Origin of the sequence: Burkholderia sp. MSMB1459WGS (assembly GCF_001534535.1) — a bacterium.
In the GTDB taxonomy this organism is placed as follows: domain Bacteria; phylum Pseudomonadota; class Gammaproteobacteria; order Burkholderiales; family Burkholderiaceae; genus Burkholderia.
The window spans coordinates 1-55,723 of record NZ_LPMU01000039.1 but is presented as its reverse complement, the minus strand read 5'-3'; the positions used below and the strand labels follow the sequence as shown (position 1 = coordinate 55,723).

Sequence of the window (55,723 nt, the reverse complement as noted above, 5' to 3'; positions counted from 1 at the left end):
GATCGCGCGGCGCACCGCGAGCAGGTGCGGCAGCGAGCTCGCCTCGACGGCTTCCGCGTAGTCGATGCGCAGCGGCCGGATCGCGCCGTGCTGGTTCACGAATACGCCGCTGCCCTGGCGCGGCTCGACCACGCCTTCGTTCTTCAGCCGCGAGATCGCCTCGCGGATCACGGTGCGGCTCACGCCGAATTCCTGCGCGAGCACGGCTTCGGTCGGCAGCTTGCCGGTGGCCGAGAAACTGCCCACTTCGATCTGCTTGAGCAGTTGCTGCGCGACATGGTCGCTCATCGCGCGGGCCGGAATTTTTTCGAACATGATGCTCAAGTTTGTAGGGTGATGTGGTCATCATACAAATTTGAGTGCGCATCAGCATCCGGGATAACCCTCGTTTTATAGAGAGCAACGTCGGCTAAATTGATTGGAACCGGTTCCAAAAGCGCCGAAACCGATGCGAACGTGTGCGGTTCTGCCATCGGTCAAGGAAGAGGGCGGACGCCTCTGGGCCGTCAGTCGGCGAGGTCCTCGACGGCGTCGGCCGACGCATCGGGCATCGCATCGACTTCGGCCACGTCGCCGCCGCGCTCGCGATACGTCGCCGGCGGCACGCCGAACTGCTTGCGGAATTCGCGCCCGAGGTGCGATGCATCGGCGAATCCGCAACTCGACGCGATATCGGCGACGGTGCGGTCCGAGCTCGTCAGCAGCCAGGCGGCCGTGCGCAGCCGCACCTGTTTCGCGAAGGCCTGCGGGCTCTTGCCGGTCTCGGCCTTGAAGAGCCGCTCGAGCTGCCGCGTCGACAGATCGAGCTTGCACGCCAGTTCCTCGAGCGGCAGCGCGCGCCCCACGTGCTGTTCCATCAGAAGAATCGCGCGCTTGACCTTCGGATGCGTCGCCGGTTCGAGGCCCGGCGGATGCGGCTGCGGCGCGTTGCCTTTCTGCATCTCGCCGACGAGCAGGATGCGTAGCGCCTTCTGCACGGTGGCGTGATCGAAATGGCGCAGCAGGATCGCGGCGGCGACGTCGATCGACGCGCGGCCGCCCGAACACGTGATCCGGCGCCGGTCGATCACGAACAGCCGGTCGGCGATCAGCAGGTCGGGATCGGCGGACGGAAAGCGCTCGATGAAGTCCCAGTAATGGAACCAGCTCACGCAGGTGCGGTAGCCGTCGAGCACGCCGGCGCGCATCAGCGTGAACACGCCGGTGCAGATGCCGACGACCGTCGCGCCGCCCGTCGCCGCGCGGCGGATGAAGTCGAGCGTTTCAGGGCCGGCCTGCGGCCCCGAATGCAGCAGCCCGCCAACCACCACCACATAGTCGAACGGCTCGGCCGCGTCGAACGTCTCCCACGGCGTGATCTGGATCCCGCAGCTCGCGCGCACCGGCGCGAGCGTCTCGCCGATCACGCTCCATGCGCAGCGCACGGGCTTGCTGTAGTCGCCGTCGTCGGCCGACAGCCGCAGCATGTCGACGAAGCCCGAGAAGGCCGTCAGCGTGAAGTTCGGCAGCAGCACGATGCCGAAGCGGATGCGCCGCGGCGCGGGTTCTGCGAGGGGGGAAGCGGGTACGTCGGGGGTCATCGCGGCCAATCTCGTCACGCCGGTAAGGCGGTCTCACTCGTTTCACTCTGTTTGCGGGCTACGGCTGCCGGAGGGCGGCACGGATGCAGCCAGCGTCGCCGATCGGCCGTGGCCGGACTTGTGGTTTTTCGTCGCGAACCATCGCCAAAACGCACTTTCCGGGCGGCCGGCGCGGCGCTTGGCGGCGCTATCCCACGCCGATGCCGTTTTTGTTCTATCGGCCGATTTTACGCCCTGATGTACTGAGGCCCAACGACATTTCACGCATGCAACCCAAAGGAAGCCAGATGAACGTCAGCGCGTTCGACCTGTTCAAGATCGGCATCGGCCCGTCCAGTTCGCATACGGTCGGCCCGATGATCGCCGCGTGCCGCTTCGCGTCGCACGTCGAGGACGCGAACCTGCTCGGCTTCGTGCGCCGCGTGCGGGTCGAGCTGTACGGCTCGCTCGGCGCGACCGGCAAGGGCCACGGCACCGACAAGGCCGTGCTGCTCGGCCTCGAGGGCCACCTGCCCGACACGATCGATCCCGACCTGATCGAGCCGCGGCTCGCCGCGATCCGCGCGGAGAAGTCGCTGACGCTGCTCGGCAAGCAGACGGTCCGCTTCGACGAGAAGGAACATATCGGCTTCTATCGCAAGCTGATGAGCGGCACCGGCATCGTGCACCCGAACGGGATGCGCTTCCAGGCATTCGACGAACACGGCCAGTTGCTCGTCGAGAAAGAGTATTACTCGGTCGGCGGCGGCTTCGTCGTGAATCGCGACGGCGATCGCGTGAACGGCGTGCGCGCGGCGGTCGACGTGCCGTATCCGTTCCGCACCGGCGACGACCTGATGCGCCAGTGCCGCGAACACGGGCTGTCGATCGCCGAGCTGATGCTGCGCAACGAATCCGCGCTGCGTCCGGCCGACGAAGTGCGCGCCGGGCTGATGGCGATCTGGCGCACGATGGCCGCGTGCGTCGAGCGCGGCTGCAAGGTCGAGGGCGACCTGCCGGGCCCGATGCGCGTGAAGCGCCGCGCGGCCGAACTGAACGGCCGCCTGCGCGCGCGTTCGGAAGAGTCGCTGCGCGACCCTCTGTCGATGCTCGACTGGGTCAACCTGTATGCGATGGCCGTGAACGAAGAGAACGCGGCCGGCGGCCGGGTGGTCACCGCGCCGACCAACGGTGCGGCCGGCGTGATCCCCGCGGTGCTGCACTACTACGTGAAGTTCGTGCCGGGCTCGAACGAAGCCGGCATCGTCGAATTCCTGCTGACGGCCGCGGCGATCGGGATCATCTACAAGGAAACCGCGTCGATCTCCGGCGCGGAAGTCGGTTGCCAGGGCGAAGTGGGCGTCGCGTGCTCGATGGCCGCCGCCGCGCTCGCCGCCGTGATGGGCGGCACGCCCGACCAGGTCGAGAACGCGGCCGAGATCGGCATGGAGCACAACCTCGGGATGACCTGCGATCCCGTGGGCGGGCTCGTGCAGATCCCGTGCATCGAGCGCAACGCGATGGGCGCGATCAAGGCGCTGAACGCGTCGCGCATGGCGCTCAAGGGCAACGGCCAGCACTACGTATCGCTCGATTCCGTGATCAAGACGATGCGCGAAACCGGCGCCGACATGAAGACGAAATACAAGGAAACGTCGCGCGGCGGCCTCGCCGTGAACGTCATCGAATGCTAACGAAGGATCCAAACATGAGCCGCTACTCGATATTCAGCCTGTTCCGCAACGGCCTCTCGTATCACGAGAACTGGGAGAAGCAGTGGAAGAGCCCGGAGCCGAAGAAGGAATACGACGTCGTGATCGTCGGCGGCGGCGGCCACGGCCTCGCGACCGCGTACTACCTCGCGAAGGAGCACGGGATCACGAACGTCGCGATCCTGGAGAAGGGCTGGATCGGCGGCGGCAACACCGCGCGCAACACGACGATCGTGCGCTCGAACTACCTGTGGGACGAATCGGCCGCGCTGTACGAGAAGGCGATGAAGCTGTGGGAAGGGCTGTCGCAGGATCTGAACTACAACGTGATGTTCAGCCAGCGCGGCGTGATGAACCTCGCGCACACGCTGCAGGACGTGCGCGACACCGAGCGCCGCGTGAACGCGAACCGGCTGAACGGCGTCGACGCCGAATTCCTGACGCCCGCGCAGATCAAGGAAATCGAGCCGACGATCAACCTGAACAGCCGCTACCCGGTGCTCGGCGCATCGATCCAGCGCCGTGCGGGCGTCGCGCGTCACGACGCGGTGGCCTGGGGCTTCGCACGCGGCGCGGACCGCGCCGGCGTCGACATCATCCAGAACTGCCAGGTGACGGGCATTCGCCGCGAAGGCGGCGCGGTGGTCGGCGTCGACACGGTGAAGGGGTTCATCAAGGCGAAGAAGGTCGCGGTGGTGGCCGCCGGCAACACGACGACGCTCGCCGACATGGCCGGCATCCGCCTGCCGATCGAAAGCCACCCGCTGCAGGCGCTGGTGTCCGAGCCGATCAAGCCGGTGGTGAACTCGGTGATCATGTCGAACGCGGTGCACGCGTACATCAGCCAGTCCGACAAGGGCGACCTCGTGATCGGCGCCGGTATCGACCAGTACACGGGCTTCGGCCAGCGCGGCAGCTTCCACATCATCGAAAGCACGCTGCAGGCGATCGTCGAGATGTTCCCGGTGTTCTCGCGCGTGCGGATGAACCGCCAGTGGGGCGGCATCGTCGACGTGTCGCCGGACGCGTGCCCGATCATCACCAAGACCGACGTGAAGGGCCTGTATTTCAACTGCGGCTGGGGCACCGGCGGCTTCAAGGCGACGCCAGGCTCGGGCTGGGTGTTCGCGCACACGATCGCCCGCGACGAACCGCATCCGCTGAACGCACCGTTCGCGCTCGACCGCTTCTACACGGGCCATCTGATCGACGAGCACGGCGCCGCCGCCGTCGCGCACTAACCCCCGCATTGAAGGAGAAACAAACATGTTGCTGATCGAATGTCCGTGGTGCGGGCCGCGCGCCGAATCCGAATTCACGTGCGGCGGCGAAGCCGACATCGTGCGCCCGGTGGCGAACGAGACCATGACCGACCGCGAATGGGGCGAATACGTGTTCATGCGCGAGAACAAGCGCGGGCTGCACAAGGAGCAATGGCTGCACACGCAGGGTTGCCGCCGCTGGTTCAAGGTCACGCGCGACACGGTGACCTACGATATCAAGGGCTACGAAAAGTTCGGTGGGGCTGCCATCAGTGGGGCTGCCGCCGGCAACGCAAACGAAGAGGGCACGAGCAAATGAGCCAGAAAGACCGCCTCGGCACCGGTGGCCGGATCAATCGCGCGATTCCGCTGACGTTCACGTTCAACGGCCGCACGTACCAGGGCTTCCAGGGCGACACGCTCGCGTCCGCGCTGCTCGCGAACGGCGTGCATTTCGTTGCGCGCAGTTTCAAGTATCACCGTCCGCGCGGGATCGTGACGGCGGACGTGGCGGAACCGAATGCCGTCGTGCAGCTCGAAACCGGCCCGTACACCGTGCCGAACGCACGCGCGACCGAGATCGAGCTGTACCAGGGGCTCGTCGCGACCAGCGTGAACGCCGAGCCGACGCTCGAGAACGACAAGTACGCGATCAACCAGAAGTTCTCGCGCTTCATGCCGGCCGGGTTCTACTACAAGACGTTCATGTGGCCGCGCAAGATGTGGCCGAAGTACGAAGAGAAGATCCGCGAAGCGGCCGGCCTCGGCAAGGCGCCCGAAGTGCTCGACGCCGATCGCTACGACAAGTGCTACGCGCACTGCGACGTGCTCGTGGTCGGCGGTGGCCCGTCGGGCCTCGCCGCCGCGCATGCGGCCGCCACGGCCGGCGCGCGCGTGATCCTCGTCGACGACCAGCGCGAACTCGGCGGCAGCCTGCTGTCGTGCCGCGCGGAGATCGACGCGAAGCCCGCGCTGCAATGGGTCGAGAAGATCGAAGCGGAGCTGCGCAAGCTGCCCGACGTGACGATCCTGTCGCGGAGCACCGCGTTCGGTTATCAGGACCACAACCTCGTGACGGTCACGCAGCGCCTGACCGATCATCTGCCGGTGTCGATGCGCAAGGGCACGCGCGAGCTGCTGTGGAAGATCCGCGCGAAGCGCGTGATCCTCGCGACCGGCGCGCACGAGCGGCCGATCGTATTCGGCAACAACGACCTGCCGGGCGTGATGCTGGCGGGCGCGGTGTCCACCTACGTGCATCGCTTCGGCGTGCTGCCGGGCCGCAACGTGGTCGTGTTCACGAACAACGACCGTGCATACCAGACCGCGCTCGACCTGAAGGCATGCGGGGCGAAGGTGACGGTCGTCGATTCGCGCGCGTCGTCGAACGGCGCGCTGCCGGCCGCGGCCAAGCGGCAGGGCGTGACGGTGATGAGCGGCGCGGTCGTCACGGCCGCATCGGGCAAGTGGCGCGTATCGTCGGTCGACGTCGCGTCCTACTCGAACGGCCAGACCGGCGGCAAGCTGCAGACGCTGCCGTGCGACCTCGTCGCGATGTCGGGCGGCTTCAGCCCGGTGCTGCACCTGTTCGCGCAATCGGGCGGCAAGGCGTGCTGGAACGACGAGAAGGCGTGCTTCCTGCCGGGCAAGCCCGTGCAGGCGGAAGCGAGCATCGGTGCGGCGGCCGGCGAATTCGGGCTGGCCCGTGCGCTGCGGCTCGCGGTCGATGCGGGCGTGGAAGCGGCGAAGGCCGCCGGCTTCACCGCCGCGCAGCGCCCGGCCGTACCGCAGGTCGCCGAAGCCGTCGAAGGCGCGCTGCAGCCGTTGTGGCTCGTCGGCAGCCGCGAGGCGGCCGCGCGCGGCCCCAAGCAGTTCGTCGACTTCCAGAACGACGTGGCGGCCGCCGACATCCTGCTCGCCGCGCGCGAAGGCTTCGAGTCGGTCGAGCACGTGAAGCGCTATACGGCGATGGGCTTCGGCACCGACCAGGGCAAGCTCGGCAACATCAACGGGATGGCGATCCTCGCGGGCGCGCTCGGCAAGACGATTCCGGAAACGGGCACGACGACGTTCCGTCCGAACTACACGCCCGTGTCGTTCGGCACGTTCGCGGGCCGCGAGACGGGCGATTTCCTCGACCCGATCCGCAAGACGGCCGTGCACGAATGGCACGTCGAGCACGGCGCGATGTTCGAGGACGTCGGCAACTGGAAGCGGCCGTGGTATTTCCCGAAGAACGGCGAGGATCTCCATGCGGCCGTGAAGCGCGAATGCCTCGCGGTGCGTAACGGCGTCGGCATTCTCGACGCGTCGACGCTCGGCAAGATCGACATCCAGGGCCCGGACGCGGTGAAGCTGCTGAACTGGATGTACACGAACCCGTGGAACAAGCTCGAAATCGGCAAATGCCGCTACGGGTTGATGCTCGACGAAAACGGGATGGTGTTCGACGACGGCGTGACCGTGCGCCTCGCCGACCAGCATTTCATGATGACGACCACTACCGGCGGCGCGGCGCGCGTGCTGACGTGGCTCGAGCGCTGGCTGCAGACCGAATGGCCCGACATGAAGGTGCGGCTCGCGTCCGTCACCGATCACTGGGCGACGTTTGCGGTGGTCGGCCCGAAGAGCCGCAAGGTCGTGCAGAAGGTGTGCCAGGACATCGACTTCGGCAACGAAGCGTTCCCGTTCATGAGCTACCGCAACGGCACCGTTGCCGGCGCGAAGGCGCGCGTGATGCGGATCAGCTTCTCGGGCGAGCTGGCCTACGAAGTGAACGTGCCGGCGAATGCGGGCCGCGCGGTGTGGGAAGCGCTGATGGCGGCCGGCGCCGAGTTCGACATCACGCCGTACGGCACCGAGACGATGCACGTGCTGCGCGCGGAGAAGGGCTACATCATCGTTGGCCAGGATACCGACGGCTCGATCACGCCGTACGACCTCGGGATGGGCGGGCTCGTCGCGAAGTCGAAGGACTTCCTCGGCAAGCGTTCGCTGACGCGCTCGGATACCGCGAAGGAAGGCCGCAAGCAGTTCGTCGGCCTGCTGACCGAGGACGAACAATTCGTGCTGCCGGAAGGCGCGCAGATCATTGCGAAGGACACGCAGGTGTCGGCGGTCGATCCGACGCCGATGATCGGCCACGTGACGTCGAGCTACTACAGCCCGATCCTGAAGCGCTCGATCGCGCTCGCGGTGGTGAAGGGCGGCCTGAACAAGATGGGCGAGAGCGTCGTGATTCCGCTGGCCAACGGCAAGCGGATCACCGCGAAGATCTCGAGCCCGGTTTTCTACGATACCGAAGGGGTGCGTCAGCATGTGGAATGAAACGAGAAACCAGACGCAGGTGGCGGGTGCGGGCGGCGTGACGCTGGAATCGCCGTTCGTCGGCGCGGCCGACGTGCTGAAGGCGCACCAGGCGCGCGCGTCGAAGAAGTTCGCGCTGCGCGAGCGGCCGTTCCTCGATCTCGTCAACGTGCGCGGCGAGTTGAGCGACCCGGCATTCGTCGCCGCGTTCGAGCGTGTGGTCGGCTGCCGGCCGCCCGCGGAGCCGAACACGGTGGCGCGCGGCGCCGAGTACGACGTGCTGTGGCTCGGCCCTGACGAATGGCTCGTGCGGTCGAACGGGCCGGTTCAGGCCGGCGTGCTCGAAGCGAAGCTGGCAGAGGCCGTGCAGGGCTCGTATGCGGCGGCCGTCGACGTCGGCAGCGGCTACACGGTCGTCGAGGTCAGCGGCGAACGCGTGCGCGACGTGATCGCGCGCGGTTGCCCGCTCGATCTGCATCCGCGCGTGTTCAAGCCGGGCCAGTGCGCGCAGTCGCACTACTTCAAGTCGCCGATCACGCTGATCCCGACCGGCGACGCGTCGTTCGAGATCGTCGTGCGTCGCAGCTTCGCCGACTATTTCGTGCGCATCATGCTCGACGCCGCGGCGCCGCTCGCATCATGAAGCCGTTCGACGAACCGTTCGTGGCGATCGACGCGCCGCGCCTGCGCGGGCGCGGCTGGAGCGTGTTCGTCGACGAACTGAAGGTGCCCGCGCGAATCGGCATCCACGCGCACGAGCACGAAGCGCCGCAGCCGATCGTGATCGATGCGCGGCTCGGGTATCGCTGCGAGCCGAGCGAGCAGGGCGAGTGGATCGATTACGACGGCTATTGCGCGCGTGTCGCGTCGTTCCTGTCGCACAAGCCGCATACGCGGCTGCTGGAGACGCTCGTCGCCGATCTCGCGGTGCTGTCGTTTCGCGAATGGCCGGCGCTGGAATCGCTGACGCTGTCGGTGCACAAGCCGAAGATCCGGCCGGGGACGAAGCGCGTGGGCGTGTCGCTCGACTGGACGCGCGGCGATTACCTGCGGTGGACAGGGGCGGCGGGGCAGCTTTGATCGGAGGGGGCTGGATCGAGGCGCGAGGGAGGTGATCCGGCGACTCCATGGGACGGCGGCGCGAATGCGCCGCCGTACTCGTTTATAGTTCCTGAAATTCCGGAATTATGGCCCGCACCCTACCGCAACCCGTCGCGATACCTGACCCGCTCGCACTGGATCTCGCCGCGCTGGGGGCGCTCGTGCGCAACCGGCGCGCGCAGAACCAGATGCGGATCGACGATGCAGCCGACATGCTCGGCGTTTCCAAGGACGTGCTGTCACGCCTCGAAAACGGGCGCGCGGTGAGTCTCGATAAGCTGTTCAAGGTACTCGACGGCTTTGGCCTGAATTTGCTCGTCGTGCCGAAACGCGACGTTCAGGTGGCGCGCAACGCAGTGCGCGATCACGCGACGGCGCGCGCCGCTACCCCGGAGTCTCATGAGGGCGCGTGACTGCGCCCGAGATCAACGTTGAATTTTGCCGGTATCGGCCTGCCTGCACTTACTTCGCGTTGCGGTTCGCGCCAGGCGCCGGGCCGGACGGATCGCCGACCGGCACCATGTGCGCCTTCCCGTCGTTCGCGGTACTCGCGCTTTTCGCGTCGTCCTCGGGTTCGAGCACGAACCGGAATGCATCGACCCGCTGCATCACCTTCGCCGCATATGCACTGGATCCGCCGCTGTAGCTCTTCAGCCCGGCCTGCACGTTGCCGCCGGCGGCTTTCACGTAACCCGACAGAATGCGCGAGCCGGCATCGACGTTCGCATTCGGCTCGGTCAGATCCTTCACGTCGCGCAGCATGCCACGGTGCGCGGACGGCACGACCTGCATCAACCCGGTCGCGCCATGCTGGCCACGCGCCTTTTCCTGGAAGCGCGATTCGATCGAAATGATCGCGTAAACGAGTGCCGGCGGCAGTGAATATTTCGTCGCAGTGACGCTCACGATATCGGCGAGCTTCGCGGCCTTTTCTCTTGCGACGCCGAATTTCTTCGTCAGGTAGGACGTGATGCGGCGGTTTGCTTCGTTAGGCTGATCGTTGGCGTTCGCGAGGGGCGCGGACGCGACAGTCGGCGCCGATGCCGGTACGTCGGGCGCGGAGGCGGACAATGCGGGCGCCTGCTGCGCCGCGGCCTGTTGCGCAATGCCGAGCGAAAGCACGATCAGCCAGAAGAACCGTCGTCGCATGGTCGAGTGCGGGGAAATGGGAGGCGCATAGTATATCGACCAATCGAGGAAGACGGTCGAGCGCCCGCTCGAATGAAAGCGACGTGTAGGCTTGTGACATCCACAACGCTCGACGCGCCGATCGTTGCGCGGACACGCATCGGAGTCCGGACGAAACGCTAGTTGATGATCTCGCCGATGCCGGTTTCGATGCGGCTTCTGAGTTGCTGGATGAACTCGGGATCGTAGGGTTCCCAGCTATCGAGTTCGCCGACGATTTTCAACGGCAGTGTGCTTCGATACGATCGCGTCGGATTGCCCGGGAATTTCTTGTCCGTGACGTTCGGGTCGTTTTCGAATTCGCCGGTAGGCTCGACGATGTAGACGCGCGGTCGGCCCTCGCCTTTGGCCATTTCGGCAGCCAGGCCCGCGCCTTTGGGCAGCGCCGTGAAATAAACATGATTCATGACGACGTCGTCCCGATAATTCGATCTGAAGCCCGCCGTCAGCAAATCGCCGATCCGCAAATTCGCTTTCGTGCCATGAAAAAACGGGCCGGCGTCCAGGGCTGGCATGGTGGCTCCTTCGAAAAATTGCGTGACCGATGCTAAGCGCGCCGCGCGCTCGCCACCCGCGCAATCGCGCCGATCGCGTCGCTGACGAGTACGGCGAGCAAGCCGACGATCACGCCGCCTTGCAGCACGAACGCGGTGTTCGACGTCTGCAGGCCCGCGATGATCACGTCGCCGAGCCCGCGCGCGGCGACCGTCGAGCCGATCGTCGCGGTGCCGAGATTGATCACGACCGCAAGGCGGACGCCGTTGACGATCACCGGGAACGCGAGCGGCAGCTCGACGGACACCAGTTGCTGCCAGCCGCTCATGCCCATCCCGCGCGCGGCGTCGACGACGTCGCGCGGCACGTCCTCGAGCCCGGCGATCGTGCTTTCGAAAATCGGCAGGAGCCCGTACAGCACGAGCGCGATCAGCACGGGTTTCAATCCGAAGCCGACTGCCGGCACGGCAAGCGCGAGCACGGCGACCGGCGGGAAGGTCTGGCCGATATCGACGACGCTGCGCGCGACCGGCAGGAAATCCGCGCCGAACCGCCGCGTGACCGCGATGCCGGCCGCGACTGCGACGATCGTGCCGATCAGGCTCGACAGCGCGACCGTGCCGAGATGCGCGAGCGTGAGATCGAGCAGGCTCGCGCGATCGTAGATCACCGGCGCGCCGTTGTCCGCGAACGGCGCGAACAGGCCGTGCAGCCACGCGGGGCGCAACAGCAGCACGAGCAGCAGCGCGAGCGCGGCCGCGCGGGCGACGTACGCGGGAAGCGAAGACCGCCTGGGCCGTACGTTGCCGCGCGTCGTCATGCGGGCTGCCTCGCGTGCGAGCGGATCGCGTCGAGCGTGATGCGGCGGGGGCCGTGTGCGGTGCCGTTGCCCGTATCGTCGACGGGCAGTGCATCGACACCGCGCCACAATAATTCGGACACCGCATCGCGCAGCGTGCGCGTCGCCGCGATCGGCTCGCCGTCGGCGCGGCCGGCTTCGGCCACTGCATCGATCGGCGTCAGCGCGAGCAGGCGCAGCGGCCGGTCGACGCCCGCGACGAGCTGCTCGACGACACCCGCTGCCGGCTTGCCGAGAATTTCGGCAGGCGGCGCGACCTGCAGCAGCCGACCGCCGTCCATCACCGCGATCGTGTCGCCGAGCTTCAGCGCTTCCTCGATATCGTGCGTGACGATCACGACCGTGATGCCGAGGCGGCGCTGCAGCGCGAACAAGTCGTCCTGCGCCTTGTTGCGGATGATCGGATCGAGCGCGCCGAACGGTTCGTCCATCAGCAGCATCGCGGGCTCGGCTGCGAGCGCGCGCGCAACGCCGACGCGCTGCTGCTGGCCGCCCGACAGTTCGTGCGGCAGCTTGCCCGCGAATTCGGCCGGCGCGAGATGGAACAGGTCGAGCAGTTCGTTTACGCGCGCGTCGATACGGGCGGCCGGCCAGCCGAGCAGGCGCGGCACGGTCGCGATGTTGCGCGCGACGCTCCAGTGCGGAAACAGCCCGTGCCCCTGGATCGCATAGCCGATGCCGCGGCGCAGTTGCTCGGGCGCGACGGTCGCCGTATCGACGCCGTCGATGCGGATCGTGCCGCTGGTCGGCGCGATCAGCCGGTTGATCATGCGCAAGAGCGTCGACTTGCCGCTGCCCGATGCGCCCACGAGCGCGGTGATCGTGCCGCGCTGTATCGTCAGCGATACGTCGTCGACGGCGACCACGTCGCCGAAGCGTTTGCCGATCCGTTCGATCTCGATCATCCTGCACGCCCCTTCGCGAGCGACGTCGCGGCTTCGAACACGACGGCGGCCGCCAGTGCGAGCGCGATCGTCGGGATCGCGCCGAGCAGCACGAGATCGGCGGCCGATTGCCCGATCCCCTGGAAGATGAACGTGCCGAATCCGCCGCCGCCGATCAGCGCGGCAACCGCAGTCAGGCCGATGTTTTGCACGAGCACGATGCGCACGCCGCTCAGGATCACCGGCAGCGCGAGCACGAGATCGACGCGCAGCAGCCGCTGCGCGCGTGTCATGCCCATCGCGCGCGCCGCTTCGGTCACGTGCGGCGGCACCTGTCCGAGCCCGACCACGACGCTCGATGCGATCGGCAGCAGCGAGTAGAGGAACAGCGCGAGCGCGGCCGGCGCGACGCCGATGCCGCGGATGCCGAGTGCGGCCGCGAGCGGCACGTGCGCGGCGAGCAGGCCGAGCGGAGCCATCATCAGCCCGTACATCGCGATGCTGGGGATCGTCTGCACGATATTGAGCACGGGCATCGCGACGGTGCGCACCGTCGCGATGCGCGCGCATGCGATGCCGAGCGGCACGCCCGCGACGAGCGCGGCGGCGACCGAGCCGCCCGCGAGCGACACGTGACGGATCGCTTCGCGCCAGAAATCGTCGCTGCGCACCGCGTATTCGCGCATCACGGAGAGGCCGTCCCACCAGCCGCTCGCGAGCGGCACGGAAACCGCCGCTATCGCGACGGCGAGCGCGGCGAGGCGCCGCCACGGGCCGAACGCGAGGCGTGCGAGCGCGTCGGCGATGAGCACCGTCCACGCGAACAGCAGCAGCCAGACGCCGGCGTCGGGCGACACGCGGGCCAGCATGTCGTCGGGTGCGACGACGTGCGTCGCGGCCGCGCCGACGGCATACGCGAGCGTCGCGAGCCCCGTGCAGCCGGCCGCGAGCCGCCACGCGGGACGGCTCGCGGTCATCGCCCACAGCGCGCCGGCGGTCCATAGCGCGGCGAGCGCGGCGCCCTGCATCGCGGGCAGCGCGGCGAACACCGATAGCCCGGTGCCGGCCGCGATCCGGTTCGGCCGCAGCACCGCGAACGACAGGCCGAACACGGCGACGATCGTCAGTACGCCGATCAGGATGCCGACCTTGTCGAGCGTGACGCGCCGCGCGGACGCCGCCGCGCCCTCCGTCATTTCACGAAACCCTTCGATTTCAGATAGCTTTTCGCGACGCCGGCAGCCGGCTCGCCGTTGAGCTGGATGCGCGCGTTCAGCGATTGCAGCGTCTTCAGGTCGAGGCTCGCGAACACGGGCTTCAAATACTCGGCGATTTGCGGATGCGCTTTCAGCGCGGCTTCGCGGATCACCGGCGCCGGCGCATAGACGGGCTGCACGTGCTTGTCGTCGTCGAGCACCGCGAGGCCGCTCGATGCGATACCGCCGTCGGTGCCGTAGACCATCGCGGCGTTCACGCCGTCGGTCTGGTTCGCGGCGGCCTTGATCGTCGCGGCCGTATCGCCGCCGGACAGCACGACGAGCTGCTCGGGCTTCAGCTTGAAGCCGTACGCTTTCTCGAACGACGGCAGCGCGGACGCGCTGTTCACGAATTCGGCCGACGCCGCGAGCTTCACCTTGCCGCCGCCGGCCACCCACTTGCCGAACTCGGAGAAGGTCTTCAGGTGCTGCGACTGCGCGACGGGCGCGAGCAGCGCGACGCCCCACGTGTTGTTCGCGGGCGCCGGTGCGAGCCACACGAGATGGTTCGCCGCGTAGTCGAGCTTCTTCGCGGTGTCGTAGCCTTGGCTCGCGTTCTTCCACAACGGGTCGTCGGCCTTGTTGAAGAAGAACGCGGCGTTGCCCGTGTATTCGGGGTAGATGTCGATCTCGCCGCTCGTGAGCGCCTTGCGCACGATCGGCGTCGTGCCGAGCGCGATCTTTTCGGTGACGGGAATGCCGTGGGCCTTCAGCACCTGTGAAATGAGGTTGCCGAGCAGGTTGCCTTCGGTGTCGATCTTCGACGACACCACGACGGGCGTGTCGGCGTGCGCGCCGGGCGCCGCGATGGCGGCGGCGAACGCGAGGCCCAGGATCCGGGCGGGCAGGGCGAGCTTCATCGGGGCCAATCTCCAGGACGGGGGCGTACGCCGAAAGTTACTTGACTGAGCCGGCTTTGGCAAACCGCGTGCGGCGGCGTGCCCACAGCCGGTGTGGGGATAACCCGCACCCGTCATACGGGCTTGTTACACTGAAATTCGTTCCCGCCTGCGGACATTTGCTGACATGAAGCCCGAGCTGCTGGTCCTCATCGCGCTGCGCGCCGACGCGCATCGCGAGATCGCCGCGTCGTTCGACGTGCACTACGCCCCGACGTCCGACGAGCGCGAACGCGCGATCGCCGCACACGGCAGCACGATTCGCGCGGTGCTGACCAACGGCAGCACGGGGTTGACCGCCGCCGAAATCGACCGGCTGCCGCGGCTCACGTTCGTCAGCGCGCTCGGCGCGGGCTACGAGCACATCGACGTCGCGCACGCGAAGGCGCGCGGCATTACCGTGGTCACGGGCGCCGGCACCAACGACGACTGCGTCGCCGATCACGCGTTCGCGCTGCTGCTCGCGGCGGTGCGCAACGTCGTGCAACTCGATGCGAAAACCCGCGCGGGCGTGTGGCGCGACGGGCTGTCGATGCCGCCGAACGTGTCGGGCAAGAAGCTCGGCATCGTCGGGCTCGGCAAGATCGGCGAGAAATGCGCGCGCCGCGCGGCCGGCTTCGACATGGAGATCGGCTATCACAACCGGTCGGAGAAGCCGGGGCCGTACCGCTATTTCGACCGGATCGACGCACTCGCGCAGTGGGCCGATTTCCTGATCGTCGCGACGCCGGGCGGCGCGGGCACGCGGCACCTGATCGATCGCACCGTGCTCGACGCACTCGGCCCCGGCGGCTTTCTCGTCAACGTGTCGCGCGGCAGCGTTGTCGATACCGCTGCTTTGGCGGATGCGCTGCGCGAACGACGCATCGCGGGGGCGGGGCTCGACGTGTACGAAGGCGAACCGGAGCCGCCGCGTGCGCTGACGGATCTCGACAGCGTCGTGCTGACGCCGCACATGGGCGGCTGGTCGCCCGAGGCGCTCGATCGTTCGGTGCGGCAGTTTCTCGACAACGCGGCGCGGCATTTCGCCGGGCAACCGGTGTTGACGCCGGTGTAAGCGCCGGGCGGCGGCGTCGAGTCAGTCCGCCTGTTTGCAGAATGCCCAGTAGAAATCCGGCAGGTTCGCTGGCTTGTCGGCATCGAGATCGATCCAGCCGAACCGGTCGTGCTCGGCGCTCAGCACGATTTCACGGCGCTCGACCTGGCACGCGAAGCACACGATCAGTACGCGCTTGCCCGGCACAACCTCGCACGAACGGCTGCCCACGTAACGGATTGCCGATGCGGCGATTCCGCATTCTTCCTGCACTTCGCGCGCGACGGCGGCTTCGAGCGATTCGCCGGCCTCGGGCCAGCCGCCAGGCAGCTCCCACTCGCCGCGAGGGTTGCGCAGGAACAGGACCGAACGTCCGTCTCGGACGATGGCTTTGGCGCTGATGGGAATCATGTGGGCTCACCGGAGGCATTCGATTTCCGCAGCCTATCGCAGGTGCCTCTTTCGTGCAGCGAATCCCCGCCCGCATCGACGCGCATGCAGGCGGGGGAGGCGGTGTCGTTACGCCGGCAGCCGGCGCACGGCTACGCGCCTGTCGACGAGGACGACGACGACGCGAGCGGCACCGTCACCGACGTGCCGGCCGGATCGAGCGTCAGGCCCGTGCCGGGCGTCGGCCGCAGCGTCGCCTCGTAGTCGCTGGAGAGGACGACGAGCCCCAGCCGGTGGCCGGCTTCCAGCTTGTAGTCGCGCGGCATGAACGTCAGCTTCAGGTCGTACGGCATGCCGGGCAGCACGGGTTGCGACACCCACTCGGACAAACGGTTGCGCGGGTCGGTCCACGCACGCGTGACGATCGTCGCCGTGCCGTCCGGCGCGCGGTCGATCAACAGCGCCGTCACGTTCGCGACACCCGTGAAGGTCAGCCTGACGCGCGCGGTCGCGGCGCCGGAGAGGCGCGTCGCGGCCGTCAGCGGGGCCGTCTCGAAGCGGCTGCGGTTTTCGCCCGTCGGCGTGTTCGCCAGCGTGAGCGCGGGAATGCGCGCATCGTCGGTGAAGCGTGCGAGCGGGCCGCCGCTCGGCAGCCGCAGCAGCGTGCCGGTGCCGGCGCCGTCGCCGCCCGCGAAGTACGTGACCGGCGTGGCGTGCCGTGCGGCCCAGTCGGCTTCCTTCAGCAGCGTGCCGTCCGCTTGCGCGATCACCGCGCGCGGATCGCGCTCGACGCCGTTGTCATAGCCGATCAGGTAGCGCGTGAACCACCGGTTCACCTCCGCGGTCCATGCGTCGGCCATCGCCGGCACACGGGTCGGATCGGTGTGTTTCAGGCGATGCAGCCACAGCTGGGTCGGCACGCCCTGGCGTCGCATCGCCAGATACCACGACGTCGACTGGTCGACGCGCACGTTGTCGTCGGTGAGCCCCTGCGCGACGAGCGCCGGTGCGACCGCGAACGCGGTCGGAATGTCGCGCGCGGCCCAGAACGGCGAATAGTCGCCGGTCTTGCGGTCCTCCTGCTGCAGCGCTTCGTCGATCAGGTGCGTGCAGCGCTCCGGATGCGCGTTCGTCAGCAGCGCCTTGATGTACACGTCGACATCCTCGCCCTGGTAGCCTTCCGGCGCGCGCACGAGCCCGCCCGAGCGGTAGTAGCCGTACATGTTCGACAGCCCGGCCACCGGCACGATCGCGTCGAGCCCGCGCGTGCGCAGGCTCGCGACCATCTTCGGCAGCGTGCCGTCGTACGACACGCCGTACATGCCGACGTGGCCCGTCGACCAGTTCGCGACGACCGTCTTGCCGTTCGCGTCCTTCGCGGTCGCGTCGCGGCCGAGCCAGCGGATCACCGACGCCATCGCGACCGATTCGTCGCGCGTCAGGATCGTCGGGCAGCCGTCCGAGCCGGCGGTGCCGAGCGAATCCGCATAGACGATCGTGAAGCCGCGCGGCACGAAGTAGCTTTCGATCCACGAGCGGCCGGCGGCGGCCGCCTCGATCTGCTGCAGCATCCGCGATTGCGGCGCGGCGGCCAGGATGCGGGTGGACGCCGATGCCGCGGCGCCGGCCGCCGCGGCCGGATGCGGCGTGCCGTCGAGTTCGACGTCGACGTCGTGGTCGGGGCTGTCGGCGAGCCCTGCGTAATACGGGCTCGCGAGCACGATGACGGGCGTGCGCGCGCCGTTCGCGGTCTCGGACGGCCGCACGATGCGCACGTGGATGCGGTCGCGCGTGCCGTCGCCGTCGGAGTCGACCGGCGTGTCGACCCACGCGTTCTCCTCGATCGTGCCGCCGGACAGCGACGGCTGCACCTGGCCGTTGCTGATCACCGGCTTGTAGCGCCCGTTGCTCGCGGGATTCGCGTAAGGAACGCCGGACGGCGAAAAGTGCGACGCGAACGATTGCGTATCGGATGTATCGGCCGCGGCAGCGGCCCCCTCCCGTTGGCCCTGCGCGAGCGCTGACACGCCCGCCACGCCGCCGCCGTCGTCGCCGCCGCACGCGGCAAGCGTCGCGGCCGCCACGAGCGCGGGCAGCCATGCGCGCCGCACTCCGGTTCGATGAATGTTCATTGAATCGACCTCGTCTCTTGTGTTTGTCTGGAACCGGCCGGCTCGCGATACGCCCCCTGCGGCCTGGCCGGGTGCTGCGTCGGATGAAGCGGAACTGCACCATCGAACAACGACGGGCGAGACGTACGGGACGCTCGCCCGGCGCCGGCGAGCGTCAGGCAACGCGCAGCCGGCCGGCGTCGAGGCGAGCGCGTCGCCCCGAACGGAAATCGTCAGTGCGGCGGTTCGCCGAGAACGCCGTAAATAAAGGAGTGCGAATCGAATATGGGCATGCCCGAGCTTCCTTCAGGTTTCGGATGAAACGGAACGGCACGACGCGATGAGGCGGGAATGTTGCGAACGGCGGTGCTGCAACGACAGGAAAGCGCGACGCGAGTCGGCACGCTGGCCGGATTGCTTTCCGGAAGCTTGCGCAAAAGTTATCTCAGTGAAATGCGCGTGTCAAACTTTTTTAGTTCGAGTCAAACAAAGTTTCGTTGCGCGGCGGCGGGCGGGCCGACTTCCCGAAGCCCGTCCGTAAACAGGGAAAGGCGGGCTGAAAAAGAGAGAGTGCAATGGCGATTCCGGTCACGGAGGCGGCCGGTCTTTCGCCCGCGCACACGCGCGGGCGGCGCTCGACGGGCGCCGGCTGGGGTAGGGCTGGCGCAGTAGGCGCGGCCCCGCGCCGATTCAGACGCTGTAGCCGATCCGCAGGACACCCCATGGCCGGCCGCCGACGACGATCGGCGCGGATACGTCCTTCATCAGCACGAACTGGCCGTTGCCCATGTCGCGGCGATAGGTCTGCAACAGGAACGGCTTGTTATGCGAGACGGACATGCGCGCCGTCCGGTCCGTGTAGATCCGGCGGTTCCGGCAATTCGCCGCGTTCCAGGCGGCGTCTGCGCGCTGAGGCAGCGAGAACTTCCGGTTGTGGGTCGGCAGGTAGCACTGGCGGTCGAAGCTCGCGCAATAGACGATGCGTTCGTCCACGTCGAGCACCGGCTCCTGGATGGCGGGCAGCACGCGATCGGTGAACGCGGTGAAGCGTGTCATGAACTGCTGCGGGTCGGTGCCCGGAATCGGTTCGTAGTGCGCATCGAAGAGCGCGTCGAGCCCGATATCGCCGCGGCCGACCGCCTCCTCGAAGAGTTTGCCGATCGCGGCGGCCGTGTGCCGCGCGGTGTCGATCAGCCGCGTGTCGGGCGATTCGATGCCGGTCGCGGCCGTGAGCTCGATCAGCGTCTCGGAGACGGAGAGCAGATTGCCGAGCCGGTCCTTGGCCTGCGAGAAGTTGTCGGCCGAATTCTCGACGCCGGACGCCATCTCGCCCACCTGCTCGTCGAGACGGTGGCACTGCGTCTCGATCTCGTCCGTCAGCGACGCGATCTGTTCGGCTTCTCCTGCAAGCTCGGTGATCGCGTGGCCGGTCGCATGCACGACCTCGCCGATCGTGCGCGTGCCCTCGCGCACGCGATGCGCGCGGGCGGCGTTGTCGGTGCCTTCCGCGATCAGGTGTTCGGTCTGCTCGGCGAGCCGCGCGAGGGTCGTCTCGATCTGGGCCGTCGCCTGCCCGGTCTTCGCGGACAGGTTCTTGACCTCGGCCGCGACGACCGCGAAGCTGCGTCCCGACTCGCCGGCGCGTGCGGCCTCGATCGCGGCGTTCAGCGCGAGCAGGTGGGTCTGGCGCGCGATGACGGAGATTTCCTCGGACACGGCCCGCACGTGATCGAGCGCGTCGCGCAGCGCGCCCATCTGATCGCCGATCGTGGTGACGCCCTCGACGAGGCCGTGAATGTCGGCGAGCGATGCCTCGATCGTCTGCTGCGACTGCCGGACCGCATTCGACGCATTGGCGCTGACGTCGCGCACCTGCTGGGCGGCCTCGGCGATCCGGTGGTTGCCGCGCAGCGTGAGCGCGGCCGATTCGCGCAGCGTATGGCACACCTGCGCCTGCCGGGCGACGCGGGCCGCGACTTCCTCGACGTGGCCCGACACGTCGCAGATCTCGATGCCGAGCCTGCCGGCCTGTTCGGCGATGTCGCCGACGAGCGCGCGCGACGAACGGCGGCCGCGGCCGATTCCGAAGAAGTTCACGTTGGTGGGCCTCCTTGAGGGCATGCGCGCCGGTTTCCCGGCGAATGTTGGGCGTGCGTTCCTGACTTGACGGCCCCACGGCTGCGGACTTGAGGTCGGGTAAACATCGAGATCGGCATGCTGGATGGTCGGACCGATGCCGGGTGGGATGCGTTTGCGCCACGTTTCCGTGGCGGCGCCCCCGCGGTGCGGAGCCGGACGGGCGGCGCGCGGCGGCCGCCCGTGCGCAGGCGCTGCGTCAGAACACGTGATGGATGCCTGCGTTGACGCCGACCGTCGTGCCCGGCAACCCGTACAACGCGCCGCCCGTGATGCCGAGGCCCGTATTCATCGCACCGTGGTTGTTGACCACGCCAACCTGCGCATACAGGCCCGTTCGTTTCGACAGGCTGTAGTCGGCGCCGATCGCGGCAAGCAGCGAATGATTGTGCGAATCGTTGCGGTCGGTCGTATACCACGCACCGGTGTTCAGGTCGAGGGCGGGCGTGATGCGATAGTCGAGGCCGGCGCTGTACACGTTGTTGCTGAACGAGCCGGCGACCTTGTAGCTCGTGAACGACGCCTTGCCGGTCACCGGCCCGAACGTATAGGCGGTGCCGATCGTGCGGCCGACGAACGCGACCGTGCTCGGCACCGGCGTCGGCGACGTGCCGCCGTTGCCGTCGTAGAGCGCCGCGTTGAGCATGAAGCCGCCGTTCGTATAGGTGAGGCTGCCGGAATACTGGCGTCCCGCCTGGAAGTCTCCGGCCTTGCCGCCGAAACCGAACATCGCGCTGGCCGTCAGCCCGGCGATCGTGGGGCTCGTGTACGAAATCGCGTTCGGGTTGAACAGGCCCGTGACGAGCACGTTGTCGACATACGGCACCAGCGCGGCGCCGAAGTGCGAGACGTTGCGCGGATCCGATCCGAGTATCGCAAGCACGAACGGCGAGAACTGCAGGCCGACCTTCGTTTCGCCGAAGCCGCCGTCGATTCCGACCCACGCCTGGCGGCCGAAGAAGTTGCCGTTCGAATGGCCGAACGCGCCGTCCGTGACGTTGAAGCCGCTTTCCAGCTTGAATCTCGCGTGCAGCCCGCCGCCGAGATCCTCGGTGCCCGCGATGCCGAAGTTGGTCGGCGTCATGCCCGTGTCGGTCAGCGCGAACTGGCGGCCGGCGTTGCCGCCGGTTGCCGAATCGAGCGATCGGTTCGTATAGAGCAATGCGGCGTCGAGATCGCCGTACAGCGTGACGCTGCTCTGCGCGAAACCGTTCGGGCTTGCCGCCGCGCCGAGCAGCGCCGCGCAAATCGTCCATGTCCTGCTCTTCATCGTGTGTCTCCGTTTTTGTGAATGTTCTAATACGTACGACTAATTAAAAATTAGATGGCGAAAGCGATGCGAGCCGCCTGCATGCCGTGCCGTCGGGGAACGCACGGCGCCGCGCCGCGACGCGCCGTCGCGCGCGGGCCCGGCCTCAGGCGAGCTTGGCATAGACGTTGCACCAGCCTTCGGCGGCAACCGTCTTGCCCGCGAACATCGGGCAAGTACCGAAGGATTCGCCCGCGGCGGCCTTGTAGAAGCGGCAGTTCGAACAGGTCTGTCCGGCCTGATACTTCGGGAACTTGCCGGCATCGACGGCCGTGGCCTTTGCGCGGTAGCCGAGCGTCTTCGCTGCGGCGTCGTTCTCGTCGACGGGCGGTGCGGCTGCGAATGCGCGCGTGCCGGCCGCGAGCGCGGCGCACAGGCCGGCGGCCTGTACGAAGAAGGTTCTGCGATGTCGGGAGATCATGATGTATTCCTGAATGAAATGACGAGAAAAGTCCGACCCGCGCGCCGGGCATGCTGCCGGGCACGAAGGTCGACCGAAACGAAAGCGGGCGGGAAGTTATTTGCGCGGGCCGGCGACGAGCGGCGCCTTCGACGCGTTGGCGATATCGGCGGTCAGCTTGGTCTTCGACGCGTCGTAGCCGTTCGAGTACAGCAGGAACGCCATCAGGTCCTCGTATTCCTGGGCAGTCATCTTGCCGGGGCGATCGGCCGGCATGTTGCTCGACATGTACAGGAAGATGCCGCCGACCGTGATGTGCGACTTGCCCTCGGGCGCGAACGATTCCCCGCTCAGCGCGGGTGCGGTATTGCCCTCGAGCTGGTCGCCGTGGCATTTCGCGCATGCATCGGTATAGAGCTTCTTGCCGTGTTGCACCTGCGCCTGGTCGAACGACGGGACGCCACTGCCTTCGCTCGTCGAAACCTTGATGAAGCCGCTTTTTGCCGGCCGCCGAGCGGCCGCGATCGCACCGTCGAGAAACCGCGCGGGCACGGGCGTGGCGGCGGCTTGCGCGATGTCGTCGGGAAGCGTCCAGCCGCGCGTGAGCGACGCGAGACGGCCGTTGCCGCTCATCCGCGACAGCGTGGCGTCGATGCGCCGTTGCAGCGCGTCCTTGCCCGGCCCGAACGCGAACGACAGTTGCCAGTCCGAGTACGGCGACGATGTCGCCGCTACCTTGAACCGTTGTCGCGGATGCGCACGCTCGTAGGCGACGACGCTCGGATACCAGACGATCGCGCGCTGCGCGCGACCCGTGGCGAGCGCGCCGATCGTCTTTTCGCTCGTGTTTTCGAGGTCGAAGCGGGCGTTCGCCTGCTGCGCGGCGATCAGTTGCGACGGGCTGCCGTACGTGGCCGCGATCGTTTCCTTCGCGCCGGTCGGCGCTTGCGCGTCGCGCAGCGACACGCTGACGTAGCCGGAGCGCAGATAGCCTTGCGAGAACGTCATTTTCGATCCCGACGCATCGGCGATCGCCGAACGCGGGAAACCCGCGATCACGTCGCAGTCGCGTTCGAGCGATTTCGTCAGCTCGCTGGCGGAGATGCCGTCGTCGTCGCCGTTGTCGTCGACGCCGCGTGTGTTGAAGGTCGCAGCGATGCCTGCGGTGCGGAACACCTCGCGCGCAACCGAGCGGTCGAGCGCCGTGGTGGGGCTGCCGGGCAACGTGCAGACGCGCACGCCGGCTGACGCGGCTGCCGGTGTCAGCGCCACGCCCACGGCGAGCAGACTGGCGACGGTAACGGAAGTGAGGCGAGTATTCATGGTCGTGGGTCCGGTTGAAGCGGATGGGGCGTCGCGCCCGCATCGGGCGCATGCGGGCGCGACTCGGGCGCGATTCGGGCGTGGCGCCGGTTCAGTTGAGCGCGAACACGTAGAGCGTGCCGCCGCGCGGAACGTCCTTCGCGATGTCGGCCATCGGGCCGCCCCAGATCGGGTTTGCGCCGCCGTAGCCGGCGAGCACGGCGACATACTCCTTGCCGTCGACCTCGTACACCGACGGCTGCGAAATGATGCCGCTCGCCAGTTGCGGGCTTTCCCACAGCACCTTGCCGGTCGCCGTGTCGAACGCGTACAGGTGGCCGTCGAGCGAGCCGCTGAACGCGAGGCCGCTCGCCGTGGTCGCGACGCCGCCGTTCCACGGCTTCTTCGTCCAGTGACTCCACAGCTTCTTGCCGGTGTTCACGTCGATGGCCGTCAGTTCGCCGTAGCCTTCGCTGCCCGGCTCGGGCTTGATCTCGAAGCCTTCGCCGAGATACGGCAGGCCTTCCATGTAGCTGACCGATTTGCCGGTCAGGCTCATGCACGCATGCAGCGCGGGTACGACCGCGATGTTGCGTTCCTGGTCGTACGAGATCGACCACCAGTTCTTGCCGCCGAGGAAGCTCGGGCACGTTTCGATCGTCGTGCCGGCCTTCGGGAACTTCGATGCGTCCTGGATCGGCTTGCCGTCGGCCGTGTAGCCGGTGACCGACAACGCCTTCACGAACGGCGTCGCGTAGATCAGCTTGCCGGTCGTGCGGTCGATCGCGTGGAAGAAGCCGTTGCGGTCGGCGTGGATGATCGCGTCGTAGTCCTTGCCCTTGTACTTGATGTCCGCGAGGACGGCCGCGTTCACGCCGTCGTAGTCCCACGTGTCGTTGTTCGTGTACTGGTAATGCCACTTCAGGTTGCCGCTCTTCGCATCGAGCGCGAGCAGCGAGTCGGAATACAGGTTGTCGCCGGGACGCAGCGCCGCGAGCCATGGGCCCGGGTTGCCGACGCCCCAGTACAGCGTGCGCGACGCGGCGTCGTACGTGCCGGTGAGCCACGCTGCGCCGCCGCCATGGCTTTGCATGCCGTCGGGCCAGGTTTCCGCGCCCTTTTCGCCGGCGGCGGGGATCGTGTAGCGTTTCCAGATCTGCGAGCCGTCCTCCGGATTCAGCGCGGCGATGTAGCCGCGAATGCCGTATTCGCCGCCGGACGTGCCGACGACGATCGCGCCGTCGATCGCGAGCGGTGCGAGCGAGAACGCGTAGCCGAGGCCCGGCTCGAACATCTGCTTCTTCCACACGAGATTGCCGCTCTGCGCGTCGAGCGCCGCGATTTCGCCGTTCAGCATCGCGATGTAGACGTTCTTGCCGTACAGCGCGACGCCACGGTTGACGACGTCGCAGCACGCGGTCTTGAACGATGCGGCGCCGAGCTTCGGCTCGTATTTCCACAACTGCTTGCCGGTCTTCGCATCGAACGCGTAGACGTTGTCCTTCGGCGTCGTCACGAACAGGTAGTTGCCGTTGACGATCGGCGTGGCCTCGAAGCCTTGCTTCAGGTCGGCGGGGAATTTGTACGCCCACACCTGCTTGAGATCCTTCGCGTTCGACGTGTCGATCTGCTTGAGCGGCGAATGCGAGCGGCCGTCGTAGGTGCGGTAGTAAGTCAGCCAGCCCGGGTCGCCGTGTGCATCGGTCAGGCGCTGGTAGGTCACGGCAGGGTAGTCCGCGGCCGCTTCGACGAGGCCGGGGTTCAGCGCGACGGCGGCCGCCACCGCGATTCCGATCGTCGCCAGCCGGCTCGCTGAAGCCGAGAGTTTCTTCATGGTTGTCTCCTGGGTCATTGTGGTCGCACCGCGCCGCGAACGATTCGTCGCGCCGGCACGGTTGGGGTTCCGGGCCGAGTGCACTGCCCGTCACGCAAGTCGCATGCCATCGCGGCCGGAAGCCGGTGTGGCGCGGCGTACCGGCGCATCGCAGGCGATGCGTCGCACGACGCAGCGCGCCATCGGCTCGACGAAGGTGTTGCATTCAGGGACACCGTCGCGCGTGAAGTGTTGCCAAACATGACAGGTGGCGCAGTCCGCGGAACAGCGGGCCGTCGGTCGCGCGCATGCCGGTCCGACGCGATGGGCGGGGCAGTGCGCGCCGCTCTTGCTCGGGGGCTGGCACGGTTCTCGCACGCCGGCTTCGCGACACCCGTCGCCGCGCGGTGCATCGCACGGGCCGGCGCAATGCAAGTGCGGAGACAACGGAAATGATCAGGAGGCCAAAGGCAGCCGGGCGCGACGTCGCGACGCGGCGTGGCCGGCGTGTGCGATGCGTCGGCACGACCCTCGGCGCGCTGGCGCTGTGCGGCCTGCCGCCCGGTGGCGTGCGCGCGCAGCAGCAGGCGGAGGGCGCCGCGGCCGCGCTGCCCGCCTCGACCGTCGTGCTGCCCGCGGTGGTCGTCGTCGGCACGACGCCGCTGCTCGGGATCGGCACGCCGCTGTCGAAGGTGCCGGCGAACGTGCAGACGGTGCGGGCGGCCGAGCTCGACGTGCAGCACCGTGCGACGCTCGCCGATTTCTTCGCCGCGAACCTGCAGAGCGTGACGATCTCGGACGCGCAGGGCAACCCGTACCAGACGGACGTCAACTATCGCGGCTTCGCCGCGTCGCCGCTGCTCGGCACGCCGCAGGGCTTGTCGGTGTTCGTCGACGGCGTGCGCGTGAACGAGCCGTTCGGCGACGTCGTGAACTGGGACATCCTGCCCATGCAGGCGATCGACCGCGTGCAGCTGATTCCGGGCTCAAACCCGGTGTACGGGCGCAATACGCTCGGCGGTGCGCTCGCGATCACGACGAAGAACGGCCGGTCGAACCCGGGCGGCGAAGCGGAGGTGTCGGGCGGCGCGTGGGGCCGCAAGACCGCGGGTATCGAGCAGGGCGGGACGATCGGCCCGAACCTCGATTACTACGCGAGCGCGAACGTCGCGAACGACGGCGGCTGGGCCGACCGCAACGCGAGCCGCGTGAGGCAGGCGTTCGGCAAGCTGCGCTACACCGATGCGGACACGACGCTGTCGATCGCCGCAGGCGGCGCGGACAACACGCTGTCCGGCACCCAGACGATCCCGCGCTCGTTCCTCGGCAACCCGAAGCAGGCGTATACGTATCCGGACCGCAACCGCAACGGCGCCGGCTACCTGACGCTGTCGGGCGACCGCTTTTTCGGCGAGCACGTCGAGTTGAGCGGCAATGCGTACTACCGGCACCTGCGCAATGCCAACACGAGCAGCAACAACAATACGGACTACGGATCGGTGGACGACGACGGTACGGTCGACACGGTGCAGGGCCGCAACGCGCAATCGACGATCGTCACCGACAGCTACGGCGGCAGCGTGCAGCTCACGCTGCTCGGCAAGCTCGACGGGATGGAGAATCAACTGGTCGCGGGCGTGTCGGCCGATATCGCGAACTCGAGCTACGTCGCGTCGTCGCAGGAGGCGTCTTTCACCGACGCGCGCGCGGCGATCTGCAGCGGCGATTTCGTCCGGCAGACCAGCGCGAAGACGCGCAACGCGAATGTCGGCGCATACCTGAGCGATGCGCTGTCGCTGACGCCGCACTGGACGCTGACGCTGTCGGGCCGCTACGACTGGTCGAAGGCGCGGATCGGCGACGAGAGCGGCGTGCAGCCGCTGCTCGACGGCAACCATGTGTTCTCGCGCTTCAACCCGGCCGTCGGGCTCAACTGGAACCCGGTCGCGGGCTTCACCGCGTATGCGGCCTACAACGAAGGCATGCGTTCGCCGACCGCGATCGAGCTCGCCTGCGCGGACCCGGCCGCACCGTGTTCGCTGCCGAACGACTTCATCGCCGACCCGGCGCTCAAGCCCGTGATCTCGAAGACGTTCGAAGCCGGCGTGCGCGGCCGCATCGGCGCGGCGACGACCTGGAGCGCCGCCGCCTACCGCACGACGCTGACCGACGACATTCAATTCATCAGCAGCCCGGCCAGCGCGCAGGGCTATTTCCGCAACGTCGGCGACACGCGGCGGCAGGGTATCGAGCTCGCCGGCCGCACGCGGCTCGGTCCGCTCGATGTCGGGCTGTCGTACAGCCATGTCGATGCGACCTACCGATCGTCGTGGACCGAACACAGCCCCGCGAATTCGGCGGCCGACGCGAACGGCAACGTGACGGTCAAGCCGGGCGACCGCGTGCCCGGCATTCCCGCGCATACGGTGAAGCTGCGGCTCGACTATGCGGCGACGCGCGCGTGGGACATCGGCGCGAACGTCACCTGGCGCAGCGACGTGTACGCGCGCGGCGACGAGAACAACGCCGACGCGAACGGCCGGATCGCGGGCTACGTGCTGGTCGATCTCGACATGCGTTACCGGGTCACGAAGCGGGTCGAGGTGTTCGCGAGCGTGACGAACCTGTTCGACAAGCACTACGCAAGCTTCGGCGCGCTCGGCCAGAATTTCTTCAACGGGCCGAACCACACGTTCGACGGCGCCCATCCGGTGAACGAGCAGTTCGTCGGGCCGGGCGCGCCGCGCGGCGCGTGGGTCGGCGTGCGCTATGCGTGGGATTGAGCGGCGCGCGGCCGCGTGCGTGATCGCGTCACGACGCGAATGGGCGCGGAGTCGTCACGCGAACGGCGTTGTCGCGAACATCGCATGCACGGCGCGTGCGACGCTGCGCGCCAACGCGGGCTCGCTTGCCAGATGCCCGGCCTTCACGCGTTCGATCTTCGCGTCGGGAGCGGCTCGCGCGAGTCGCTCGACATTGTCGACCGGGCAAACGGGATCGTCCATCCCGTGCGCGGCGAACAACGGCACGCGGGCTTGCGCGGCCCGTCGCGCGAGCGCGAGCACGCGGCGCTCGCCGAGCCAGCAATCGTGTTGCAGGTAGTGCGCCTGGATCCGGTATTTGTCGATCAGCCGGCCGACGGTCTTGTCCGAATGGATCGCGTGCACGGGCGAGCGGCGCGTGCGCGCCGATCCGAGGACGGCGTTTTCGTACGCGCGCCACGCGAGCGCCACGGCGCGCTGGCGGGCCGCGCCCGCGCCGTGGCGCAGCCGCTGCGCGCAGCGCGACAGCAGGCGATCCGGCCGGCCGCCGCCGGCCGCTGCATGCAGGCGTCGCCATTCGCGCGGCGCACGCGAACGGGAAGTCGTGAAGAGTCCGCGGACTTCGCGTGGCGACGTCAGGAACAGGCCGCGCAGCACGACGCCCGTCACCCGCTCCGGATGCGTGCCGGCATACGCGAGTGCGAGCGCGGCGCCCCACGATCCGCCGACGACGCCCCAGCGTGCAATGCCGAGCTGCTCGCGCACCGCCTCCAGATCCGCGATCAACTGCGCGGTGTTGTTGTGGCGCGTGCCGCCGCGTGGAGCGGATGCGCCCGCACCGCGCTGGTCGACGAGCACGACGCGCATGCAGGTGAGATCGAACAGCCGCAGGATGCCGGCCTGGCTGCCGCTGCCGGGCCCGCCGTGCAGCACGACGACCGGATGGCCGTGCGCGGCGCCGGCCACGGCGAATGCGATCGATTGCGCGTCGCGGTGCAGGCGGCGGCGCACGGGCGCGGTCGGCGACGCTGGCGTGTCGGGCAAGGCCCGCGGCGCGGGCGACGGCGTGGATCGAATCGGGCGACGTGTCATGTCGATAGGGTCCGGGCGGAATGGGAAGAGGCAACCGTCGCTCGGCTGGGCATGGCGACCGGATGGGTTCTGCGATGAAGCCAGAAACGCGCCAGCCGGAAAGCTCCGGATTCGCACGGGTAGCCGCGCGTCGGGAAATCGCGGTATCACGAAGCCTTGGCCGTCGCGCGACACGACGCCGCCACACCCGGACGATTCATTACATCGTGCTTTCAATTCGTATCCGGGTGCCGGCGTGGCCCGATGCTTGCTTGCAATGACGGCAAAGCATCCGGCAGTTGACCGGAAGGATCCCCCGGAGGAGACAATGCGCGACGACGTAGAGCAGGCGGCCGGGTCACGGGCCGCGCATCCCGCTGGCTGGCCCGCACCATCGATCCAGAAGGCCCATGAGCGCTCGGAGACGTTCGGCCTGCGGGTGTCGGCACGGCCCGACTACGACGTGCTGTCGAACTCGGCGCTGGTGCTCAAGCGCGAGCAGAACCGCGTGCTGTGCGTGCACGCGATGCCGGTGATGGAGACGCTGCACGAGCAGATCGTCAACACGCAGAGCATGATCGTGCTGACCGATGCGGAAGGCCTGATCCTGCATTCGATCGGCGACGACGATTTCCTGCGCCGCGCGGAGAAAGTCGCGCTGCGCCCGGGCGCGAACTGGGCGGAGAACCGGCAGGGCACCAACGCGATCGGCACGGCGCTGGCCGAGCTGTGCCCGATGGTCGTCCACGGCGACCAGCACTTCCTGGCCGCGAACCGCTTCCTGACCTGTTCGAGCGTGCCGATCCTCGATCCGTACGGCGACGCGATCGGGGTGCTCGACGTGACGGGCGATCACCGCAGCTATCACCAGCACACGATGGCGCTTGCGAAGATGTCGGTGCAGATGATCGAGAATCACCTGTTTACGACAACCTTCCAGGAAACGCTGCAGGTGTCGTTCCATGGCCGCCCCGAGTTCCTCGGCACGCTGATGGAGGGGATCGTCGCGTTCACCGCGGACGGCCGCTTCCTGTCGGCCAATCGCAGCGCGCAGTTCCAGCTCGGCATGCCGCTCGCCGCGCTGCGCGCGCACACGCTGTCGTCGCTGTTCGACATCACCAGTGCGCAACTGATCGACCGCATGCGCGCGAGCACCGACCGGCACCTGATGCTGAATCTCGGTAACGGCGCGGTGGTCTGCGCGCGCGTGCACTTTCGCCGCGCGACGCTCGCCGAAGGCAGCCGGCCGACCGACGTCCACGACGCGGGGGCGCCGGCCGCACACTCGAACGCGGTGCCCGCGCCGGCCGCGGGCACGTCGGCCGGCTTGTCGCGGCTCCACTATCTCGACACCGGCGACGCGCAGGTCGCGTGCGTGATCGCGAAGGTGCGCAAGGTGATCGGCAAGGACATCCCGATCCTGATCACCGGCGAGACCGGCACCGGCAAGGAACTGCTCGCGCAGGCGATCCACAACGACTCGCCGCGCCGCGCCGCGCCGTTCGTCGCGGTCAACTGCGCGTCGATTCCGGAGACGCTGATCGAGTCCGAGCTGTTCGGTTACGAGGAGGGCGCGTTCACCGGTGCGCGCCGCAAGGGGGCGATCGGCAAGCTGCTGCAGGCGAACGGCGGCACGCTGTTCCTCGACGAGATCGGCGACATGCCGTATCCGCTGCAGGTGCGGCTGCTGCGCGTGCTGCAGGAGCGCCTCGTGAATCCGCTCGGGTCGACGAGGACGATCGCCGTGGACATCGCGATCATCTGCGCGACCCACCGCGATTTGCGCGAGATGATCGCGCAGAACCGCTTTCGCGAGGATCTGTACTACCGGCTCAACGGCCTCGTGGTGCGCCTGCCGCCGTTGCGCGACCGCACGGATCTCGCGGTCGTCGTGCAGAAAATGCTGCAACGCGAGGCGTTCGCGGGCCCCGGCCGGCCGCCGTTGTCCGTCGCGCCGGACGTGATGGCGCTGTTCGTGCGCTGCACGTGGCCGGGCAATTTCCGCCAGCTCGGCAACCTGCTGCGCACGGCGGCGGCCATGGTCGACGACGACGGCGAAATCCGGCGCGAGCACCTGCCGGACGACTTCTTCGACGACCTGCGGCGCGCCGACGCGCAGGCCGTGCAGACCACGCCCGATGCGCTCGCCGCGGCGGGCGGCGGGGCCCGCATCGCGGACGCGTCGCTGCCCGCCGACGCGCGTCTCCAGGATGTCGCCGCGTCCGCGATCGCCGCCGCGCTCGCGCGTCATGGCGGCAACGTATCCGCCGCGGCGCGCGCGCTCGGCGTCTCGCGCAACACGATCTACCGGAAGATGCCGGCCGCCGACGCGGGGCGCCATCCATCCGACGGCGACTGACGCGCGGCCGTCGCACGGTGCGCGACCTGTCACAGCCGGTGTGTCAAGTTGCAACACCGGTGTTCAACGATTCAACACTTGTGACCACTCGCGGGCAGCGTGCCGCCGGGGCGGCGGCACGCATTCGCGGGAATCGTGTCGGCTATTCGTAAGGATTGCGTCCCGATGCCCGGATGACGGCCGTCGAGGGCCGCCGTGCCGCCGAAGTACGGCTTCGGCACGCTCCTTGCTGAACAGGAACCGACCGCTCGATTGCCGCGGTCGTTCGATCCATCCAGCAACGCTTCAATCATCAACTCGACAGGAGACACACCATGCAGTGGACGACACCGTCTTACACCGACCTGCGCTTCGGCTTCGAAATCACGATGTACATCGCCAACCGCTGATCGCCGTGCGCGCCGCCCGTTTCGCCGTGGTCGGCGCGGGCGGCCTCGGGAATTGACGCCCATGAAGATCAAGATACTCGGCTCGGGAGCCGGCGGCGGCCTGCCGCAATGGAACTGCAATTGCGCGAACTGCCGCCGTGCGCGCAACGGAAGCGGCCACGTGCTGTCGCGCACGCAATCGTCGATCGCGGTCAGCGACGACGGCGTCGACTGGGTCCTCGTCAACGCGTCGCCCGACATTCTTTCCCAGTTGCGCGCGGATCCGGACCTGCAACCGGCGCGCGCGATCCGCGACAGCGGCGTCGCCGCCGTCGTGCTGTGCGACGCGCAGATCGATCACGTGACGGGCCTGCTGATGCTGCGCGAGCGCTCGACGCCGCTGCCGCTCTACGCGAGCGCGCCGGTGCTCGACGACCTGTCGACCGGCTTGCCGCTCGTGCCGCTGCTCGGCCATTACTGCGGCGTCGCCGCGCACACGATCGTGCCCGGCGAGCCGTTTGCGGTGCCGGCGGCGGGCGGGATCCGTTTCACCGCGATCGCCGTCGACAGCAAGCCGCCGCCTTATTCGCCGCGGCGCGCGGCGGCCGCGCCCGGCGACAACATCGCGCTGTCGATCGAAGACGTCGCGAGCGGGCGGCGCGCGTTCTATGCGCCGGGGCTCGCGTCGGTCACCGACGACGTGCGCGCGGCAATGGACGGCGCCGATCTCGTGCTGGTGGACGGCACGTTCTGGACCGGGACCGAGATGATCGACCTCGGCCTGTCGGGCAAGCACGCGGCCGACATGGGGCATCTCGCGCAGTGCGCGGAAGGCGGGCGGCCCGGCATGATCGACTGGCTCGACCTGCTGCCCGCACGAACGCGCAAGGTGCTCACGCACATCAACAACACGAACCCGATTCTCGATCCGCATTCCGTCGAACACGCGCACCTGCGTGCGCATGGCATCGATGTCGCACACGACGGCATGCAATTCCAGGTCTGACGATGAACGCACCGATCCCAGCTACGGCGTTGCACGCGACGCCCTGGACCGCGACCGAATTCGAGGCGCGCCTGCGTGCGCTCGAATCGCGCTATCACATCCATCATCCGTTTAACCGGCGGCTCAACAGCGGCGCCTGTTCGCCCGCGCAGATCCGCGGCTGGGTCGCGAACCGCTTCTACTACCAGATCTGCATTCCGCTCAAGGATGCAGCGATCCTGTCGAACTGCGCCGATCGCGATACGCGGCGCCGCTGGATCCAGCGGCTGATCGACCACGACGGGCAGGGCGACAACGAGGGCGGCATCGAGGCGTGGGTGCGGCTCGGCGAGGCGTGCGGCCTCACGCGTGCCGAACTGTGGTCGCTCGAACACGTGCTGCCCGGCGTGCGTTTCGCGGTGGATGCGTATGTGAATTTCGCGCGGCGCGCGCCGTGGCAGGAAGCCGTGTGCTCGTCGCTGACCGAGATGTTCGCACCGCAGATCCATCTCGACCGGCTCGCGGGCTGGCCGTCGCATTACCCGTGGATCGAGCCGGCCGGGCTGCATTACTTCCGCAGCCGCGTGCCGCTCGCGCAGCGCGACGTCGAGCATGGGCTCGCGGTCACGTTGCAGCATTTCACGACACCGGACGCCCAGCAGCGCGCGCTCGGCATTCTGCAATTCAAGCTCGACATCCTGTGGTCGATGCTCGACGCCGTCGAAAAGGCCTACCCCCAATGAACGCGATCGAAGCCGCCAGCGGCGTGCCGCTGCGCCCCTGCCTCAGGGGCATGTACCGCCTGCAATGGGAGGCGGCCCAGGATGCGTACGTACTTCTCTATCCGGAGGGCATGGTCAAGCTCAATCCGAGTGCCGGCGAGATTCTCGCGCGCTGCGACGGCACGCGCGAACTGGACGACATCATCGGCGAACTCGAGCGCCTGTTCATGCAATCGGATCTCGCGACCGACGTCTACCGTTTTCTCGATCATGCGCGACTGCGCGGCTGGCTGGACTGACATGACGCCCGACACGCCCCGTCCGTCGGCGCCGCTGTGGCTGCTCGCGGAACTCACGTACCGCTGCCCGTTGCACTGCGCGTTCTGCTACAACCCGGTCGATTTCGCGACTCATGGCGCGGAACTCGATACCGACGCATGGCGCACGGTCATCAGTGATGCGCGCGCGCTCGGCGCCGCGCAAATCGGCTTCTCGGGCGGCGAGCCGCTGCAGCGCGGCGACCTCGAGACGCTCGTCGCGCATGCGCGCGGCCTTGGCTTCTATACGAACCTGATCACGTCGGGCATCGGGCTGAACGTCGCGCGCATCGAGCGGCTCAAGGCCGCCGGGCTCGACCACATCCAGTTGTCGCTGCAGGATTCGACGCGCGAGCTGAACGATTTCCTGACCAGCACGCGCACGTTCGAGCTGAAGCGCGACGTGGCGCGGCTGATCAAGGCGCACGGCTACCCGATGGTGCTCAACTGCGTGCTGCATCGCTACAACCTGCCGCACGTGGGGCAGATCATCGAGATGGCGCTCGATCTCGGCGCCGATTACCTGGAACTGGCGAACACGCAGTACTACGGCTGGGCGATGCTCAATCGCGACCAACTGATGCCGACCGTCGAGCAGGTGCGCGAGGCCGAGGAAACGGTCAACCGCTATCGCAAGCTGATCGGCGAGCGCTGCAAGATCCTGTTCGTCGTGCCCGACTATTTCGAGCGCCGCCCGAAGGCCTGCATGAACGGCTGGGGCTCGGTGTTCCTCGGCGTCGCACCGGACGGCACCGCGCTGCCGTGTCATGCCGCGCGGTCGCTGCCGGGGCTCGCGTTGCCGAACGTGCGCGACCGCGCGCTGCGGGAAATCTGGTACGACAGCGATGCGTTCAACGCGTTTCGCGGCGAAGACTGGATGAGAGCGCCGTGCCGCACGTGCGACGAGCGCCATGCGGATCACGGCGGTTGCCGGTGCCAGGCCCACCTGCTGGCCGGCGACCCGAAAGAGGCCGATCCGGTGTGCGCGAAGTCCGCGCATCACGACCGGATCGAACAGGCCGTGCAGTTCGCACGACGTCGTGCGCCGCGCGACGAACAGCCGCTGGTATTTCGCAGCAAGGAGAATTCGCTCGCGCAATGCGGCGCGGCGTGCGACGGCTGACGGGGTACGGCTGGGGACAGTGGCAGGGCGAGCGACACAGTGCGACGCGATGGATATCGGGACGATCGCTACGCAGTCCTCTTCATATCGTTGGCGACGCGCGATTTTCGCGTGCGAGGACGGCTGAACGCCGGACGGGGACCCGATGCGGCAGGCCGGGTGGTCGCCGCGCGTGTCGCGACCGGCAGCGGCTATCCGCGCCTCGATGCCGCGGCGCGCGACACGGGGCTGGCGAGCCGCTGCGCGACGCACGCGAAAAACGGTGCGCCGTCGCCGATGCGGGCGCGCGCACCGATCACGTTCAATCTCGACGAATGACCGGGCACGTCGGCGACATCACCCGTCGTCGGCCTTCGCCTGCAAATCCTTCAGCCCTTGAATCACGACCAGCAGCGCCCGGCCGTGCTCGTCCGAGCCATCCCACGCGTCGACGATCGCGTCGCGCAGCAGGTCGTTGTACCGGCGGCGCGATGGCTCCGTCTCGACACCATAGAAACTGCATAGCTTGTTGAATGGCGCGCTGCGGCGCAGCCGGCGCCCGTTCGACAGCCGAAGGCGCGACACGGTTGGCTGGCTGACCCCGGAAAGTCGCGCGATTTCGCTGGACGAGCGCGTATCTGCCATCAAGCGGCGCAACAGGTCTTGAACGGGAAAATCTTGGTCCGGGGCTTCCATGCGATGCATTATACCTATACAGTTACGGCTGTTGAATGGGCTTGCTGTCGACAGCGAGGCTGTATCCCGAGAAAGTTGATGACACTGAAACACCTCCCACCCACGTTCTGCTGGACCAAGATCGGTACCGAGTCCGGTGAGGAACTGCCGACCGTCGTGCTCCGCAAGGAATGGGAGCGCCGGCTCGGAGGCGGGCGCTTTCTGTGGGGCATCAACCAGCCGCTCGGCAACAGCGCGCAAGTCGCCGCGCATCGCACGGGCTCGCTGCTCGCGCTGTTTTCGCCGGTCGCGTCGCGCTCGCGCGCGGGCGAGCGCAAGGACGCGCTGCTGTGGAATGCGTGGGTCGACGCAAGCGGGCAGGTGCGGCCTTTGCCGCCGCACACGTTCATCGCCAGCCGTTCGACGTTGCCGTCGGGCCGGCGCCGCGAGCAGCACTACGCGCTCGTGTGCGCATCGTCCACCGCGCTGACGGTCGGCACGCAGTTGCGCGTGTTTCCCGACCACCTGCGCAGCGTGAGCACCGGCAGGCCGCTGGGCGCCGCGCAGGGAGCGGCCGTGGTCGACTGCATCGGGCGTGCGAAGGAGCAGACGGGCAAGAGCTATCCGCTCGCGCTGTCGGTGGAGCTCGAAGCACCGTATTTCGTGCGGCTCGCGCAGCCGTGCGTGCTGAAGGCGCGCGATCTCGCGGAAGTGAACAAGGCCACGCGCGCGGGCGATTTCGATCGCTTCGTCGAGCTGGTCGCGCGCTTGCGCGGCCGTTCGCCGACGGACGCCGTGCGCGGCGTCACGCGCGATCTGTTCGATGTGCCGCCGATCGAAACGGCGGCCGCGTATGTGGCGCCCACGCACGTCGCGCGCATGCGCAACCGGCCGGCGGTCGAGCATCCGCGCGATCTCACCGGCGATCTGTTCGACCTGTCGCCGGGTGAAGCTGCTGCGTTCGCCGGGCTCGCCCATCCGCGCATCGGGCGCGCGTGACGCCACGCGCGAAATCGTTCGCGCAAGAATTTGTTGCAATCTCTCCGTAGCGGATCGGCGAACGCGGAGCGACAATCGGCACGAAGCGCGCGGTGCCGCGGCCGATACGTCGCCACGCGACGGGGCGTGGTTCACGCCGCCGACATGCGTATCACGCACACTGAGCGTCGGCGTGCTTCACACTGCAATCCTGAGGGAGAAGTGTCGATGTCGACCCACATCTGTTCGCGGGAAGCGCGAGCCGCACAACGCTTCGTCGAAGCGACGCGCAACGTGGATCGGGCGTTTCGCGCGGTGCGCGGCGAAAGCGACGACGACGGCTCGTCGGCCGAATACGCACGCGCGATGTCGCGTCTCGATCGCGCGCTCGACGAGCTGGCGCGTGCACAGGAATTCTTCGATCGCATCGTCGGCGCGAGTGCCGCGCACGACAACTGACGGCTTCGTCGTTTCTCTGGTGTCGCGCGTCGAGCGGCGCGCATTCATCTTCTTGTCGGGCATTCATGCCCGGCATGCCGGTTCGTCATCCCGTTTCGATTTCCGGCGTCGGGCAGGCGTCGGCCGGATCGCCGCCGTAACGGAAGCTGCGCGTCAGCCCGCGCGTGTCATGCCCGGCGCGGCACGGGACGCGTAGCCGCGATGCTGGAACGAGGTCGCGAAAAACCGCATCTGATAGCGGATCGCATTCGCCCAGTAATCCCACGTATGGCCGCCCGGCCGCTCCGCATAGTCGTGCGGCACGCCGAGCGCGACGAGCCGTTCGTGCAGCGTGCGGTTCGAGCCGACGAAGGCATCGTCGCGGCCGCAATCGATCGTCAGGTCGAGATGCGCGCGCACGAACGCCCGCGCGCTTTCGACGATCACGTTGCGATTCCAGAACGACGGATGGCGATCGGGATCGCCGAACACGTGGGCGATCCCCGGCTCGTCCGTGCAGCAGCGCGGATCGACCGCGCCGCTGATGCTGCCGACCGCGCCGAACGTGTCGGGCCGGTCGAGCGCGATGCGCAGGGCGCCGAAGCCGCCCATGCTGAGCCCGGTGATCGCGCGCGCGTGCTGGGCCGCGATCGTGCGGAAATGCAGGTCGACATAGGACACGACTTCGTCGCCGACGAAGGTCTCGTAGCGGCTGCCCGAATCGAACGGGCTGTCGATGTACCAGCTTTCGTGTCCGCCGTCGGGCATCACGAGGATCACGCGATAGCGGTCGGCCAGCGCGGCGATGTGCGTGTTCGACGTCCAGTCGGTATGGTCGCCGCCCGAGCCGTGCAGCAGATAGACGACGGGGTAACGTTCGCCGTGGTTGTCGCGCGCGTAATCGTCGGGCAGCACGATGGTGGCCTTCAGCGTCTCGCTCATCGCGGCGCTCGGGATCGCGACGACCCGCGCATGGAAGGCGAAAGCAGGGCTCGTGACGGCGAGCAGCAGAAGGAGCCAGAAGGTACGTGCCAGGCGCATCGATCCTTGCATATGTCGACCCAGTCCGGCCGGAGGCCGGGAAAACCCTGTTCCGGCGACTCTAGCAACCGCGCCTTTCAACCATATTTCGGCGAATCCTACGGGTTGTCAGGCGGACGGCTTGCATACGATGCGCGCGATGGCGGCGCGCAACGCATCGGGCTGCTCGGCCGCGACCAGGTGCCCGCTGCCGGCGATCGTGTCGAAGCCGGCGCAGCGCGCGAGCGCGTGTTCGGGCACGTGCCAGCCCGCGCGCGAGCGTTCGCCGGCGATCAGCCAGACGGGGTGACGCTCGAACACCTGCGCGAGCGCCGGCAGATAGCCCGCGGCGCCGGTCGTCTCGATCACCGAGCGGCCCATCGCACGCAGCGTCGATGCCGGCTGATGCGCGAGCCAGCGGCGGGCGTCGTCGAGCTGGCGCGGCGACGGTGCGTCGATCGCGCCGCGCAGCCAGTCGAGCGGAGCCGCACGCAGGCCGTCGAGCATCGCATCGGCTTCGCCCGGCGTCATGCGGCCGACCGATGCCGACCAGAACGCATCGTCGAGCGTGAAATTGCCTTCGACGTTGACGATACGCCGCACCCGTTCGGGGTGCGCCTGCGCGAACAGCATCGCGATCGCGCCGCCGACCGAATGGCCGACGACATCGACCGGCTGCATGCCGAAGTACGTATCGACGGTTTGCCGCACGTGTTCGACCTGCGCGGCAAGCGAGATCGCGTCGGGCGGCGTGGCGCGATGCGAGCCGTAGCCGAGCAGGTCGGGGCAGAGATGCGGGCCGTTCCATCCGCGCACGTCGAACGTGCCGATGAAACCGTGAATGAAGACGACGGGGGTGGACGGGATCATGCGGCGTGCATCGAAGGAAGCGGCGGCAATTCGAGTTCGGCGAGCAGTTCGTCGAGTTCGAGCACGTGCGTGCGGTCGTGGTCGAGCAGCTCGCGCACGAGTTCGTCGAGCGACATGCGGCGGATGCCGTCGCGCAGCCCGCAGCGTGCGAGTTGCGACGGTTCCAGCACGGCCGCGGTGGCGCACAGCGCGGCGCGGCCGCGGCCGAACGCTGCGACGGCGAGATCGAGCGGCTGCGCGAGATAGTCGCGTTGCGCGGCGAGCGCGGTGCCGTCGACGGATTCGATCATGGGCAACTCGGCAGTACACACGGCGTCGATGCGCGCGGCGAACACCGCATCGAGATCGCGCAGGTGGCATGCGTGTTCGACGAGCGAGAAGCCGGTGCCGGCCGGGCGGCGCACGGCCAGCGCCGCCGGCACATGCGCCGCATAGGCGGCGAGCCGGGCGGGCATGCGAGCCAGCGCGGCGACGACGTCGGCGAACGGCAGCCGGTGCGGGTACGCGCTGAATACCGCGCCATAGCTGAACGGCGCACCGCCGAGCCGCCCGCGCGCCTGCACGACCTCATGGCCGTGGCGGCGCATGACGTCGGCGACCATCGCACCGCAGAACTGGCGGGCCGTCGTGTCGGCTTCGACTTCGGGGAACGTGCGCGCGATCTCGTCCTGGATCGCGCCGATCGCGGCGACGCCGACACGCGACAGCGCCGCGAACTCGAGATAGCGCTCGGGCCGATCGATCAACGCTTCGAGCTGGGCGCCGAGCGCGGTCGAGCGGAAACGGTCGAAACGGGAATGCATGACGAAGCCCTGCCCAGTAACGTGTCAAAACGATACGTTACTAGGCAGGGCTTCGTCAACCGTCACGTTTGACGCTTATGGCTTCTGCAGCCCGGGGGTGAATGCGGGGCTGAAATCCTCGGCCTCGAACAGCGGGCGGATCTCGATATCGGAGTCGCCGGGCATCGGGTTCGGGCAGCGCTTCACCCATTCGACGGCTTCCTCCATCGATTTCACCTGCCACAGCCAGTAGCCGGCGACGAGTTCCTTCGTTTCGGCGAACGGGCCGTCGATGACCGCGCGGCTTTTGCCCGAAAAATGCACGCGCTTGCCGTGGCTGCTCGGGCGCAACCCGTCGGCCGCGAGCAGGATGCCGGCTTTCATCAGTTCCTCGTTGAACCGGCCCATCGCGGCCAGCATGTCGGGGTCGGGCATTTGGCCGGATTCGGAATCGGCGGTGGCTTTGACGATGACCATGACGCGCATTGTCGTATCTCCTCGAACGTGAATAGGGCGCTTGCCGGCGGTGCGACGGCAAAACGATCGGTTACGACAATACGACGCGCGACGGCGACGCGAATCGACATCGCGGGCGAAAATTATTCTGGCGCGATCGAAGCGGTGGGGCGCGCTGCGCGGCCGCTGTCACGGAGCGCATCGGCAAAACTGGTATGCTGGCCCGCATCACGTGTACGTGGAGGGTGCCATGGCTGCCAAGGAAGTCTCGAAGAAGAAGTACCTGAAAATCCTGAACAAACGCCTGCGCGCGGAGCCGGCGGCCCCGGCCGGCGCGTCGTTCGTCTTTTTCCCGCTGGGTGCGAAGGCGAAGCATGCGACGGGCGTCGTGTCCGGCGACGCGCGCAGCAAGCGTGAACTGGCCGTGATGGCCGCGGTCCAGCGCAAGGCGGCCGAAGAATTCATCGTCGCCGACGCCTGACCGGCCCCGGCCGCACCGCTGCCGGATGACCGCCGCCGCGGCTCACGCGGCGGCGGCTTCGTAGTGAGCGATCGTGCCGGCGAGCACGTGCGGAACGTCGTGCGCGATCGCCGGGCCGTGCGTCGACGGGACGATGTCGAGATCGAGCGTCCGGATCCGGCGCAGCGCGCTCGTCGTGTGCGCGAGCCATCGATGCGATCCTCGAGCGGGAGTGAAAGCGGCGGCGCCGTCACGCGATCGTCGCGATATATCGAACCGGCGCGTCGATTCGGTCCAGCAGCGTCGCGCCGGATGCGAAGCGCGTCGATTCATGCAGCCCGCCGGGCGGTACCGAACGCTCGCCTCGCCCGAAACGGCTTGAAAACCGGCCGCGGCGATCAGGACGCCTCGTCCGCCGCCGCCACCGGATACCGGCCGCTGCCGCCCGTCTCGCCGCCTGCCGCCAGTTGCTCCAGCGCGAGCCCCTTCGTCTCGATCCCGAGCGTCCATACGGCGACGGCCGCCGCGACGAAGGACAGCGCACCGAGCGTGAACACGCCGCCCTGGCCGAACACCGGCAACACGACGCCGACCACGTAAGGCCCGATCAGCGAGCCGATCCGGCCGACCGCCGACGCGAAGCCCGAACCCGTCGCGCGTGCGCCGGTGCCGTACAGCTCGGGCGTGTACGTGTACAGCGCCGCCCACATTCCGAACAGGAAGAACTGCATCGCGAGGCCCGTGACGATCAGCAGCGTCGTGCTGCCGCCGTACAGCGCGCTCTGGCCGTACGCGTACGCCATCGCGCCGCCGCCGATCAGCGATGCGATGCAGGTCGGCTTGCGGCCCCAGCGTTCGACGAGCCACGCGGCGCACAGGAAGCCCGGCACGCCGCCGAGCGAAATCAGCACCGTGTAGAACACCGATTTCGTGACTTCGAAGCCGGCCTGCTGCAGCAGCGCGCCGAGCCACGACGTGAGGCCGTAGAAGCCGAGCAGCGCGAAGAACCACAGCAGCCAAACCATCACCGTGCGGCGGCGGTACACGCCGCTCCAGATCTCGCGCAATGCGCCGCGGCCACGGGCGGCGGCCGGCTCCGCAAGCCGCGACGGCGGCGGCAGCGTCGCGACGCCGGCCGAGCGCATCACCTTTGCCTCGATCGACTGCATCACCGTGTCGGCCTCCGCGTGCCGGCCCGCATGTTCGAGCCAGCGCGGCGATTCCGGCACGATACGGCGCACGACGAGCACGAACACGGCCGGAATCGCGAGCAGCGCGAACACGGTGCGCCAGCCGAATTGCGGCAGCACGAAATACGCGACGATGCCGGCCGTGATGAAGCCGAGCGGCCAGAAGCCGTCCATCAGCGCGATCAGGCGGCCGCGCTTCTCGGTCGGCACGAATTCCGACAGCAGCGTCTGCGCGACCGGAAACTCCATGCCCATCCCGATGCCGAGCAGCACGCGGTAGACGATCAGCGCGTCGACGCTCTGCGCGGTCGAGCACAGGTACGACGCGGCGCCCCACAGCACCATGCTCCACTGGAAAACGGGCCGGCGGCCGAAGCGGTCGGCGAGCAGGCCGGCGACGGCCGCGCCGAGCACCATCCCGAAGAAGCTCGCGCTCGCGACGAGGCCGGCGGCCGCGGTCGACAGGCCGAACTCCTTGCGGATCGAGCCGAGCACGAACGTCATCGTGCCGAGGTCGACCGAATCGAAGAAGAACGCGATCGCGATGATGAAGAAGATGCGCTTGTGATAGCCGGAGAACGGCAGGCGTTCGAGCCGGGCGGCGGCGGAGGCGGGAGCGGTGGCGGCGGGCATGGCGTCCTCTGAAATGAAAAAGGGGCCGCGCAGCGCATGCTCCAGGGCCCCGATGCTTCGTATTCAGTAGACGCGACCACAAACCGCCGCATCAGAGGAAAAGCGCCGCCTGCTTGCCCAAATGCGTCATCGGCGGGCGGCGCGTGTGACGCCGGCCGTCGTCAATTCTTCAGTTTGTAGCCGGTGCGGAACATCCACGCGACGATCGCGAGCAGGATCACGAGGAACAGCGTGGTTGCAGCGAGACTGATCCACACGTGCACGTCGGCGATCCCGTAGAACGACCAGCGGAAGCCGCTGATCAGGTAGACGATCGGATTGAACAGCGTGATCACGCGCCACGCGGGCGGCAGCATGTCGACCGAATAGAAGCTGCCGCCGAGGAACGTGAGCGGCGTGATGATCAGCAGCGGCACGAGCTGCAGTTTCTCGAAGCTGTCGGCCCAGATGCCGATCACGAAGCCGAACAGGCTGAAGGTGACGGCCGTCAGCACCAGGAACAGCACCATCCAGAACGGATGCAGGATGTGCAGCGGCACGAACAGGCCGGCCGTGGCGAGGATGATCACGCCGAGCAGGATCGACTTCGACGCGGCCGCGCCGACGTACGCGATCACGATTTCCCAGTACGACACGGGCGCGGACAGGATCTCGTAGATCGTCCCCGTGAAGCGCGGGAAGTAGATGCCGAACGACGCGTTCGAGATGCTCTGCGACAGCAGCGACAGCATCACGAGGCCCGGCACGATGAACGACCCGTAGCCGATGCCGTTCACGTCGCTGATGCGCGAGCCGATCGCCGAGCCGAACACGACGAAATACAGCGACGTCGAGATCACCGGCGCGATGATGCTCTGCATCAGCGTACGGCGCGTGCGGGCCATTTCTGCGCGATAGATCGCGCGGATTCCATGCCAGTTCATCAGTTGCTCCGAGAAACCCCGTCCTTCAGGACGGGGAGGAAAGGATTGCTATTGACAGACAGCTTCTTCCACGGATTAGGATCACCGACATGATCCTTGTCTACCGCTACCGCGTGAAGTCGCTCAACGGACTGCTTAACAAGCAGAGCCGCGCGGTGAACGACGTCTGGAATTTCTGCAACGACACGCAGAAGCTCGCGCTCGATCTGGTGCGGCGGTTCGATTACATCGCGGTCGGCAACGTGTCGGCCAAAAAACTCGCCAAAACCAGGATGGCGAAGAGCGTCTACGACGCATCCTGGTCGTCCTTCAGAAACAAGCTCCGCTACAAAGCGATCGCGCACGGAGTCACGTTCGAGGAAGTGGACGAAAGCGGTTCGACCCAGTCCTGTTCGTCGTGTGGGTCGAAAGACAGCACGACGCGGCCGAAAGGTATCGCGGGACTGCGAATAAGAGAGTGGGTTTGTGGTGGCTGTGGTGTCTTGCATGATCGAGATACCAACGCTGCTTTGAACATTCTCCGATGCGGACGTGCATCGCCAGGTGTGGGAATCCTCTCCCTTTAGGGAGCGGAGGACGTCAAGCGTCAGGCTCCTTGCACGCCGTTGCGGCGGTTGTCGATCAGGCTGACGAAAATGTCTTCCAGCGAGCTCTGCGTCGTGTGCAGGTCGCGAAAGCCGATGCCGGCCGAGCCGAGCGCATTGATGAGCTTCGCGATGCTCGCGTCGTCGCGCTGCGAATCGTACGTATAGACGAGCGCGGCGCCGTCCTCCGCGCGTTCGAGCCCGAACGGCGCGAGCGCGGGCGGCACGTCCGCGAGCGGCTGCTCGAGCTGCACGGTGAGCTGTTTCTTGCCGAGCTTGCGCATCAGTTCGCGCTTTTCCTCGACGAGCACGAGTTCGCCGCCGAGGATGATGCCGATCCGGTCGGCCATCTCTTCGGCCTCCTCGATGTAGTGCGTGGTCAGCAGGATCGTCACGCCGCTTTCGCGTAGCGAATCGACGAGCTTCCACATGTCGCGGCGCAGTTCGACGTCGACGCCGGCCGTCGGTTCGTCGAGGAACAGGATGCGCGGTTCGTGCGACAGCGCCTTCGCGATCATCACGCGGCGCTTCATGCCGCCCGACAGCGTCATCAGCTTGTTGTCGCGCTTGTCCCACAGCGACAGCGCCTTCAGCGTCTTCTCGATGTATGCGGGATCGGGCGCCTTGCCGAACAGGCCGCGGCTGAACGACACGGTGGCCCAGACGGTTTCGAACGCGTCGGTGGTCAGCTCCTGCGGCACGAGGCCGATCATTTCGCGGGCCGCGCGGTATTGATCGCGGATGTCGTGGCCGCCGACCGTCACGCGGCCTTCGGTCGGCGTGACGATGCCGCAGATCGAGCCGATCAGCGTCGTCTTGCCGGCGCCGTTCGGCCCGAGCAGCGCGAAGATCTCGCCGGGGCGGATGTCGAGGGTCACGTGCTTCAGCGCCTGGAAGCCGGACGCGTAAGTCTTGGAGAGGTCGGAGACGGAAAGGATCGGTTGCATGCTCACGGATGGCACGGCCGCCCGGCGCGACGGCGGGCGCCGCGCGTGCCCGGCGCCGCCGCCGCTGCGAAGCGGCCGGGACCGGGGACGGCATGGCGAACGGGCGTCATGTCGAACGGTATTGTGGTGCGGGATCGCGGGACCGCCATATTAGCAATCGGCAGATCGAAATGCATTTCGGTGGAAAGGCAGGGTCGTGCCGGTGCCGGATTTGCGTGAATGGCGGCGATATCGACTCATGATTCGGCGCTTTATTCGAGCGATGCGAACAATGTGGACGGTTTTCCGCGAACCGGCTGCGACCGCGCGCCCGCTCGGCGGGCTGGCCGACTGTGCTGCCTGCCGGCCCGCGCGCCGTACCGGGACGGCACGCGTGGCGCTCGCGATAATGCGTTCCTTTCACGGTGATACGGAGCGGGCGCATGTCCTTGATCGATTTCAAATCCGTGGCGGACGCACAGGCTGCTGCATGGAAATCCACGATCGTCGGCGAAGTCGGCCCGGCCCGGATCAAAGTGCTGCGCATGGATGCGCAGCCTTACGAAGCGGAAGTGCACGACTACGACGAGGGACTGCTGGTGCTCGACGGCACGCTGATGCTGGAGGTGGAGGCGGAAACGGTCGCGGTCGGGGCCGGGCAGATGTATCTCGCGCGCGCCGGCACGCGCCACGCGGTGCTGCCCGGCAGCCACGGCACACTCGCGATCATCGACGTCTGAGGTTGCGGCGCAGCATGCGCGCGGGCCGCCGAAGGCTGGCCGGCTTGGCTCGACGCGGATCGGCGGTTGCCGTTCAAACGCGTGTTCCAGGGGCCGGTATTTGTCTGAGCAAATAAAATGAAGGCCGTTTGAAAAACTGTCAAATACCGTGCACCGGCTAGGATCGCGCGGTTTCATTCGTTTGGAACTCTGCATCCATTTACTTGTGGGAAGCGTCCGATCATAGTCTCGACAAACGACGCATCACGATAACGAATCAAGCGTACGTATGGAGACCACACCATGAGACGCCTATCCGTGGGGCCAGCGGGACTGCCGCTTTCCGATATTTCGCTGAATGCAGGCGCGACGCAGCTCGCGCGGCTGCATCGTCACCTCGCCGTGTAGCGGCAAGCCACTTTCCGTTTCGATCGTTCCGACGGCGCCGTGCCGCATGACGGCGCTGCGGGAGCGCGCTCGTCTGCTGCATGTGCCCGACCGGCATCGCGGCCGCCTTGCGTGCATCGTCATGCGCCGCGCCGTTCGTGCGGCGGCGCGATACCAACCGGCGGGCCATGCAGCCCGGCCGGACGAGACTTGTCGTACCTGAAAAGGAGGGGTTGATGATTTGCATTCCTGAATGGCGGAAGGCGATCCTGTCGTGCGCGGTGCTGGCGCTGCCGTTCGTCGCCGGTTGCGGCGGCGGCGACGATCCGGGGCCGATCACCGTGCCGCAGTGCTCGGGCAGCGCATGCGGGCCGAGCGGCGCGGAAACGACGCCGCCCGTCGTGACGAAGCTGTGTCCCGACGCGCTCGATTACACGACGACATATACGGGCGGCGCCGGCAGCGGCGAGTACGTGAAGGTGAAATTCGATACGACGAAGCTCACCTATCAGATGCAGTTCGTCGAATCGTCGGTGCCGACCTCGGCAGGGCAGATCAACGACACGCGCGCGGGCCTGACGATCAGCGGCGCGTTCCATCATCCGACCAATCTCCCGACGGCCGAGCAGAATCGTTGCGCGTTCGTGCTCGACAGCGGTGCGACGAGCGACGGTGCGTATTCGGTGACGATCAATCGCGCCGATCCGCCGATGCTGTTCGTCGGCAACGGCGTGGTGGGCGGCGGAATTCCGGGCGCGACGATTGCGTTCCAGGGCATCGAACTCGTGCCGGGTCTCTTCCTCGGCTCGGTGCCGTCGCGCACGTTCGACTTCTATCCGTTCATCGGCTTTACCGACACCGAAACGGATTTCGCGAAGGTGGCCGGCGTGTACAACGAAGTCGGCATTCACCTGCAGCCGACCGGCACCACCTATCAGACCACCACGCCGCAGGGATGGCAGCCGGACGTCGTGAACTGGAACCAGACGCTCAATGCGGACGGCTCGTGCACGATCACGCCAGGCAGCGACTACTCGTGCCAGACGACCGGCTCGCCGTGGACCTTGCGCAAGAATGCGGACGGTACGCCCGACAACGTGTTCGTCAGCCATGCGCAGTCGGGGCAGGCTTATCCTTCGGCAGGCCAGGGACAGCCGCTCGTGATCCTCGTGCCAAGCCAGGCGCACGGCGTGATGATCGTCGGCAAGCTGAACGGCGCGCTGGTGCCGGTCGTGATCCGCGTCGGGTATGCGTATGCCGCGCCGGGCAATCCGCTGGGTTCGGTGGCCGATGCGGAGGTCGGCATCTCGATGCTCGCCCCTGCCAAAGCCGTGGCGCCCAACCTGCTGAAGGGCGGGTTCATCGGTGCGACGAGTGCATCCGCATGCGGTGTAGTGACCAACAACGGACCGTCGGGCAGCGCGGCAGGCACGGCGCCGAGCTTCAATCCGTTCGTTCCGCACCCGGACCTGCCGGGCACGTTCAACACGGCTTTCAATTACTTCACGCCTTCCGCCGGCAACTGCAGCGACGGCACCGCCGTGTCGACCATCGCGGCGAACTACACGTCGACGCTGTTCCAGGGCAATACCGCGGCGTTCATCGACCCCCAGACGTCGAGGGCGACCGCGCAGTTCGGGTTGGACTATACGCAGGCGTCGCCCGGCAAGATCGCCGTCACGGCCAACAGCGACTTCAACGCGAAGGGTGCGACCGGCAACGTGGCGATCTTCAGCAAGGGCGACACGGGCTGGCTCGTGACGGCCGGCAACGTCTACGCGATGGTCGTCAACAACAACAAGGTCAACCCGTTCTTCACGGTCGGCGCGTTCGTCCAGTAACCCTGCATTGAACACGTAACACCGGCGGCGCATGCGTCGCCGCCGGCGAATCGAATTTCAAGAGGATTCCTATGAATGTGAAACATTGGATGGCTGCGGCGTCGCTCGCGCCCGTGCTGGCCGCATGCGGCGGCGACGGCGACCCGCCGCCCGCGCCGGTGGTGCGGCTGTGCCCGCAGACGATCGACTACAACACGGTGTTTGTCGGCGGCTCCGGGTCGGGCGAGCTCGTGAAGGTGCAGCTCGACACGACGAAGATGACGTACCGGATGACCTACCTCGCGTCGCCGGTGCCGACCGCGACGGGCACCGTGCAACCGACCCGCGACACGGCGCCCGCCAATGTGGTCGACGGCACGCTGGCCGACGAAACGGGGCTGCCGACGGTGAAGCTGAACCAGTGCACGTTCCGGATGCAGAACGCAAGCCTCGACCCGAGCCGGCCCGCGCGGCTGTTCCTCGGCGAAGGCGTGCTGGGCGGCGCGATCCCCGGCGCGACGATCCAGTTCGACGGCGTGATCGGCGTCGGCAAGATCCCGAAGACGACGTTCCCGTACTACCCGTTCATCAGCTTCTCGTCGCTCGAAACCGACCTGACGAAGATCGCCGGCACGTACAACCAGCTCGGCTATCACCAGGTGCCGTCGCAGAACTTCCAGCCGGTGGCGCTCGACCAGAAGGTGACGATCAACGCGGACGGCAGCTATACGGAAACCGACAACTTCGGCAAGAAGAACGGCGGGCAGCCGCTTGCGTCGAGCGCGACCGTGAACCAGCCGTTCACGCTGCGCCCCGATGCACCGGCATTCCAGTCGCTCAACTACCAGCCGCAGATTCCGCCGACGCTCGCCGCACTGGATCCGGCGAAGGCCGGCAAGGGGATTCTGATCGTCGGCAAGCTGCGCAACCAGCTCGTGCCGATCTTCATCCGTACCGGCGCCGCGAACGCGGACCTCACGCAAGGCCCGCCGAGCGCGGACGACGAATCGGGCATCTCGTTCCTGAGCCCGCAGACGGCCATCGCGCAGGGCTCGCAGGACGGCGAGTACACGGGCGTCGACAGCGCGTTCAACTACCGCGCGACCGCACTCGTCGGCGCACAGGCCACGTTGCTCGATCCGTTCAACGCGTCGCAGGCCGCGCTCACGCGCGCGCTGAACCTCGACTACACGCAGAAGGTGCCGGGCGTCGTGACGACCGTGCATGCGGACGCGGCGTCGGGGCCGGCGACCGGCAAGTTCGTGTTCACAGGCGGCGTGTTCGGGTTCCTCGACATGGCCGATACGAGCAACCCGTACTTCACGGTCGGCGCGTTCGTGCAGTGACCGCGTGCGGATGGAGACACGGCGGCGCCGCGCGCGAATGCGCGGCGCCCGGACGGAACGAGGGGGAGACTTCATGAAGAAGCTGATTGTCGCGGGTGTCGTCGCAGGCGTATCGACGCTCGCATCGGCCCAGCAGGCGGGCGACAACGTCGCGACGCTGGGCTGGCTGCACATCATGCCGCAGGATTCGACCAACGGGCTGACGACGAATCTCGCGAACATGCCGATCAACGGACCGTTGCGGCTGCCCGGGTCGTTCACGTCGCCGGGCACGAGCCTGACGGTCAACAACGCCGATACGGTCGGCCTCACGCTCACGCACTTCTTCACCGACCACATCGCGGTGACGTCGGTGCTCGGCGTGCCGCCCGAGTTCACGCTCACCGGGCACGGCGTGATCAGGCCGCCTGGGCCGGCCGGTGCGCTCGGCAACGTCGACATGGACAAGTCGGCGAACCAGCCGGCCGTGAAGAACGCGCGGCAGTGGAGCCCGACGATCATTCTGCAGTACTACTTCAATTCGTCGACGGCGAAGTTCCGCCCGTTCGTCGGAATCGGCGTGGCCTACAGCTGGTTCAGCAACATCGAACTGAACGGCAACTTCGCGAAGGACATCAACGAGAACCTCGGCAGCGTGCTCGCCGCCGGCGCCGGCAAGCCGGGTGCGACGTCGGTGGAGGGCAAGGCGTCGTCGTCGTTCACGCCGGTCTACAACATCGGCGCGAGCTACGCGATCGACAAGCACTGGGGGCTCACGGCGACGCTGACGTACATGCCGCTGAAGACTTACTCGTCGCTCGTGATCAAGGCGGCCGACGGGTCGACGCTCGCGACCACGCGCACGAAGTTGAAGGCCGACCCGTTGATCACGTTCGTCGGGATTTCCTACAAGTTCTGAGCCGACCGGTGTGCATGACGCGTGCCGGCGGCTTCCTGCGACCGGCCGGCCGGCTCGTTCCGGCCGGAAGGTCGCGTTCCTGGCGGCGTGCCGCCATTTGTGAAGAGAGGGGGCAGTTCAAATGAGCATTCGCAAAATCGTATCGCTTGTTGCTGCAGTGGCTTTCACCGCGGTTTCGGCCGCGCCTGCTTTCGCCGTCACCGTTTCGCGTGCGGACGGTCAGCCGATGAATCCGAACGGCGAACCGTTCTCCGCTTCGGGCATCACGAACCTCAGCAAAGGGTCGATCTCCGCGGGCTGTACCGCGACCTTCAACGGCACGATCACGTCGACCGGCATCGTCAACATCACGTCGACGACGTTCACGGGCGGCGCGACGTGCTCGCTGATCAGCGGCAGCGCGAGCAGTACGTCGCCGTGGACTGGCCAGGCCGACAGCACGACGCAACTGTCGATCAACAACGTGAAGGTGAACGTCACGCTGCTCGGCACCTGCGGGCCGAGCAAGGTCGTGACGGCGTGGAGCGATGCGAACTCGTCGCTGACGTTCAACAACGCCGCGCTGACGCCGGACTGTACGGTGGGCGGTACCGTCCTGACGTCGCCGAAGTTCCACGTGCAGTAAGCGTCGCGTAATCGAAGCGGGAACCCGCCGCGCACGAGGGCCGTGCATGCGGTATGGGCGGCGGGTTTTCGCGGCTTTGACGGGTTCGTGCCGTCGCGCGTATCGGCGCGGCGGCCGGCCGACCGCCCGTGTCGCGATCCGACGCGGGTGGAGCGACAGAGCCGGCGTGGCATGCTGCGCCTCCAGATCCCATTGAAACAAGACCAAGCCAATTGGCCAGAACCATCCCGGACGACCCATGCTTACCGATCCAGCAAAGTATGGCGATGCCCGCGGCGCGACGCCCGACCGGCTGCGCACGGCCGCGTGGTTGCAGTACCTGATCGACCATCTCGACGCGGCGGTTTGCGCGGCGACCGCGAGCGATGCCGGCGACAGGACCGTCGTCGCGTCGCCCACGATACGTGTGGGGACTGGCGCGAGCCTGTCCCGGGAAGCCACTGCCGTTCTCCACCGGCTGGTGCCGTGGGTCGCAACGGACGGCGGCGGATGTGCATGCGACCCGGCCGATCCGCTCGGCCCATGCTCGCATGTGCCGTCCGCGCCGCAGCTCGCCGAAGCCGAACATTGCTGCCCCGGCTCGCGCGCCGTATTCGACACCGCGCACGGAGTAATCGAGGCGTGCGCATTCGACGATCCCGACGTGGGCTGGGCCGCGCTCGAACGGATTGCAGATGGCGTCGAATGCGGCGGCGACCCGGGCGCACGCATCGCGAACGAACATGACGGGCAGCGCGAGACGCCGCCTGCGAAGAATCTGAGAGCCACACTGACCGCCGTCACGGCAACGCGCACGGCAACGCCGGCCCGTCCCGGCGCCGTCATCGACGCGATCGTGCTGCGCGTCTGCGGGCCGCGCGACGATGCAGCGCGCGTCGACGAGATGGCCGCGCTCGCGATGTTCTGCGCGGACCTTGCGGCCGGCAAGGAGATTTCCTTCGCCGCGTACGGCGGTCAGCACAATCTGGTGGCACGGGCGATTCGCGAACGACGCACCGATCTCGCGTCGGTGGACGGCTTGCTCGCGGCGGTGTCCGTATGCCGGCTCGACCGGCTCGTCGGCGCGGGCAGTTTCTGGGCGTATTACCTGCTCGCGGGCATCGTGATCGCGGCGCCGGGCTTGGTGCGCGAGTTCGCGCGGCGTTTTCATGGAGACGCGTGGCAAGCTTGGCTCGACGAAGCGCTCGCGTGGCCGGCGGTCGACCGCTTCGGGATGAAGGAGGATGTCGCGTTCGATCGGCTACGCGGCGCGATGAGCCTGACGTCGCGATCGAATCCGATCGTGCGCGCGAAACGCGTGCGGTCCGTTACGCGGGTACGGTTTTCCGGAGACTGAATGAATATGGCAGCACACCCCATCCCTTCCGTCGATGCGGCGATCGTGCCGCTCGACCGCCTTCACTTCGTGGATCTCGAAACCGGCGCTTGCGGATTCGACAACTGGCTGCAGTCAGTCAGCGGCGGATATGTCACCTGTCGGGCCCCGGTATCGGCTTGGACGACGAAGTGCGGTTCCTGCCGACGCTCCCGCCGGTCGACAAGGCGACGATCGCGAGTGTGTGGCCGCGATTCGGTGAATGGCGCGTGCGCGCCGACACGGTGACGAACGCAAGTTCGATCGACGGCGTCTCAGCGTTCCGGCTCATTTGCCGGCGTGCCGCTATCGAGTTCGAACTTCCTGCGATCCTTGCCGCGAATCCAGTGAGGTTCTCTTCCACGCCCGCTCCACGTTGCTCCGCTGACCGGATCGAAGTAGCGCGGACGGGCCTTGCGCTTCCGGATGTCCGGGAACAGTTCGTCCAGGGTGAATTGAAATTCCACGACCGCCTTCAGAATCTCCGCCAACACTTTCTTTCGACAGGAAAATTTATTCTCATTGACCTTTTCCTCTGGCGCGGATTTTCTCGCCGGGCAATCTGAAGGCTCGTTCATCTTGGTCTCGTGTGGCGAATTGATATTGTAATTGGGTATGGAGTAATGTCATGGCCGGATCGGAAATTGCCGAGCCGAATTCGACTATTTCTCGATTCGTCGTAATGGCAGGTTTCGATATTTCAATGATTGTCGAAAGTGTGATTCCATAAATTCAAGTATGTAATTTGTGGTGAATTTTTATGAACTGGCGAACTTCCCGGGGGCGTATGAAATTGTATCGACGGCGGGCTGGGGGGTGATTCTTTAAATAAATATCTTTACATGATTTGCAGTTGTCGTTTTATTTAATTGATTTATTTTCCAATCCTGAGTGTCGTGGATTTTCACGATATTGGTGCATAGATGAGTTGGGCGATGACCGCGCCTGAAGGCGATGTATCGCGGGCGCGGGCGGAACGAGGGGAGCCGAGCTGATCGCCACGCGGTGTATCGACGCGATGTCGACCGAATAACACGCGTAAACCGGGAGCGTCGCGTGCGAGTCGGCGTGCAGGAGCGGCTCGTCTGGCGGCCGGTTACAGACTACGGAAGACGAATGCGGATGGCGCGACAAGGGATGTCTGCAAGGCGTCGGTCGGGGCAGGCCGCGCTCGCGCGAACAGGGGACGCGACGCAAGGGTTCGCGATCGGCGTGACGGCGGCATACTGTGCGTCGGTCCGTTTCCGCCTCCTTCATGCAATGACGCCCCGAGCGACAGTCGCAACTGCGACGCCCGGGGCGCTGCGACTTACCACTTACCACTGATAGGAGACGCCTCCACCGTAAGTACTGCCATTGCTGCTGATCCCGACACCGAGCTTTGCCTTCAGGTTGTCGCTGAAGCGGACCGACACGCCGATTGCCGACGCCGAGTACCCTTGGTAGCTGCCGCCACCGATCCCGACCGCGATCGTTTTGCCCGGGTCGACTTCCGGAATCATCGTCAACGCGGTTGCCGCGGCGACGCCTGAGTACGCACGACGGGCCACCTCGTTGACGTTGGATTGGACGCCCCACAGTTGATTCATGTTCGCGGCGTCCGTGCCGTCGATACCAGGCGCCACGTTCGTCAGCCGACGTTCATTGCCCGGGGATCCGAAAGAAACGGTGTTCGGCGCGGAGGCCACCGAGCCCGTGCCGATCGCAACGGAGTTCGGGGCGCTTGCCATGCTGCCCTGGCCTACCGCGGTCGTATTGGCTCCCGAAGCCGTCGATCCTTGGCCCAATGCCGTCGAATTGTCGCCCGTTGCGGCTGCAGCTTGGCCGTCGGCCTTCGAGTTTTTCCCCGAAGCGATTGCCCCTTGACCCACGGCGGTCGAGTTTTGTCCCGACGCCATGGCGTCTTTGCCCACTGCGGTCGAATTCGCGCCCGACGCGGTCGCACTATGGCCGATCGCCGTCGAATTCGCGGATGCCGACGATCCTGAACCGATTGCGGTGCTGCCATCCGTCGTCTGCGTTTTGATCGAGATCAGCGGCGCGACCGCGGTCGAAAGAGACGACAGGCTGGCGTTGGTCGTCGAAAGGCCGGTCGACAGCGATGCGACGTTGCTGGTTGTCGAACTCAGTCCTGTCGACAACGACGTAATGCTGCTGCTCGTCGAACTGAGCCCGGTCGACAGCGAACTGATCGCAGTCGAGGTCGACGTGGACAGCGACGCCACGTTGCTGTTGGTCGAACTCAGGCCGGCGGACAGCGCGTCGACTGCCAGGTTCGTCGCGTTGAGCTGGCTGCCGTTGATCGCGTCCGTGCTGGTAGCGTTGACCTGACCGGCGGCGACGTTCGTGATCTGGCGCTCATGACCCGGTGAACCGACGCTGAGCACCCCGATCGGTTTGGTGCCGTAGACCGGATATGTGATGCCGCCGACCGTGACGGTCGACACGCCGACCGCGTTGCCCGTGACCGAGCCCGCGCCGAGCGCGATCGAGTTGGCGACGTTCGCGGTGGCGTTCGAGCCGAGGGCGAGCGCGTTGGCCGCGCTGGCCGTGGACTGGTTGCCCAGCGCAATCGTGTTGTCTGCGGTGGCCTGGTTCGACGTGCCGAGGGCGAGTGCGCTCGTGCCGGTTGCAGTGTTCGCGTTGCCGAGCGCCACTGCGCCGTTGCCGGTCGCCGTGTCGTTCGCGCCCATCGCTACCGCGCCGTCGCCGCTCGCCGTGTTGCCGGAGCCGACCGAGACTGCCTTGCCGCTCGTTGCCGAGGCATTCTGGCCGATGGCGACCGCGCCGTCCGCAGAAGCGTTGGCGCTGTCGCCGACGGCGACGCTGCTGACACCCGTTGCGGAGGCGCCGACGCCCGCGGCGAGCGCGTTGGGTGCCGTTGCGCCCTTGTTATCGTAGTTGCCCTGCTGCGTGCCGTTGTCGTTGACGCTGTAGTAGTGCGTCTTCGCGGCATCGATCGCGGCCGACGTCGACGTCGACATCGATGTCAGCAAGCTGTTGGTGGAGCTCAGGCCGGTGGATAGCGACGAGACGTTGCTGTTGGTGGAGCTCAGGCTGGTGGACAGCGACGAGACATTGCTGTTGGTGGAACTCAGGCCGGTGGACAGCGACGAAACATTGCTGTTGGTGGAGCTCAGGCCGGTGGACAGCGACGAAACATTGCTGTTGGTCGAGCTCAGACCGGTCGACAGCGACGAGACATTGCTGTTGATGGAACTCAGGCCGGTGGACAACGACGAGACGTTGCTGTTGGTGGAGCTCAGGCCCGTCGACAGCGATGAAACATTGCTGTTCGTCGAGCTCAAACCGGTGGACAGCGACGAGACGTTGCTGTTCGTGGAGCTCAGTCCGGAGGACAGCGACGAAACATTGCTGTTGGTTGAGCTCAGACCGGAGGATAGCGACGAGACATTGCTGTTGGTGGAGCTCAAACCGGTGGACAGCGACGAGACATTGCTGTCGGTGGAACTCAGGCCGGTCGACAACGACGAAACATTGCTGTTGGTGGAGCTCAGGCCGGTCGACAACGACGAGACGTTGCTGTTGGCCGAGCTCAGGCCGGTCGACAGCGACGAGACGTTGCTGTTCGTGGAGCTCAGTCCGGAGGACAGCGACGAAACATTGCTGTTGGTCGAGCTCAGTCCGGAGGATAGCGACGAGACATTGCTGTTGGTGGAGCTCAAACCGGTGGACAGCGACGAGACGTTGTTGTTAGTGGAGCTCAGACCGGAGGACAGCGACGAGACATTGCTGTTGGTGGAGCTCAGGCCGGTCGACAACGACGAGACGTTGCTGTTGGTGGAGCTCAGGCCGGACGACAACGACGAAACATTGCTGTTGGTGGAGCTCAGGCCAGTCGACAGCGATGAAACATTGCTGTTCGTCGAGCTCAAACCGGTGGACAGCGACGAGACATTGCTGTCGGTGGAACT

General features: G+C 67.1%; 52 protein-coding genes and 2 pseudogenes (1 of these 54 cut by a window edge). 27 read left to right on the top strand and 27 right to left on the bottom strand.

The features are described 5' to 3' along the window. On the bottom strand, window positions 1-315 hold the beginning of the coding sequence (locus WT97_RS16200; protein ID WP_034204194.1) for a FadR/GntR family transcriptional regulator. The gene continues 390 nt to the left of window position 1, outside the view; 315 of the gene's 705 nt are visible here — the first part of the coding sequence; the start codon lies at window positions 313-315; the stop codon falls past the left edge of the window. 191 nt (window positions 316-506) lie between these two features. Further along, window positions 507-1,580 carry a GlxA family transcriptional regulator gene (locus WT97_RS16195; protein ID WP_059502747.1) on the bottom strand — a complete coding sequence of 358 codons (1,074 nt, stop codon included), beginning with the start codon at window positions 1,578-1,580 and terminating at the stop codon, window positions 507-509. 287 nt (window positions 1,581-1,867) lie between these two features. On the opposite strand from WT97_RS16195, the gene WT97_RS16190 reads away from it, so the two are divergent. The 7 genes from WT97_RS16190 to WT97_RS16160 all read left to right on the top strand — a co-directional run bounded on the left by WT97_RS16190 (window position 1,868) and on the right by WT97_RS16160 (window position 9,353). Next, a complete protein-coding gene (locus WT97_RS16190) occupies window positions 1,868-3,253 on the top strand; it encodes an L-serine ammonia-lyase (RefSeq protein WP_059790007.1) in 1,386 nt (461 codons plus the stop codon). 14 nt (window positions 3,254-3,267) lie between these two features. After that, window positions 3,268-4,512: a sarcosine oxidase subunit beta family protein gene (locus tag WT97_RS16185; RefSeq protein WP_059502182.1), complete on the top strand. Its 1,245-nt coding sequence runs from the start codon at window positions 3,268-3,270 to the stop codon at window positions 4,510-4,512. Window positions 4,513-4,537: 25 nt separating this feature from the next. After that, window positions 4,538-4,852, top strand: a complete 315-nt coding sequence (locus WT97_RS16180; protein WP_059502184.1) for a sarcosine oxidase subunit delta — start codon at window positions 4,538-4,540, stop codon at window positions 4,850-4,852. After that, the gene (locus tag WT97_RS16175; protein WP_059790009.1) at window positions 4,849-7,860 is read left to right on the top strand and encodes a sarcosine oxidase subunit alpha family protein; all 3,012 of its coding nucleotides are present in this window, start codon (window positions 4,849-4,851) and stop codon (window positions 7,858-7,860) included. The genes WT97_RS16180 and WT97_RS16175 overlap by 4 nt, the downstream gene beginning before the upstream one ends. Beyond that, window positions 7,850-8,482 (top strand): sarcosine oxidase subunit gamma, encoded by a 633-nt coding sequence (locus tag WT97_RS16170; RefSeq protein WP_059502188.1) that lies wholly within the window; start codon window positions 7,850-7,852, stop codon window positions 8,480-8,482. Before WT97_RS16175 ends, WT97_RS16170 begins: the two co-directional genes overlap by 11 nt. After that, on the top strand, window positions 8,479-8,919 hold the full coding sequence (locus WT97_RS16165) for a dihydroneopterin aldolase (protein WP_059502190.1): 441 nt from the start codon (window positions 8,479-8,481) through the stop codon (window positions 8,917-8,919). Before WT97_RS16170 ends, WT97_RS16165 begins: the two co-directional genes overlap by 4 nt. A 107-nt stretch (window positions 8,920-9,026) precedes the next feature. Then, window positions 9,027-9,353 (top strand): helix-turn-helix transcriptional regulator, encoded by a 327-nt coding sequence (locus tag WT97_RS16160; protein WP_060353799.1) that lies wholly within the window; start codon window positions 9,027-9,029, stop codon window positions 9,351-9,353. 49 nt (window positions 9,354-9,402) lie between these two features. On the opposite strand, the gene WT97_RS16155 is transcribed toward WT97_RS16160, so the two are convergent. From WT97_RS16155 to WT97_RS16130, 6 genes are all read right to left on the bottom strand, one after another. Beyond that, complete coding sequence (locus tag WT97_RS16155; RefSeq protein WP_060353798.1) at window positions 9,403-10,089, bottom strand: lytic transglycosylase domain-containing protein; 687 nt, start codon at window positions 10,087-10,089, stop codon at window positions 9,403-9,405. A 158-nt stretch (window positions 10,090-10,247) separates the two neighbouring features. Continuing rightward, entirely contained in the window at window positions 10,248-10,643 is a 396-nt protein-coding gene (gene arr, locus WT97_RS16150; protein ID WP_060353797.1) for an NAD(+)--rifampin ADP-ribosyltransferase, read from the bottom strand. Window positions 10,644-10,675: 32 nt separating this feature from the next. After that, window positions 10,676-11,443: an ABC transporter permease gene (locus WT97_RS16145; protein ID WP_059790016.1), complete on the bottom strand. Its 768-nt coding sequence runs from the start codon at window positions 11,441-11,443 to the stop codon at window positions 10,676-10,678. After that, complete coding sequence (locus WT97_RS16140) at window positions 11,440-12,387, bottom strand: ABC transporter ATP-binding protein (RefSeq protein ID WP_059502198.1); 948 nt, start codon at window positions 12,385-12,387, stop codon at window positions 11,440-11,442. The genes WT97_RS16145 and WT97_RS16140 overlap by 4 nt, the downstream gene beginning before the upstream one ends. Then, the gene (locus WT97_RS16135) at window positions 12,384-13,562 is read right to left on the bottom strand and encodes an ABC transporter permease (protein ID WP_060353796.1); all 1,179 of its coding nucleotides are present in this window, start codon (window positions 13,560-13,562) and stop codon (window positions 12,384-12,386) included. The genes WT97_RS16140 and WT97_RS16135 overlap by 4 nt, the downstream gene beginning before the upstream one ends. Continuing rightward, window positions 13,559-14,482, bottom strand: coding sequence for an ABC transporter substrate-binding protein (locus WT97_RS16130; protein ID WP_060353795.1), 924 nt, complete (start codon window positions 14,480-14,482; stop codon window positions 13,559-13,561). The genes WT97_RS16135 and WT97_RS16130 overlap by 4 nt, the downstream gene beginning before the upstream one ends. Window positions 14,483-14,648: 166 nt before the next feature. Between WT97_RS16130 and WT97_RS16125 the strand changes: the two genes are divergently transcribed. Beyond that, on the top strand, window positions 14,649-15,578 hold the full coding sequence (locus WT97_RS16125; protein WP_060353794.1) for a 2-hydroxyacid dehydrogenase: 930 nt from the start codon (window positions 14,649-14,651) through the stop codon (window positions 15,576-15,578). A gap of 21 nt (window positions 15,579-15,599) precedes the next feature. Here the strand turns inward: WT97_RS16125 and WT97_RS16120 are convergent, their stop codons facing one another. The 7 genes from WT97_RS16120 to WT97_RS16090 all read right to left on the bottom strand — a co-directional run bounded on the left by WT97_RS16120 (window position 15,600) and on the right by WT97_RS16090 (window position 25,039). After that, on the bottom strand, window positions 15,600-15,968 hold the full coding sequence (locus tag WT97_RS16120; RefSeq protein ID WP_060353793.1) for an NUDIX domain-containing protein: 369 nt from the start codon (window positions 15,966-15,968) through the stop codon (window positions 15,600-15,602). Between the two features lie 131 nt (window positions 15,969-16,099). Further along, window positions 16,100-18,079 carry a Xaa-Pro dipeptidyl-peptidase gene (locus WT97_RS16115; RefSeq protein WP_060353792.1) on the bottom strand — a complete coding sequence of 660 codons (1,980 nt, stop codon included), beginning with the start codon at window positions 18,077-18,079 and terminating at the stop codon, window positions 16,100-16,102. Between the two features lie 669 nt (window positions 18,080-18,748). Next, the gene (locus WT97_RS16110; RefSeq protein ID WP_060353791.1) at window positions 18,749-20,155 is read right to left on the bottom strand and encodes a methyl-accepting chemotaxis protein; all 1,407 of its coding nucleotides are present in this window, start codon (window positions 20,153-20,155) and stop codon (window positions 18,749-18,751) included. A gap of 238 nt (window positions 20,156-20,393) precedes the next feature. After that, window positions 20,394-21,464, bottom strand: coding sequence for a porin (locus WT97_RS16105; RefSeq protein WP_059502212.1), 1,071 nt, complete (start codon window positions 21,462-21,464; stop codon window positions 20,394-20,396). A 145-nt stretch (window positions 21,465-21,609) separates the two neighbouring features. Next, window positions 21,610-21,924, bottom strand: coding sequence for a high-potential iron-sulfur protein (locus WT97_RS16100; protein ID WP_060353790.1), 315 nt, complete (start codon window positions 21,922-21,924; stop codon window positions 21,610-21,612). A 96-nt stretch (window positions 21,925-22,020) separates the two neighbouring features. After that, the gene (locus tag WT97_RS16095; protein WP_060353789.1) at window positions 22,021-23,226 is read right to left on the bottom strand and encodes a c-type cytochrome; all 1,206 of its coding nucleotides are present in this window, start codon (window positions 23,224-23,226) and stop codon (window positions 22,021-22,023) included. Between the two features lie 91 nt (window positions 23,227-23,317). Further along, window positions 23,318-25,039, bottom strand: coding sequence for a methanol/ethanol family PQQ-dependent dehydrogenase (locus WT97_RS16090; RefSeq protein WP_059502749.1), 1,722 nt, complete (start codon window positions 25,037-25,039; stop codon window positions 23,318-23,320). A 431-nt stretch (window positions 25,040-25,470) separates the two neighbouring features. Here WT97_RS16090 and WT97_RS16085 point away from each other — a divergent pair, with 431 nt between their 5' ends. After that, window positions 25,471-27,801, top strand: coding sequence for a TonB-dependent receptor (locus tag WT97_RS16085; protein WP_060353788.1), 2,331 nt, complete (start codon window positions 25,471-25,473; stop codon window positions 27,799-27,801). Window positions 27,802-27,855: 54 nt separating this feature from the next. Here the strand turns inward: WT97_RS16085 and WT97_RS16080 are convergent, their stop codons facing one another. Further along, window positions 27,856-28,872 carry an alpha/beta fold hydrolase gene (locus WT97_RS16080; protein WP_060353787.1) on the bottom strand — a complete coding sequence of 339 codons (1,017 nt, stop codon included), beginning with the start codon at window positions 28,870-28,872 and terminating at the stop codon, window positions 27,856-27,858. A gap of 307 nt (window positions 28,873-29,179) precedes the next feature. On the opposite strand from WT97_RS16080, the gene WT97_RS16075 reads away from it, so the two are divergent. The 7 genes from WT97_RS16075 to WT97_RS34580 all read left to right on the top strand — a co-directional run bounded on the left by WT97_RS16075 (window position 29,180) and on the right by WT97_RS34580 (window position 35,043). Further along, window positions 29,180-31,210, top strand: a complete 2,031-nt coding sequence (locus tag WT97_RS16075) for a sigma-54-dependent Fis family transcriptional regulator (RefSeq protein WP_060353786.1) — start codon at window positions 29,180-29,182, stop codon at window positions 31,208-31,210. Window positions 31,211-31,524: 314 nt separating this feature from the next. Next, window positions 31,525-31,599 (top strand): pyrroloquinoline quinone precursor peptide PqqA, encoded by a 75-nt coding sequence (pqqA, locus tag WT97_RS32875; RefSeq protein WP_006485436.1) that lies wholly within the window; start codon window positions 31,525-31,527, stop codon window positions 31,597-31,599. Between the two features lie 61 nt (window positions 31,600-31,660). Next, a complete protein-coding gene (gene pqqB, locus WT97_RS16070) occupies window positions 31,661-32,584 on the top strand; it encodes a pyrroloquinoline quinone biosynthesis protein PqqB (RefSeq protein ID WP_060353785.1) in 924 nt (307 codons plus the stop codon). Between the two features lie 2 nt (window positions 32,585-32,586). Then, the gene (gene pqqC / locus WT97_RS16065) at window positions 32,587-33,306 is read left to right on the top strand and encodes a pyrroloquinoline-quinone synthase PqqC (RefSeq protein WP_059790080.1); all 720 of its coding nucleotides are present in this window, start codon (window positions 32,587-32,589) and stop codon (window positions 33,304-33,306) included. Further along, on the top strand, window positions 33,303-33,584 hold the full coding sequence (pqqD, locus tag WT97_RS16060) for a pyrroloquinoline quinone biosynthesis peptide chaperone PqqD (RefSeq protein ID WP_006480620.1): 282 nt from the start codon (window positions 33,303-33,305) through the stop codon (window positions 33,582-33,584). Before pqqC ends, pqqD begins: the two co-directional genes overlap by 4 nt. Before the next feature lies 1 nt (window position 33,585). Next, complete coding sequence (gene pqqE, locus WT97_RS16055; protein ID WP_060353784.1) at window positions 33,586-34,725, top strand: pyrroloquinoline quinone biosynthesis protein PqqE; 1,140 nt, start codon at window positions 33,586-33,588, stop codon at window positions 34,723-34,725. Between the two features lie 159 nt (window positions 34,726-34,884). Then, the gene (locus tag WT97_RS34580; protein ID WP_179949782.1) at window positions 34,885-35,043 is read left to right on the top strand and encodes a hypothetical protein; all 159 of its coding nucleotides are present in this window, start codon (window positions 34,885-34,887) and stop codon (window positions 35,041-35,043) included. Window positions 35,044-35,061: 18 nt separating this feature from the next. Here WT97_RS34580 and WT97_RS16050 read toward each other — a convergent pair whose 3' ends face one another. Next, a complete protein-coding gene (locus WT97_RS16050) occupies window positions 35,062-35,400 on the bottom strand; it encodes a helix-turn-helix transcriptional regulator (protein ID WP_059502228.1) in 339 nt (112 codons plus the stop codon). A gap of 78 nt (window positions 35,401-35,478) precedes the next feature. On the opposite strand from WT97_RS16050, the gene WT97_RS16045 reads away from it, so the two are divergent. Together WT97_RS16045 and WT97_RS16040 are read left to right on the top strand one after the other, a co-directional pair. Beyond that, complete coding sequence (locus WT97_RS16045; RefSeq protein WP_059790041.1) at window positions 35,479-36,378, top strand: hypothetical protein; 900 nt, start codon at window positions 35,479-35,481, stop codon at window positions 36,376-36,378. 207 nt (window positions 36,379-36,585) lie between these two features. Beyond that, the gene (locus tag WT97_RS16040) at window positions 36,586-36,816 is read left to right on the top strand and encodes a hypothetical protein (RefSeq protein WP_059502751.1); all 231 of its coding nucleotides are present in this window, start codon (window positions 36,586-36,588) and stop codon (window positions 36,814-36,816) included. A gap of 153 nt (window positions 36,817-36,969) precedes the next feature. On the opposite strand, the gene WT97_RS16035 is transcribed toward WT97_RS16040, so the two are convergent. From WT97_RS16035 to WT97_RS16020, 4 genes are all read right to left on the bottom strand, one after another. Further along, complete coding sequence (locus WT97_RS16035) at window positions 36,970-37,836, bottom strand: alpha/beta hydrolase family protein (RefSeq protein ID WP_179949781.1); 867 nt, start codon at window positions 37,834-37,836, stop codon at window positions 36,970-36,972. Window positions 37,837-37,944: 108 nt separating this feature from the next. Then, window positions 37,945-38,685: an alpha/beta fold hydrolase gene (locus WT97_RS16030; RefSeq protein ID WP_059790045.1), complete on the bottom strand. Its 741-nt coding sequence runs from the start codon at window positions 38,683-38,685 to the stop codon at window positions 37,945-37,947. Next, complete coding sequence (locus tag WT97_RS16025; protein ID WP_060353782.1) at window positions 38,682-39,488, bottom strand: DinB family protein; 807 nt, start codon at window positions 39,486-39,488, stop codon at window positions 38,682-38,684. The genes WT97_RS16030 and WT97_RS16025 overlap by 4 nt, the downstream gene beginning before the upstream one ends. 75 nt (window positions 39,489-39,563) lie before the next feature. Further along, window positions 39,564-39,953 (bottom strand): YciI family protein, encoded by a 390-nt coding sequence (locus WT97_RS16020; RefSeq protein WP_059502240.1) that lies wholly within the window; start codon window positions 39,951-39,953, stop codon window positions 39,564-39,566. Between the two features lie 220 nt (window positions 39,954-40,173). Between WT97_RS16020 and WT97_RS16015 the strand changes: the two genes are divergently transcribed. Beyond that, window positions 40,174-40,404: a hypothetical protein gene (locus WT97_RS16015; protein ID WP_059790049.1), complete on the top strand. Its 231-nt coding sequence runs from the start codon at window positions 40,174-40,176 to the stop codon at window positions 40,402-40,404. Between the two features lie 42 nt (window positions 40,405-40,446). Here WT97_RS16015 and WT97_RS34575 read toward each other — a convergent pair whose 3' ends face one another. The 3 genes from WT97_RS34575 to WT97_RS16000 form a co-directional block, all read right to left on the bottom strand. Further along, entirely contained in the window at window positions 40,447-40,716 is a 270-nt protein-coding gene (locus WT97_RS34575) for a hypothetical protein (RefSeq protein ID WP_060030925.1), read from the bottom strand. Between the two features lie 65 nt (window positions 40,717-40,781). After that, complete coding sequence (locus tag WT97_RS16005; protein WP_060353781.1) at window positions 40,782-42,206, bottom strand: MFS transporter; 1,425 nt, start codon at window positions 42,204-42,206, stop codon at window positions 40,782-40,784. A 161-nt stretch (window positions 42,207-42,367) separates the two neighbouring features. Beyond that, a complete protein-coding gene (locus WT97_RS16000; protein ID WP_059502249.1) occupies window positions 42,368-43,129 on the bottom strand; it encodes an ABC transporter permease in 762 nt (253 codons plus the stop codon). A 191-nt stretch (window positions 43,130-43,320) separates the two neighbouring features. Here WT97_RS16000 and WT97_RS15995 point away from each other — a divergent pair. Next, a pseudogene (locus WT97_RS15995) lies at window positions 43,321-43,695 on the top strand (RNA-guided endonuclease InsQ/TnpB family protein); the annotation flags it as partial. Window positions 43,696-43,715: 20 nt separating this feature from the next. On the opposite strand, the gene WT97_RS15990 reads toward WT97_RS15995, so the two are convergent. After that, window positions 43,716-44,660, bottom strand: a complete 945-nt coding sequence (locus tag WT97_RS15990) for an ABC transporter ATP-binding protein (protein ID WP_027781348.1) — start codon at window positions 44,658-44,660, stop codon at window positions 43,716-43,718. 422 nt (window positions 44,661-45,082) lie between these two features. Here WT97_RS15990 and WT97_RS15985 point away from each other — a divergent pair, with 422 nt between their 5' ends. The 6 genes from WT97_RS15985 to WT97_RS15960 all read left to right on the top strand — a co-directional run bounded on the left by WT97_RS15985 (window position 45,083) and on the right by WT97_RS15960 (window position 51,770). Continuing rightward, window positions 45,083-45,379 (top strand): cupin domain-containing protein, encoded by a 297-nt coding sequence (locus tag WT97_RS15985; RefSeq protein ID WP_059502253.1) that lies wholly within the window; start codon window positions 45,083-45,085, stop codon window positions 45,377-45,379. 602 nt (window positions 45,380-45,981) lie between these two features. After that, window positions 45,982-47,586 (top strand): DUF2957 domain-containing protein, encoded by a 1,605-nt coding sequence (locus WT97_RS15980; RefSeq protein ID WP_059790062.1) that lies wholly within the window; start codon window positions 45,982-45,984, stop codon window positions 47,584-47,586. A gap of 71 nt (window positions 47,587-47,657) precedes the next feature. Beyond that, window positions 47,658-48,911, top strand: coding sequence for a DUF2957 domain-containing protein (locus tag WT97_RS15975; protein ID WP_059502257.1), 1,254 nt, complete (start codon window positions 47,658-47,660; stop codon window positions 48,909-48,911). Window positions 48,912-48,984: 73 nt separating this feature from the next. Next, window positions 48,985-49,809 (top strand): OmpW family protein, encoded by an 825-nt coding sequence (locus tag WT97_RS15970; protein ID WP_034204235.1) that lies wholly within the window; start codon window positions 48,985-48,987, stop codon window positions 49,807-49,809. Window positions 49,810-49,930: 121 nt separating this feature from the next. Further along, window positions 49,931-50,434: a hypothetical protein gene (locus WT97_RS15965; protein ID WP_059790063.1), complete on the top strand. Its 504-nt coding sequence runs from the start codon at window positions 49,931-49,933 to the stop codon at window positions 50,432-50,434. A 238-nt stretch (window positions 50,435-50,672) separates the two neighbouring features. After that, the gene (locus WT97_RS15960; protein WP_060353779.1) at window positions 50,673-51,770 is read left to right on the top strand and encodes a hypothetical protein; all 1,098 of its coding nucleotides are present in this window, start codon (window positions 50,673-50,675) and stop codon (window positions 51,768-51,770) included. A gap of 293 nt (window positions 51,771-52,063) precedes the next feature. On the opposite strand, the gene WT97_RS32855 is transcribed toward WT97_RS15960, so the two are convergent. Together WT97_RS32855 and WT97_RS15955 are read right to left on the bottom strand one after the other, a co-directional pair. Then, the gene (locus WT97_RS32855) at window positions 52,064-52,366 is read right to left on the bottom strand and encodes an H-NS family nucleoid-associated regulatory protein (RefSeq protein WP_082741812.1); all 303 of its coding nucleotides are present in this window, start codon (window positions 52,364-52,366) and stop codon (window positions 52,064-52,066) included. A gap of 738 nt (window positions 52,367-53,104) precedes the next feature. Then, window positions 53,105-55,399, bottom strand: a pseudogene (locus WT97_RS15955) (YadA family autotransporter adhesin); the annotation flags it as partial. A 61-nt stretch (window positions 55,400-55,460) separates the two neighbouring features. Between WT97_RS15955 and WT97_RS35190 the strand changes: the two are divergent. Next, window positions 55,461-55,723 (top strand): hypothetical protein (locus WT97_RS35190; RefSeq protein ID WP_373558480.1); only part of this gene is annotated, 263 nt, incomplete at its 3' end.

What these genes read in the sequence shown, in the direction of transcription:
- WT97_RS16195 (WP_059502747.1), bottom strand. Translation starts at nt 1,580, where the DNA reads ATGACCCCCGACGTACCCGCTTCCCCCCTCGCAGAACCCGCGCCGCGG.
- WT97_RS16190 (WP_059790007.1), top strand. Translation starts at nt 1,868, where the DNA reads ATGAACGTCAGCGCGTTCGACCTGTTCAAGATCGGCATCGGCCCGTCC.
- WT97_RS16185 (WP_059502182.1), top strand. Translation starts at nt 3,268, where the DNA reads ATGAGCCGCTACTCGATATTCAGCCTGTTCCGCAACGGCCTCTCGTAT.
- WT97_RS16180 (WP_059502184.1), top strand. Translation starts at nt 4,538, where the DNA reads ATGTTGCTGATCGAATGTCCGTGGTGCGGGCCGCGCGCCGAATCCGAA.
- WT97_RS16175 (WP_059790009.1), top strand. Translation starts at nt 4,849, where the DNA reads ATGAGCCAGAAAGACCGCCTCGGCACCGGTGGCCGGATCAATCGCGCG.
- WT97_RS16170 (WP_059502188.1), top strand. Translation starts at nt 7,850, where the DNA reads ATGTGGAATGAAACGAGAAACCAGACGCAGGTGGCGGGTGCGGGCGGC.
- WT97_RS16165 (WP_059502190.1), top strand. Translation starts at nt 8,479, where the DNA reads ATGAAGCCGTTCGACGAACCGTTCGTGGCGATCGACGCGCCGCGCCTG.
- WT97_RS16160 (WP_060353799.1), top strand. Translation starts at nt 9,027, where the DNA reads ATGGCCCGCACCCTACCGCAACCCGTCGCGATACCTGACCCGCTCGCA.
- WT97_RS16155 (WP_060353798.1), bottom strand. Translation starts at nt 10,089, where the DNA reads ATGCGACGACGGTTCTTCTGGCTGATCGTGCTTTCGCTCGGCATTGCG.
- arr (WP_060353797.1), bottom strand. Translation starts at nt 10,643, where the DNA reads ATGCCAGCCCTGGACGCCGGCCCGTTTTTTCATGGCACGAAAGCGAAT.
- WT97_RS16145 (WP_059790016.1), bottom strand. Translation starts at nt 11,443, where the DNA reads ATGACGACGCGCGGCAACGTACGGCCCAGGCGGTCTTCGCTTCCCGCG.
- WT97_RS16140 (WP_059502198.1), bottom strand. Translation starts at nt 12,387, where the DNA reads ATGATCGAGATCGAACGGATCGGCAAACGCTTCGGCGACGTGGTCGCC.
- WT97_RS16135 (WP_060353796.1), bottom strand. Translation starts at nt 13,562, where the DNA reads ATGACGGAGGGCGCGGCGGCGTCCGCGCGGCGCGTCACGCTCGACAAG.
- WT97_RS16130 (WP_060353795.1), bottom strand. Translation starts at nt 14,482, where the DNA reads ATGAAGCTCGCCCTGCCCGCCCGGATCCTGGGCCTCGCGTTCGCCGCC.
- WT97_RS16125 (WP_060353794.1), top strand. Translation starts at nt 14,649, where the DNA reads ATGAAGCCCGAGCTGCTGGTCCTCATCGCGCTGCGCGCCGACGCGCAT.
- WT97_RS16120 (WP_060353793.1), bottom strand. Translation starts at nt 15,968, where the DNA reads ATGATTCCCATCAGCGCCAAAGCCATCGTCCGAGACGGACGTTCGGTC.
- WT97_RS16115 (WP_060353792.1), bottom strand. Translation starts at nt 18,079, where the DNA reads ATGAACATTCATCGAACCGGAGTGCGGCGCGCATGGCTGCCCGCGCTC.
- WT97_RS16105 (WP_059502212.1), bottom strand. Translation starts at nt 21,464, where the DNA reads ATGAAGAGCAGGACATGGACGATTTGCGCGGCGCTGCTCGGCGCGGCG.
- WT97_RS16100 (WP_060353790.1), bottom strand. Translation starts at nt 21,924, where the DNA reads ATGATCTCCCGACATCGCAGAACCTTCTTCGTACAGGCCGCCGGCCTG.
- WT97_RS16095 (WP_060353789.1), bottom strand. Translation starts at nt 23,226, where the DNA reads ATGAATACTCGCCTCACTTCCGTTACCGTCGCCAGTCTGCTCGCCGTG.
- WT97_RS16090 (WP_059502749.1), bottom strand. Translation starts at nt 25,039, where the DNA reads ATGAAGAAACTCTCGGCTTCAGCGAGCCGGCTGGCGACGATCGGAATC.
- WT97_RS16085 (WP_060353788.1), top strand. Translation starts at nt 25,471, where the DNA reads ATGATCAGGAGGCCAAAGGCAGCCGGGCGCGACGTCGCGACGCGGCGT.
- WT97_RS16080 (WP_060353787.1), bottom strand. Translation starts at nt 28,872, where the DNA reads ATGACACGTCGCCCGATTCGATCCACGCCGTCGCCCGCGCCGCGGGCC.
- WT97_RS16075 (WP_060353786.1), top strand. Translation starts at nt 29,180, where the DNA reads ATGCGCGACGACGTAGAGCAGGCGGCCGGGTCACGGGCCGCGCATCCC.
- pqqB (WP_060353785.1), top strand. Translation starts at nt 31,661, where the DNA reads ATGAAGATCAAGATACTCGGCTCGGGAGCCGGCGGCGGCCTGCCGCAA.
- pqqC (WP_059790080.1), top strand. Translation starts at nt 32,587, where the DNA reads ATGAACGCACCGATCCCAGCTACGGCGTTGCACGCGACGCCCTGGACC.
- pqqD (WP_006480620.1), top strand. Translation starts at nt 33,303, where the DNA reads ATGAACGCGATCGAAGCCGCCAGCGGCGTGCCGCTGCGCCCCTGCCTC.
- pqqE (WP_060353784.1), top strand. Translation starts at nt 33,586, where the DNA reads ATGACGCCCGACACGCCCCGTCCGTCGGCGCCGCTGTGGCTGCTCGCG.
- WT97_RS16050 (WP_059502228.1), bottom strand. Translation starts at nt 35,400, where the DNA reads ATGGAAGCCCCGGACCAAGATTTTCCCGTTCAAGACCTGTTGCGCCGC.
- WT97_RS16045 (WP_059790041.1), top strand. Translation starts at nt 35,479, where the DNA reads ATGACACTGAAACACCTCCCACCCACGTTCTGCTGGACCAAGATCGGT.
- WT97_RS16040 (WP_059502751.1), top strand. Translation starts at nt 36,586, where the DNA reads ATGTCGACCCACATCTGTTCGCGGGAAGCGCGAGCCGCACAACGCTTC.
- WT97_RS16035 (WP_179949781.1), bottom strand. Translation starts at nt 37,836, where the DNA reads ATGCGCCTGGCACGTACCTTCTGGCTCCTTCTGCTGCTCGCCGTCACG.
- WT97_RS16030 (WP_059790045.1), bottom strand. Translation starts at nt 38,685, where the DNA reads ATGATCCCGTCCACCCCCGTCGTCTTCATTCACGGTTTCATCGGCACG.
- WT97_RS16025 (WP_060353782.1), bottom strand. Translation starts at nt 39,488, where the DNA reads ATGCATTCCCGTTTCGACCGTTTCCGCTCGACCGCGCTCGGCGCCCAG.
- WT97_RS16020 (WP_059502240.1), bottom strand. Translation starts at nt 39,953, where the DNA reads ATGCGCGTCATGGTCATCGTCAAAGCCACCGCCGATTCCGAATCCGGC.
- WT97_RS16015 (WP_059790049.1), top strand. Translation starts at nt 40,174, where the DNA reads ATGGCTGCCAAGGAAGTCTCGAAGAAGAAGTACCTGAAAATCCTGAAC.
- WT97_RS34575 (WP_060030925.1), bottom strand. Translation starts at nt 40,716, where the DNA reads ATGAATCGACGCGCTTCGCATCCGGCGCGACGCTGCTGGACCGAATCG.
- WT97_RS16005 (WP_060353781.1), bottom strand. Translation starts at nt 42,206, where the DNA reads ATGCCCGCCGCCACCGCTCCCGCCTCCGCCGCCGCCCGGCTCGAACGC.
- WT97_RS16000 (WP_059502249.1), bottom strand. Translation starts at nt 43,129, where the DNA reads ATGAACTGGCATGGAATCCGCGCGATCTATCGCGCAGAAATGGCCCGC.
- WT97_RS15990 (WP_027781348.1), bottom strand. Translation starts at nt 44,660, where the DNA reads ATGCAACCGATCCTTTCCGTCTCCGACCTCTCCAAGACTTACGCGTCC.
- WT97_RS15985 (WP_059502253.1), top strand. Translation starts at nt 45,083, where the DNA reads ATGTCCTTGATCGATTTCAAATCCGTGGCGGACGCACAGGCTGCTGCA.
- WT97_RS15980 (WP_059790062.1), top strand. Translation starts at nt 45,982, where the DNA reads ATGATTTGCATTCCTGAATGGCGGAAGGCGATCCTGTCGTGCGCGGTG.
- WT97_RS15975 (WP_059502257.1), top strand. Translation starts at nt 47,658, where the DNA reads ATGAATGTGAAACATTGGATGGCTGCGGCGTCGCTCGCGCCCGTGCTG.
- WT97_RS15970 (WP_034204235.1), top strand. Translation starts at nt 48,985, where the DNA reads ATGAAGAAGCTGATTGTCGCGGGTGTCGTCGCAGGCGTATCGACGCTC.
- WT97_RS15965 (WP_059790063.1), top strand. Translation starts at nt 49,931, where the DNA reads ATGAGCATTCGCAAAATCGTATCGCTTGTTGCTGCAGTGGCTTTCACC.
- WT97_RS15960 (WP_060353779.1), top strand. Translation starts at nt 50,673, where the DNA reads ATGCTTACCGATCCAGCAAAGTATGGCGATGCCCGCGGCGCGACGCCC.
- WT97_RS32855 (WP_082741812.1), bottom strand. Translation starts at nt 52,366, where the DNA reads ATGAACGAGCCTTCAGATTGCCCGGCGAGAAAATCCGCGCCAGAGGAA.